The organism is Oerskovia sp. NPDC057915, assembly GCF_042887685.1.
In the GTDB taxonomy this organism is placed as follows: domain Bacteria; phylum Actinomycetota; class Actinomycetes; order Actinomycetales; family Cellulomonadaceae; genus Oerskovia.
Map to the genome: position 1 here is coordinate 31185 of NZ_JBHVOS010000018.1, position 57152 is coordinate 88336.

The 57152-nt window shown below is 73.7% G+C and carries 47 protein-coding genes (1 of these 47 only partly in view); 21 read left to right on the forward strand and 26 right to left on the reverse strand.

What is annotated here, in order from left to right:
* Positions 1-199 precede the first annotated feature (199 nt).
* Positions 200-388, forward strand: coding sequence for a hypothetical protein (locus ACFVQ3_RS13115; protein ID WP_030150276.1), 189 nt, complete (start codon positions 200-202; stop codon positions 386-388).
* 219 nt (positions 389-607) lie between these two features.
* On the opposite strand, the gene ACFVQ3_RS13120 is transcribed toward ACFVQ3_RS13115, so the two are convergent.
* Positions 608-2857 carry a prolyl oligopeptidase family serine peptidase gene (locus ACFVQ3_RS13120; RefSeq protein WP_387639650.1) on the reverse strand — a complete coding sequence of 750 codons (2250 nt, stop codon included), beginning with the start codon at positions 2855-2857 and terminating at the stop codon, positions 608-610.
* A 154-nt stretch (positions 2858-3011) separates the two neighbouring features.
* On the opposite strand from ACFVQ3_RS13120, the gene ACFVQ3_RS13125 reads away from it, so the two are divergent.
* Positions 3012-3470 (forward strand): hypothetical protein, encoded by a 459-nt coding sequence (locus ACFVQ3_RS13125; RefSeq protein WP_387639653.1) that lies wholly within the window; start codon positions 3012-3014, stop codon positions 3468-3470.
* 104 nt (positions 3471-3574) lie between these two features.
* On the opposite strand, the gene ACFVQ3_RS13130 is transcribed toward ACFVQ3_RS13125, so the two are convergent.
* Both ACFVQ3_RS13130 and ACFVQ3_RS13135 read right to left on the reverse strand, forming a co-directional pair.
* Positions 3575-4354, reverse strand: a complete 780-nt coding sequence (locus tag ACFVQ3_RS13130; protein ID WP_387639655.1) for a phosphonatase-like hydrolase — start codon at positions 4352-4354, stop codon at positions 3575-3577.
* Entirely contained in the window at positions 4351-5316 is a 966-nt protein-coding gene (locus tag ACFVQ3_RS13135; RefSeq protein WP_387639658.1) for a GntR family transcriptional regulator, read from the reverse strand. The genes ACFVQ3_RS13130 and ACFVQ3_RS13135 overlap by 4 nt, the downstream gene beginning before the upstream one ends.
* A gap of 165 nt (positions 5317-5481) precedes the next feature.
* On the opposite strand from ACFVQ3_RS13135, the gene ACFVQ3_RS13140 reads away from it, so the two are divergent.
* The 4 genes from ACFVQ3_RS13140 to phnE all read left to right on the forward strand — a co-directional run bounded on the left by ACFVQ3_RS13140 (position 5482) and on the right by phnE (position 9674).
* Complete coding sequence (locus tag ACFVQ3_RS13140) at positions 5482-6717, forward strand: TIGR03364 family FAD-dependent oxidoreductase (protein WP_387639660.1); 1236 nt, start codon at positions 5482-5484, stop codon at positions 6715-6717.
* A gap of 42 nt (positions 6718-6759) precedes the next feature.
* Positions 6760-7695: a phosphate/phosphite/phosphonate ABC transporter substrate-binding protein gene (locus tag ACFVQ3_RS13145; RefSeq protein ID WP_387639663.1), complete on the forward strand. Its 936-nt coding sequence runs from the start codon at positions 6760-6762 to the stop codon at positions 7693-7695.
* Between the two features lie 144 nt (positions 7696-7839).
* A complete protein-coding gene (locus ACFVQ3_RS13150; protein WP_387639667.1) occupies positions 7840-8787 on the forward strand; it encodes a phosphonate ABC transporter ATP-binding protein in 948 nt (315 codons plus the stop codon).
* Positions 8784-9674: a phosphonate ABC transporter, permease protein PhnE gene (phnE, locus tag ACFVQ3_RS13155; protein ID WP_387639669.1), complete on the forward strand. Its 891-nt coding sequence runs from the start codon at positions 8784-8786 to the stop codon at positions 9672-9674. Before ACFVQ3_RS13150 ends, phnE begins: the two co-directional genes overlap by 4 nt.
* Positions 9675-9782: 108 nt before the next feature.
* On the opposite strand, the gene ACFVQ3_RS13160 is transcribed toward phnE, so the two are convergent.
* The gene (locus tag ACFVQ3_RS13160) at positions 9783-10712 is read right to left on the reverse strand and encodes a type IV toxin-antitoxin system AbiEi family antitoxin domain-containing protein (RefSeq protein ID WP_387639672.1); all 930 of its coding nucleotides are present in this window, start codon (positions 10710-10712) and stop codon (positions 9783-9785) included.
* A 216-nt stretch (positions 10713-10928) separates the two neighbouring features.
* Entirely contained in the window at positions 10929-13139 is a 2211-nt protein-coding gene (locus ACFVQ3_RS13165; protein ID WP_387639674.1) for a cytochrome c oxidase assembly protein, read from the reverse strand.
* Between the two features lie 249 nt (positions 13140-13388).
* On the opposite strand from ACFVQ3_RS13165, the gene ACFVQ3_RS13170 reads away from it, so the two are divergent.
* Genes ACFVQ3_RS13170 through ACFVQ3_RS13195 form a run of 6 tightly spaced genes read left to right on the forward strand, consistent with a single transcriptional unit; the run spans position 13389 to position 19040 of the window.
* On the forward strand, positions 13389-14387 hold the full coding sequence (locus tag ACFVQ3_RS13170) for an AAA family ATPase (protein ID WP_387639677.1): 999 nt from the start codon (positions 13389-13391) through the stop codon (positions 14385-14387).
* Between the two features lie 11 nt (positions 14388-14398).
* Positions 14399-15361, forward strand: coding sequence for a DUF58 domain-containing protein (locus ACFVQ3_RS13175; protein ID WP_387639679.1), 963 nt, complete (start codon positions 14399-14401; stop codon positions 15359-15361).
* Positions 15348-15869, forward strand: coding sequence for a hypothetical protein (locus ACFVQ3_RS13180; RefSeq protein WP_387639682.1), 522 nt, complete (start codon positions 15348-15350; stop codon positions 15867-15869). The genes ACFVQ3_RS13175 and ACFVQ3_RS13180 overlap by 14 nt, the downstream gene beginning before the upstream one ends.
* Positions 15863-16936 (forward strand): hypothetical protein, encoded by a 1074-nt coding sequence (locus ACFVQ3_RS13185; RefSeq protein WP_387639684.1) that lies wholly within the window; start codon positions 15863-15865, stop codon positions 16934-16936. Before ACFVQ3_RS13180 ends, ACFVQ3_RS13185 begins: the two co-directional genes overlap by 7 nt.
* A complete protein-coding gene (locus ACFVQ3_RS13190; protein ID WP_387639687.1) occupies positions 16933-17985 on the forward strand; it encodes a VWA domain-containing protein in 1053 nt (350 codons plus the stop codon). The genes ACFVQ3_RS13185 and ACFVQ3_RS13190 overlap by 4 nt, the downstream gene beginning before the upstream one ends.
* Positions 17982-19040, forward strand: a complete 1059-nt coding sequence (locus tag ACFVQ3_RS13195; protein WP_387639689.1) for a hypothetical protein — start codon at positions 17982-17984, stop codon at positions 19038-19040. Before ACFVQ3_RS13190 ends, ACFVQ3_RS13195 begins: the two co-directional genes overlap by 4 nt.
* A gap of 34 nt (positions 19041-19074) precedes the next feature.
* Here the strand turns inward: ACFVQ3_RS13195 and soxR are convergent, their stop codons facing one another.
* Positions 19075-19545, reverse strand: coding sequence for a redox-sensitive transcriptional activator SoxR (gene soxR / locus ACFVQ3_RS13200; RefSeq protein ID WP_387639692.1), 471 nt, complete (start codon positions 19543-19545; stop codon positions 19075-19077).
* Positions 19546-19696: 151 nt separating this feature from the next.
* Here soxR and ACFVQ3_RS13205 point away from each other — a divergent pair, with 151 nt between their 5' ends.
* The gene (locus tag ACFVQ3_RS13205; RefSeq protein WP_387639694.1) at positions 19697-21193 is read left to right on the forward strand and encodes an MFS transporter; all 1497 of its coding nucleotides are present in this window, start codon (positions 19697-19699) and stop codon (positions 21191-21193) included.
* A 9-nt stretch (positions 21194-21202) separates the two neighbouring features.
* On the opposite strand, the gene ACFVQ3_RS13210 is transcribed toward ACFVQ3_RS13205, so the two are convergent.
* From ACFVQ3_RS13210 to ACFVQ3_RS13245, 8 genes are all read right to left on the reverse strand, one after another.
* Positions 21203-22093: a sirohydrochlorin chelatase gene (locus tag ACFVQ3_RS13210; protein WP_387639697.1), complete on the reverse strand. Its 891-nt coding sequence runs from the start codon at positions 22091-22093 to the stop codon at positions 21203-21205.
* A complete protein-coding gene (locus tag ACFVQ3_RS13215) occupies positions 22090-23193 on the reverse strand; it encodes a uroporphyrinogen-III synthase (protein ID WP_387639804.1) in 1104 nt (367 codons plus the stop codon). Before ACFVQ3_RS13215 ends, ACFVQ3_RS13210 begins: the two co-directional genes overlap by 4 nt.
* Positions 23194-23261: 68 nt before the next feature.
* Entirely contained in the window at positions 23262-24074 is an 813-nt protein-coding gene (cobA, locus tag ACFVQ3_RS13220) for a uroporphyrinogen-III C-methyltransferase (RefSeq protein WP_387639699.1), read from the reverse strand.
* Positions 24075-24160: 86 nt separating this feature from the next.
* Positions 24161-24649: a nitrite reductase small subunit NirD gene (nirD, locus tag ACFVQ3_RS13225; protein WP_387639702.1), complete on the reverse strand. Its 489-nt coding sequence runs from the start codon at positions 24647-24649 to the stop codon at positions 24161-24163.
* On the reverse strand, positions 24646-27393 hold the full coding sequence (locus ACFVQ3_RS13230) for an FAD-dependent oxidoreductase (protein WP_387639705.1): 2748 nt from the start codon (positions 27391-27393) through the stop codon (positions 24646-24648). The genes nirD and ACFVQ3_RS13230 overlap by 4 nt, the downstream gene beginning before the upstream one ends.
* Positions 27394-27572: 179 nt before the next feature.
* Positions 27573-29588 (reverse strand): FAD-dependent oxidoreductase, encoded by a 2016-nt coding sequence (locus tag ACFVQ3_RS13235; RefSeq protein WP_387639708.1) that lies wholly within the window; start codon positions 29586-29588, stop codon positions 27573-27575.
* Positions 29585-31939: a molybdopterin oxidoreductase family protein gene (locus ACFVQ3_RS13240; protein WP_387639711.1), complete on the reverse strand. Its 2355-nt coding sequence runs from the start codon at positions 31937-31939 to the stop codon at positions 29585-29587. Before ACFVQ3_RS13240 ends, ACFVQ3_RS13235 begins: the two co-directional genes overlap by 4 nt.
* A 111-nt stretch (positions 31940-32050) precedes the next feature.
* Entirely contained in the window at positions 32051-33514 is a 1464-nt protein-coding gene (locus ACFVQ3_RS13245) for an MFS transporter (protein ID WP_387639713.1), read from the reverse strand.
* 367 nt (positions 33515-33881) lie between these two features.
* Here ACFVQ3_RS13245 and ACFVQ3_RS13250 point away from each other — a divergent pair, with 367 nt between their 5' ends.
* Positions 33882-34250, forward strand: coding sequence for a hypothetical protein (locus ACFVQ3_RS13250; protein ID WP_387639716.1), 369 nt, complete (start codon positions 33882-33884; stop codon positions 34248-34250).
* Positions 34251-34417: 167 nt separating this feature from the next.
* Here ACFVQ3_RS13250 and ACFVQ3_RS13255 read toward each other — a convergent pair whose 3' ends face one another.
* The 8 genes from ACFVQ3_RS13255 to hisC form a co-directional block, all read right to left on the reverse strand.
* Positions 34418-36775: a choice-of-anchor A family protein gene (locus tag ACFVQ3_RS13255; RefSeq protein ID WP_387639718.1), complete on the reverse strand. Its 2358-nt coding sequence runs from the start codon at positions 36773-36775 to the stop codon at positions 34418-34420.
* Positions 36776-36897: 122 nt separating this feature from the next.
* Complete coding sequence (locus ACFVQ3_RS13260) at positions 36898-38148, reverse strand: RNA polymerase sigma factor (RefSeq protein ID WP_387639721.1); 1251 nt, start codon at positions 38146-38148, stop codon at positions 36898-36900.
* On the reverse strand, positions 38145-38582 hold the full coding sequence (locus ACFVQ3_RS13265) for a YciI family protein (protein ID WP_387639724.1): 438 nt from the start codon (positions 38580-38582) through the stop codon (positions 38145-38147). Before ACFVQ3_RS13265 ends, ACFVQ3_RS13260 begins: the two co-directional genes overlap by 4 nt.
* A 198-nt stretch (positions 38583-38780) precedes the next feature.
* Positions 38781-40223 carry a dihydrolipoamide acetyltransferase family protein gene (locus tag ACFVQ3_RS13270; protein WP_387639726.1) on the reverse strand — a complete coding sequence of 481 codons (1443 nt, stop codon included), beginning with the start codon at positions 40221-40223 and terminating at the stop codon, positions 38781-38783.
* A gap of 59 nt (positions 40224-40282) precedes the next feature.
* Positions 40283-41305, reverse strand: coding sequence for an alpha-ketoacid dehydrogenase subunit beta (locus tag ACFVQ3_RS13275; RefSeq protein ID WP_387639729.1), 1023 nt, complete (start codon positions 41303-41305; stop codon positions 40283-40285).
* Positions 41302-42498, reverse strand: coding sequence for a pyruvate dehydrogenase (acetyl-transferring) E1 component subunit alpha (pdhA, locus tag ACFVQ3_RS13280; RefSeq protein ID WP_387639805.1), 1197 nt, complete (start codon positions 42496-42498; stop codon positions 41302-41304). The genes ACFVQ3_RS13275 and pdhA overlap by 4 nt, the downstream gene beginning before the upstream one ends.
* Before the next feature lie 377 nt (positions 42499-42875).
* Positions 42876-43157 carry a hypothetical protein gene (locus ACFVQ3_RS13285; RefSeq protein ID WP_387639731.1) on the reverse strand — a complete coding sequence of 94 codons (282 nt, stop codon included), beginning with the start codon at positions 43155-43157 and terminating at the stop codon, positions 42876-42878.
* An 82-nt stretch (positions 43158-43239) separates the two neighbouring features.
* Positions 43240-44337: a histidinol-phosphate transaminase gene (gene hisC / locus ACFVQ3_RS13290; protein ID WP_387639733.1), complete on the reverse strand. Its 1098-nt coding sequence runs from the start codon at positions 44335-44337 to the stop codon at positions 43240-43242.
* A gap of 173 nt (positions 44338-44510) precedes the next feature.
* Between hisC and ACFVQ3_RS13295 the strand changes: the two genes are divergently transcribed.
* Positions 44511-44900, forward strand: coding sequence for a phage holin family protein (locus ACFVQ3_RS13295; RefSeq protein WP_387639736.1), 390 nt, complete (start codon positions 44511-44513; stop codon positions 44898-44900).
* A 73-nt stretch (positions 44901-44973) separates the two neighbouring features.
* Here the strand turns inward: ACFVQ3_RS13295 and ACFVQ3_RS13300 are convergent, their stop codons facing one another.
* Both ACFVQ3_RS13300 and ACFVQ3_RS13305 read right to left on the reverse strand, forming a co-directional pair.
* The gene (locus tag ACFVQ3_RS13300) at positions 44974-46494 is read right to left on the reverse strand and encodes an alpha/beta fold hydrolase (RefSeq protein WP_387639738.1); all 1521 of its coding nucleotides are present in this window, start codon (positions 46492-46494) and stop codon (positions 44974-44976) included.
* On the reverse strand, positions 46491-46796 hold the full coding sequence (locus ACFVQ3_RS13305; protein ID WP_387639741.1) for a hypothetical protein: 306 nt from the start codon (positions 46794-46796) through the stop codon (positions 46491-46493). The genes ACFVQ3_RS13300 and ACFVQ3_RS13305 overlap by 4 nt, the downstream gene beginning before the upstream one ends.
* A 391-nt stretch (positions 46797-47187) precedes the next feature.
* Here ACFVQ3_RS13305 and purB point away from each other — a divergent pair, with 391 nt between their 5' ends.
* Together purB and ACFVQ3_RS13315 are read left to right on the forward strand one after the other, a co-directional pair.
* The gene (purB, locus tag ACFVQ3_RS13310; RefSeq protein ID WP_387639744.1) at positions 47188-48660 is read left to right on the forward strand and encodes an adenylosuccinate lyase; all 1473 of its coding nucleotides are present in this window, start codon (positions 47188-47190) and stop codon (positions 48658-48660) included.
* A gap of 162 nt (positions 48661-48822) precedes the next feature.
* Positions 48823-50499, forward strand: coding sequence for a glycoside hydrolase family 10 protein (locus ACFVQ3_RS13315; RefSeq protein ID WP_387639747.1), 1677 nt, complete (start codon positions 48823-48825; stop codon positions 50497-50499).
* 128 nt (positions 50500-50627) lie between these two features.
* Here the strand turns inward: ACFVQ3_RS13315 and ACFVQ3_RS13320 are convergent, their stop codons facing one another.
* Complete coding sequence (locus tag ACFVQ3_RS13320) at positions 50628-51995, reverse strand: FAD-binding oxidoreductase (protein ID WP_387639749.1); 1368 nt, start codon at positions 51993-51995, stop codon at positions 50628-50630.
* 237 nt (positions 51996-52232) lie between these two features.
* Here ACFVQ3_RS13320 and ACFVQ3_RS13325 point away from each other — a divergent pair, with 237 nt between their 5' ends.
* Positions 52233-53696: a DUF2252 domain-containing protein gene (locus tag ACFVQ3_RS13325; protein ID WP_387639752.1), complete on the forward strand. Its 1464-nt coding sequence runs from the start codon at positions 52233-52235 to the stop codon at positions 53694-53696.
* Between the two features lie 105 nt (positions 53697-53801).
* Here the strand turns inward: ACFVQ3_RS13325 and ACFVQ3_RS13330 are convergent, their stop codons facing one another.
* Positions 53802-54725 (reverse strand): Ppx/GppA phosphatase family protein, encoded by a 924-nt coding sequence (locus ACFVQ3_RS13330; protein WP_387639754.1) that lies wholly within the window; start codon positions 54723-54725, stop codon positions 53802-53804.
* 136 nt (positions 54726-54861) lie between these two features.
* Between ACFVQ3_RS13330 and ACFVQ3_RS13335 the strand changes: the two genes are divergently transcribed.
* The 3 genes in view from ACFVQ3_RS13335 to ACFVQ3_RS13345 are tightly spaced (at most 26 nt apart) and all read left to right on the forward strand, a layout consistent with a single transcriptional unit that may run on beyond the window.
* Positions 54862-55152 carry a hypothetical protein gene (locus tag ACFVQ3_RS13335; protein WP_387639757.1) on the forward strand — a complete coding sequence of 97 codons (291 nt, stop codon included), beginning with the start codon at positions 54862-54864 and terminating at the stop codon, positions 55150-55152.
* A gap of 1 nt (position 55153) precedes the next feature.
* Positions 55154-56821 carry a hypothetical protein gene (locus ACFVQ3_RS13340; RefSeq protein WP_387639759.1) on the forward strand — a complete coding sequence of 556 codons (1668 nt, stop codon included), beginning with the start codon at positions 55154-55156 and terminating at the stop codon, positions 56819-56821.
* 26 nt (positions 56822-56847) lie between these two features.
* Positions 56848-57152, forward strand: the 5' portion of a protein-coding gene (locus ACFVQ3_RS13345) for a hypothetical protein (RefSeq protein WP_387639761.1). It continues 157 nt past the right edge of the window; the window shows 305 of its 462 coding nt (coding positions 1-305); it begins with the start codon at positions 56848-56850; its stop codon lies off the right edge, out of view.

Consider the following 57152-nt stretch of genomic DNA (forward strand, 5'->3'; position numbering starts at 1 on the left):
TCCCCCCCTACCTCGCCACCCCCCCCCCGCGGCGCCCGTGAGCCTTAGTTGGGGTTGCGTTCTTCTACCCCCACCCCCCCCCCCACGACCCCGTTCTCGTCACCCCAGGTTCTCGGCCAGCGGGTTGCAACCCCCGCGTCCGGGTGCATCCTGGAGGAAGGGGTTCCGCCCCGGAGCTCCCGGTCAGCGAGGAGTCGACATGTCCGGTCTCATGCTCGCCAGCAGCGTCGACGCTGCGGTCTACGTGCCCACGGGGTCGGGACCCGCGAACTGGTTCCTGCTCTTCGGGATCGTGCTCGTCGCGTCGATCATCGTGTTCATGGTCGTCGAGCTGGTCCGCGCCGCGCACGACCGGCGTCTCCCACCGCACCGGCGCATGTCGCACTGAGCGGCCCCCCGGGCACGCGGGGCCCGGGCACGCGGGGCCCGGGCACGCGGGGTCCTCCCCCGCACGCGGGGTCCTCCCCGGCACGCGGGGACCTCCCCAGGCACGCCGACCCCCGGAGGCGCGCTCCGCCGTCGGGCGTTGCTGCTCGCGCTCCCGGACCGGGCGCGCGAGGCGGGGCTCGGCGCACGACGACGCCCCACCCCACCTCGCGCCCGAGCGTCAGCCGAGCGTCGTCGGGAGCTGGGCCGCCCCCTCGCCCGGCGCCACGCCCAGCACACGCTCCGCGAGGAACGCCTGCACGACCTGGTACCAGACGATCGAGTGCTGCGGCTGGAGCACCCAGTGGTTCTCGTCGGGGAAGTACAGGAAGCGGTGGTCGGTGCTGCCGTCGGCCGCGGCCGGCAGGCCCGAGGACGACAGCAGCTCGTACCAGAGACGCAGGCCCTCGCCGATCGGGACGCGGTAGTCCTTGTCGCCGTGGATCACGAGCATGGGCGTGACGATGTCGGCGACGAAGCGGTGCGGGGAGTGCTCGGCCGCCATCTCGGGCGTCATCTCGCGCTGCCAGTAGTAGGACGAGTCGGTCGTCGGGCCGAACTGGTCGAGGGCCCACAGGCTCGCGTGCGTCACGATGGCCCGGAACCGGTCCGTGTGGCCCGCGACCCAGTTCGCCATGTACCCGCCGAACGAGCCGCCCAGCGCGGCGGTGCGGGTCTCGTCGATCTCCGGCAGCGCCTCCGCGGCGTCGGTGATCGCGAGCAGGTCCGTGTACGGGGCCGCACCCCACGAGCCCCACCCGCGCTGCACGAAGTCCTGGCCGTAGCCCGTGGACAGCGCCGGGTCGGGCAGGAGCACCGCGTAGCCCTGGGCCACGAGGATCCACGGGTTCCAGCGCCAGCTCCACGCGTTCCACGAGCCGAGCGGCCCGCCGTGGATCCACAGCAGCAGGGGTGCGGGGTTCTCGGCGCTCGCGCCGTGCGGCAGGGCCAGCCAGCCGCGGACGCGCACGTCGTCCGACGCCGCGGTCTCGATCTCGGTGAGGGTGCCGGGCAGGTCCGGGCTCTCGACGGGGCCGCGCAGCGCGGTCGCCGCGACGGGTGCCCGCTCGCCGGCAGGGGCCGCCAGGAAGTCCGCGAGCTCGATCCGCACGGGGTGCGAGGGCTCGAGGTAGCTCGTGCGCTGGGCGTAGGCGGCCGAGGCGTCGGGCGCGACGCGGACGTCGGTGAACGTCGCGTCGTCCGAGGTCAGACGCGACACGATCCCGTCGGCCCCCGACCCGTCGGGCGTGAACGCGACGTGGAAGACCGGGCCGCGACCGTCGTCGTCGGCCGTGACGAGCAGGCCCGAGCCGTCCGGCAGCCACGCGGCCGACGTGGGCCAGCGGTCCCAGCTCGCGGCGAGCGAGCGCAGACCGTGGTTCGCGGCGTCACCCGGGTCGCCGTCCGAGCCGTCGCCCGCGCGCAGCGGGACGACCGCGAGGCCTTGCTCGGGTGCGGCCTGCGGGGTCGTGATGGTCTCGCGCACGAACACGACCCACGCGCCGTCGGGCGAGATCACGGGCGAGGAGGCCTCGGCGCCGGGCTCGTCGACGAGCGTGCGGCGCTCGCCGGTCGAGGTGTCGATCGCGACGAGGATCGACCGCTCCGAGGCACCCGGCCCCGCGACGGTCCACGTCGTGACGAGCGTCGTCCCGTCCGCGGACAGGTCCGCAGAGTGCTCACGCAGCCCACGCCCGACGGCGGAGGTCACGTCCCGCAGCTCGACGCGCCCCGCGGGGAGGTCGAGGGTCGCGCCCTCCGCGTCGGAGTCCGCTGGCGCCGCCGGGAGCGGACGGGCCGGCTCGTCGGTCAGCTGCGAGAGGTCGGCGACGAAGCGGTGCTGCTCGGACGGGCCCAGGTCGTGGTCCCAGTACCGCACGGGGTAGCCCGTGTGGAGGATCGCGGCGACCTTCTTGTCCTTGCGGGCCGTGCGGAGCTCGGCGTCGTGCGCGAGGTCGCGGGCGCTCGGCAGGACGTCGGCCGCGAGCGACAGGACCGGCGCGCTGCGCGCGACCAGCGGGGCCGAGACCCCGGCGGGGGCCGACGCGACGATGCGCGCCTCCCCACCGGCGGCGGGCAGGAGCCACAGGGCCGAGGTCGGGTCGCCCTCGGCCGACGCCGACGCGTCGCTGTCGGGGCGGGCCGAGGTGAAGAGCAGGTCCCCCTCGGCCGTGAAGGCGGCGCCCGACTCGCCCTTGGTGCTGCGCGTCAGGCGGCGGGCCGGGGCCTCACCGGTGGGGTCGACCTCCCACAACGCCGAGACGTACGCCGTGCGCTTCGCGTCGAGCGTCGCCACGCTCGTCACGAGGCGCCGTCCGTCCGGTGACATCACGAGCCCACCCGTGCGGGGGATCGCGACGTACTGGTCGAGGTCGTGGAAGGGGGTCGGGGCGGGGCCGCTGGCGGCGGGGTCTGCGTTGTCGGTGGTCACTGCACCGTCCTATCACGCCCACCCGCTCCCCTCGCGGTGCCGAGCATGCGGTCGGCGTCGTCCTCGGCCCGATTCCCGACGACAACCGCATGCTCGACCTGCGACAACCGCGTGCTCGGCTCACCGGGCGGGTCGTTCGGCGCATACTGGACCCGTGCGCAAGGCTCCCTTCCTCCCCCTGACCGTGAGCGCCGTCGTCGGGCTGCTCCTGACCGGGTGCGGGTCCGAGCCCGCGCAGGACCTCGACGACACCGTGCTCGCCGGGATCGTCGCCGCCGGCCGCTCGGACGGCGACCTCGACCTCATCTCCACGACCCACTTCGACTGGCAGAAGGCCGTGATCGTGTGCCCCGGCGACGACCCGACCGAGGTCGCAGAGGCCGCCGGGACCGACGGCCCGGTGCAGGGCGAGCTCCCGAGCACGGTCGACGTCGGCACGGGCCACCTCGTGTTCGTCAACGACGACGAGGTCGAGCAGGTCGCCGACCTGCGGCTCGCCCAGGCCGACGTGTGCTCCGAGGGCCTCCCGATCACCAACCGGGTCCTGACCCCGGGCTCGACCCTGACCGTCACGCGCGGCCCGGGCGACGGCTGGGTCGTCACCCGAGGCTGAGCCCCGAGGCAGCGAGGTGCCGAGAACGGGATCAGGGTCGTTCCGGGCCGGATGACGGCCCGAACCTCGTTCTCGACACCCGGCCCGGCAGCCCGGGTCGGGCTTCAGGCGTTGAGGCGGGCCACCAGCCCCGGCAGCTCGGCGACCGAGTCGAGCAGGAAGTCGTGGCGCTCGCGCCCCAGGTCGGCCGCACCGAGCTTGCCCGTGAGCACCCCGACGACCGCCCCGGCCCGCGCGTTGACCCCCGAGCGCAGGTCGAGCACCGTGTCGCCCGCGACGAGGACGCGCGCGACGTCGAGCACCCCCGTGCGCTCCATGTCGCGGTGGACCATGTACGGGGCCGGGCGGCCCAGCGGCACCTCGTCGGCGCACGTCACGGCGTCGAGCGTGACCTCGGGTGAGAGCCACTGCCCAGGTCCCGACGCGACGGTCCAGCCGAGCACGTCGAGGATCCCCTGGGTCACGTCCCGCGTGAAACCCGTGGTCAGCGCGACCTTGACGCCCGCCGCGCGCAGGGCCGCGAAGGCCTCGGGGGCGCCGGGGATCGGGGTCGGCGGGTTCAGCCGGTACGCCTCGTGGAGCAGCACGGTGAAGCGCGAGAACGCGGCGTCGACCGTGGCCTCGTCGGGAGCGTCCCCCGGCGCACCGGAGCCGATCGCGAGCAGCGCGGTGATCGCCGCGCGCTTCTCGGCCCCCATCCAGTGCTGGATGTCCGACGACGTCGCACCGCTCCCGTGCTCGAGGACAGCCGTGTGCAGCGCGTCGTAGACCGCGCCGCCCTCCTCGACGGTCGTGCCCGCGATGTCGAGCGCGACGAGCTCGATCGCGAGCGGCGAGCGCCCGCCGGGCGCGGTGCCGGAGGTGCTGGTGATGCTGCTGGTCATGCGGAGGGCTCCTGCTTCGGGTCGGTGGGGTCGGTGGGGTCGGCGTGCTCGGTGTGCTCGGCCGGGTCCGCGAAGGCGGCTGCGTCCGCCCGGCCGGCGGTCGGCGACACGAGGGACGCCGCGGCGGCCGACGCCGTCGGGAAGCGGACCATCGAGAGCGACGTGTCCTGGGTGTTGTCGATCGTGAAGGCCGCGAGCTCGGGCAGGTAGCGGTCGTCGGCGTACTCGACGGGGACGCCCGCGGCGTTGCGCGTGGTGCGGCGCTCGCGCAGCAGCGGGGCGCCCGCGGGCACCTCGAGCAGGCCGGCGTCGGTCTCGTCGGCCGCGACGGCGTCGATCACGTGGCGGGCCGCGTGCAGGTCCGCGCCACGTGAGATGAGGTGGTCGTAGATCGAGCCGCTGTCGGGGTCGAACTCGAAGATGAGGCGCCCGACGGGTTCGATGAAGGTGTCGCGCTCGACCATCGCCGGGACCCCGTCGAGCAGGCGCAGGCGCAGGACCTCGACCACGGGCGTGCCCTCCTCGAGCCCCAGGGCGTCGGCCGCGACGCCCTGCACGCCGCGGCGCGCGACCTCGACGGTCCGCTGACCGGGCACGCGCCCGACCCCCGCGGCCCACCGGCTGAACGACAGGAACGTCTCGAACGGCTGCGGGACGGCGCGCGAGCGCACGACCGGCGGACGCCCCTGCCCCCCGCCGATGAGGCCCTCGCTGCGCAGCGTCCCGAGCGCCTGGCGGACCGTGCCGCGCGAGATCGAGAACTCGGCGCACAACGTGGCCTCCGAGGGGAGCGAGTCGCCGATCGCGTACGTGCCGGACACGATCCGACGGCGCAGCTCGCCCAGGACGTGCTGGTGCAGCGGGCCGTGCGACGGCTGGGTGGGCTGACCCGGCCGGGCCAGCGGTGCCTGCTGGGCCTGCGGGGGCGGTGCGGTACGTGGGGACGACGAGGACTGGGCCATGACTTGACCATACAGGTCACACCGGCGCTGCGGACGGCGCTCCGATGACGGCCGCATGAACCCCGTACCCGGCGCGCCAACGCCAGGTGAACACTCCGGAAACTTGTCTGGACAAGTCCCGGAATCGCTTGATACCTGCTCGACCCGCACGGCAGTGTCCGTGTCGTGAGCAGCACAGCACCTCGACGCCCGGCCCCGTCCGGCCACACCTCCAGCCTCCCCGCCGGCCGCCCCGGCACGCGCAGCCCGTCCACCGGGAACGACCTCCCCGCCCGTGTCGACCTCGTGGTCGTCGGCGCCGGGATCGTCGGCCTCGCGCACGCCGTCGACGCCGTCGGCCGAGGGCTGTCCGTCCTCGTGGTCGAGCGCGACGACCGCGCCGTCGGCGCCTCGGTCCGCAACTTCGGGCACGGCTGCTTCACCGCGCAGGACGGCACGGCCCTCACCTACGCGTTCGCGGCCCGCGAGCGCTGGATCCAGCTCGCCAAGGAGGCCGACTTCTGGCTGCGCGAGTCCGGGACCGTCGTCGTGGCCCGCGCCGACGACGAGCGGCAGGTCCTCGAGGACTTCGCCCACGGCCGCGACGGGCACGTCCGGCTGCTCGACCGCGACCAGGTCCTCGACCGTGTCCCGGGCGACCCCGACGAGGTCGTCGGCGGCGCGTTCCTGTCCCAGGACGTCCGCGTCGACCCCCGCGAGGCGGTCCCCGCGATCGCCCGCTGGTACGCCGGGCAGCGCGGCGCTCACCTCGCCTGGTCCACGACCGTCCAGGGCTTCGAGGCCGGCAGCGGCGTGACCCTCGTGCGCACCTCCCGGGGCGACGTCGTCGCGACCAAGGTGATCCTCGCCGTCGGGCACGACGTGGACCGGTTCTTCCCCGACACCGCCGCCGCCGCGGGCATCCAGCGGTGCACGCTCCAGATGCTGCGCGTCGACGCCCCCGCGGGCGCGGGCGGCGCCCCCCGGGAGATCGACCCCGCGATCTTCACCGGCACCTCGCTGCTGCGCTACGACGGCTTCCGCCACTCCCCCGCGATCGCCGCGGTCCGCGAGCGCCTCACCGCCCAGCACCCCGCCCTGATCGACGCCGCAGTGAACCTCATGGTCACCCAGCGCCCCGACGGGACGCTCACGCTCGGCGACACGCACGCCTACGCGACGACGCCCGGGCCGTTCCACCCCGAGGCCCTCGACGAGCTCCTCCTCACCGAGGCCGCGCGCCTCTTCGGCACGGGCCCCCTCACGGTCCGCGAGCGCTGGCAGGGCGTCTACGCCTCCGCGCCCGCACCGTTCCTCGACGTCACGCCCATGCCGGGCGTGCGCGCGGTGTCGGTCACGTCCGGCATCGGCATGACCACCGCGCTCGGGCTCGCCCCGCGCGTGCTCGACAGCTTCCTCTGACCAGACCAGCCTCTCTCGCGAACCCCACCCCCAGGAGAAGACATGCACCGCAGCCGCACCGGCCAGGCCACCTCGGTCCTCGCCGCCGCACTGCTCCTCGGCGCGCTCAGCGCCTGCTCGACCGGCACGGCCGACGCGGGGACCAGCGCCGACGGCGCCGGGTCCGCGACGTGCCCGAACGGCGCGATCCGCTTCGGCATCGAGCCCTACGAGGACCCCGCCAAGCTCGAGCCCGCCTACCAGCACCTCGCCGACGCCCTGTCGGAGAAGCTCGACTGCCCCGTCGAGCTGACGATCGTCGAGGACTACTCGGCCGAGGTCCTCGCCATGGAGAACGGCAAGCTCGAGCTCGCGCAGTTCGGCCCCCTCGGGTTCGTGTTCGCGAGCGAGCGCGCCGACGCCGAGCCGCTCGCCTCGTTCGGCCTCGCCGACGGTTCGCTCTCGAGCTACACGGCCGGGATCTGGGTCCCCGTCGACTCCCCGATCCAGAGCATCGAGGACCTGCCGGGCCACTCGCTCGCGCTCGGCTCGACCGGCTCGACGTCGGGCGACGCCCTGCCCCGCTTCGCGATCCTCGACGCGGGTCTCGCCGAGTCCGACGTCGAGATCACCTACGCGGGCGGCCACCCCGAGGCGCTCCTCGCCCTGACCAACGGCCAGGTCGACGCCGCGCAGATCAACTCCCAGACGCTCGCGACCGCCGAGCGCGAGGGCACGTTCGACTCCTCGGCGTTCCGCCAGGTCTGGGAGTCCGACCCCATCCCGAACGACCCCATCACGGTCGCCGGGTCGCAGAGCCAGGAGTTCAAGGACGCCGTGCGCGAGGCCCTCCTCACGCTCGACACCGCCGACGTCGAGGCCATCGGCGCATTCCTCGACGTCGACCCCGCGGGCCCGCTCGTCGAGGTCGACGTCGACACGTACCAGCCGCTGTTCGACCTCGCGAAGACCCTGAAGCTGACCGCCGACGACGTCTGACCCACCTCGAGGTGCGGACGGGTGCCGCCGGGGCGCCGAACGCCCTGGCGGCACCCCACCGCACCCTCGTCCGGTCGGCCGCCCCGGTCGACCGTCCTGTCCCCCCGCGGGCTCGCGTCCCGCTCCAGCAAGGAGTTGTTCCAGATGGCTTCACACCACGGCGCGCTCGCGCCGGGCTCGCCGGGGCTGCCCGACGGGCCGGGCGGACCGGCCGGACCGGGCGCGGCCGAGGGCGTGCTGCACCTGCCCGACGGCGTCCGCTCGCCCGGTCTGCACGTCCGCGACCTGCGGGTCCAGTTCAGCACGCGCTCCGAGGCCGGCGACGCCGTGCTGCGCAGCGCGGTCGACGGCATGGACCTCGACGTCGCCGCGGGCGAGCTCGTCGCGATCCTCGGCGCCAACGGCTGCGGCAAGTCGACCACGCTCAAGTCCGTGATCGGGCTCGCGCCCGTGACGTCGGGCGAGGTGTGGGTCGGCGGCGAGCAGGTCCACCCCCACCACCGGACGTCCGCCGCGGAGCAGCACGAGGCCAGGCGCCGGGTCGCGATGATCTTCCAGCAGGTCAACCTCGTGCGACGACGCACGGTCCTCGACAACGTCTGCGCCGGGGCGCTCGGCCGGCTGCCCCTGCGGCAGTCGCTCGTCGCGTCGCTCTTCCCCCGCGAGCTGCGCGCCGAGGCCATGCTGTGCCTCGAGCGGGTCGGCCTCGCCGACCGCGCGCTCGACCGCGTCGGCCAGCTCTCGGGCGGCCAGCAGCAGCGCGTGGCCGTCGCCCGGGCCCTGTGCCAGCGGGCGAGCGTGCTGCTGGCCGACGAACCCACGTCGGCGCTCGACCCCGCGGCCTCGACCCAGGTCATGGAGCTGCTCGCGACCCTCGCGCACGACGAGGGCCTCGCGGTCGTCGCCGTGCTCCACGACCCCGAGCTCGCGCGCGAGCACGCCGACAGGCTCGTCGGGATGGTCGCGGGCCGCGAGCGCCTCAACGGGGCGCCGGACGCCGTGACGCGCGACGCCGTCGAGCACCTGTACTCGGCCGAGACCGCGACCGTGACCGTCACCCGGACGACCGTCGGAACGAGGATCCCCGCATGACCGCCACCGCCCCCGCCCGCTCGCCCCGCCCCCCGCGCGGCGGCTCGTCCACCCGGACCGAGGGGCCGTCGCCCGAGCGGCTCGCGCACGTCGTCGTGCCTACGGCCCACCGCTCGGGCCGACAGGTCACGACCTGGGTCACCGCCGGAGCCGTGCTGCTCGGGCTGCACGTCCTCGCCTGGCAGGGCACGGGCTTCTCGATCAGCGCGCTCGTGGGCGGCTGGGAGGGCATGGCCCGGTTCGTCGGCGAGGCGTTCCCGCCCGACCTCGACTGGTCGACCGTCGTGGCCCCCGGGCTCCAGGCCACGCTCGTGACGCTGTGGATCGGGCTGCTCGGGACCACGCTGTCCATCCCGCTCTCGCTCCTGCTCGCGGTGCTCGCCGCGCGCGGCAGCACCCCGGGATCGTTCTGGTACCAGGGGTCGCGCGCGATCCTGTCGTTCTTCCGTGCCGTGCCCGACGTCGTGTTCGCCCTGATCTTCGTGACCGCCGTGGGGCTCGGGCCGTTCGCGGGGGTGCTCGCGCTCGTCGTCCACAACACGGGCGTCATGGGCAAGCTGTGGGCCGAGGCCATGGAGGAGATCGACCCCGGGCCCGCCGACGCGCTGCGCACCAACGGCGCGGGCCGGACCCAGGTCGTCACGCACGCGGTGCTGCCCGCGGTCGTGCCGCAGTTCCTGGGGCTGCTGCTCTACCGGTTCGACGTCAACGTGCGGTCCTCGCTCGTGCTCGGGCTCGTGGGCGCGGGCGGGATCGGGTTCCTCATCAACAAGTCGATCAAGCTGTTCCGGTTCGACGAGATGCTGACCTACATCCTCATGGTGCTCGTGCTCGTGTGGGTCGTGGACCGGTTCTCGTCGTGGGCGAGGGCGAGGATCGCGGTCTGAGGTCTCGGGCTGCCGGTGCCGAGCATGCGGTTGGCGTCCGGATCCGGGTGATTCCGGACGCCAACCGCATGCTCGGCCAACGCCAACCGCATGCTCGGCACCGAACGGTCAGCGACCCAGCAGTGCCCGGACCGTTCGCCCCACTCCCGGCAGGTCGCGAGACGTGAACCGTAGGACGTCGACCTGCCCCGTCCCCACGATGAGGTTCTGCCGGCGCCGGTCGGCATACACGGCCCTCGGCTCGGCGTGCAGGTCCTGTCCGTCCATCTCCGCCACGAGCCACCGCCCGTCCTTCCGGCGCCACGCCATGTCCGCCCGGAGAGGCGCCAGACCGTCCGCGTGCTCGATCGGGAGCTGGAGCGTCGTGGGAGGAACCCCCTCGTCGAGGCAGTCGAGCCTGCCGAACGACTCGAGCGGCGACTCGGCCCGCCCGTCCGCCACCGTCCACAGGTCGTGCGTACGGGCGACCCCGCGCCGCCCCCGGGCCATGTCGTGCGCGACCTCGAGCCCCCGAGCGCTGATCGCTCCTCGGTGCAGCGCCGAGTCGAGGACAGCGAGCGCGTTCGCACGCGGAAGCTCGGGGACCGCCTGGGCCAGTGCCCAGTCGATCGTCGCAAGCCGCTGCACCCCGATCCGGGTCGTCGTCATCCCGTCGTCGAACTGGCGCAGCCTGACGCCGTCCCGATCGACCCGGTTCACTCCCCCCGGGAGCGCGGCCTCAGGACGGACGGCGACCGGTAGCCCCTCGATCCCGTGCAGCACCAGGGCGCACGCACCGACGGCCACCGCACCCGGGCCGAACGCGAGCAGCGCTGCCCAGGCCGCGCGCCGCCGTCGGGCACCGAACGGCTGCTCACGGACCGGGACCCCCGACAGGTCGTAGACCCCACGGGCGACCCGCGACCACTCCTCGCGGGCAACGAGCCCTCGGACCTGGCCGTCCGTGAGTCCTGAGGCGCGAGCCTGACGGATGTCGACCAGGCCCGCCTGGTCGGCGGCGTGGACGAGCAGGGCGGGTGGCACGGGTCGACGCGGCATCGGCCCACTCCAGCGGATCCGCGCGACGCGTGCGGGCGGCCGGGCCCCTACCTGTGGAGGAAGGGTTTCGCGAGCACGACTGTGCACGGCCCCGTCGGCCGCCGAACATGCGGTTGGCGTCGGTCGAGCATGCGGTTGGCGTCGAGAATCCGCCGGATCCGGACGACAACCGCATGCTCGGCACCGGGTGCCGACCTCCAGACCAGGGAGGGCCCGTCAGTCCTTGTCCTGCTCCGCCATCCTCGCGAGCATCTGGTTGTACTCGTCCATCTCGACGTCGCCGTCCTTGTCCACGCGGCGGTCACGGCGTCGGGCGTCCTTCTCGTCGGACCTCGCCCACATGACGGCCACCACGATCGCGAGCGACAGCGTCGGCAGCTCCCCGATGCCCCAGGCGACGCCGCCGCCGCGCTGCTGGTCGGCGATCGCGGTGATCCCCCAGTCGTGCCCCATGAGCCCGAACCACTCGGGCACGAGCAGCTGCGTCCCGGTCGTGAGGGACACCCCGAAGAACGCGTGGAACGCCATGGTGACGAGCAGGAGCAGGAGCCGCTGGGGCCAGCCGGGCCGGTGCGGGCCGGGGTCGATCCCGACGAGCGCGTTCGCGAACAGGTACCCGGCGAGCGTGAAGTGCAGGATCATCACGAGGTGACCGACGTACGTCGTCATCGCGAGCTCGAACGCGGGCGTGTAGTAGAAGACGATCATCGACCCGGCGAAGTTGATCGCCGCGACGATCGGGTTCGCGAAGAACTGCCCCCACTTCGAGGTCACGAGCGCGAGCACCCACTCGCGCGGCCCGCGCGAGCCGTCCTTGCGCACGGGCACGGCGCGCAGCAGCAGGGTCACGGGCGCGGCCAGCACGAGGAAGATGGGCACGACCATCGCGAGCACCATGTGCTGCACCATGTGCGCGCTGAACAGCACGTGGCCGTACACCGCGGGCCCGCCGTTCGTCACCCAGAACAGGACGACGATCCCGAGCGTCCACGAGACCGTCCGCCCGACAGGCCACCTGTCGCCACGCTTCGCGAGGCGCCGGACCCAGCGCAGGTAGACGACGAGGGCCGCGACGCACGCGAACGCGGGCAGCAGGTCCCAGCGCCACTCGGTGAACCAGCGCCCGAGGTCCGGCTCGGGGGGCAGGGGGTGCCCGGTCACGAGCTCGGCCGGGGTCGGGAGCGCGATCGGCTCGTCCGGCACGGGCGGCGCCGTCGACCCGAGCGCGACGGCCACCCCGGACACCGCGCCCATGACGAGCAGCTCGACCGCGACGAGCCGCCAGAACAGCCACGTCGCGGCCTTCTCGGCGGCGGCCTGCGGTCCGCCCTTCCCGGCGGCGGCCGGAGCCTTCTTCTGCACGACGGCCTTCTGCCCGACGGCGGAGCCTCCCGCAGTCCTCGGCTCGCCCGCGGCGGTGGCAGTGCCGGACGGGCCACCCGTGCGGGCGGGGCCACCCACGCCCTGGAGCCGGCGCACGACGAGCTCGCGGTGCGCGAACCCGATCGCGCCGAGCACGACGATGAGGCCGATCTTGGTGAGGATGAGCACGCCGTAGTCGGTGCTGAGCCCTGCGACGCCGCCGAGGCGGATCCAGGCGTTGGCGACGCCCGAGACGGCGACCGCGACGAAGGACCAGCCCGCGATCGAGGAGTAGCGCGAGACCGAGGACGCGAAGGCCGTGCGGTCGAGCCCGCCGCGCAGCCGGACGATCGCGAGGACCCCGAGCCCGCCGATCCACAGGGCCGCACCGCCGAGGTGGAGAAACATCGAGGAGATCGCCAGCTCGTGGCTCGCGGCGCCGGCCGTGTGACCGGTGTTGGCCTGGAACGCCAGGGCCGAGAGCGCGAGCAGCGCAGTCCACAGGGCACCGGTCGCGGTGCGGACGGCGAACGCGCACGCCGAGGTCAGCGCCGCGACGACGATGACGCCGAGGAGGCTGCGGCCGAGCGAGATCTGCGTGACGAACGCCGCGAGCTGCTCGCCGAACCCGACGCTCGTGACGGGCATGCTCGACAGGACCGAGTAGCGCAGGATCGTCTGGGCGACGGTGAGCACGGCCCACACCGCCGAGGCGGCGCCGGCGACCCCGAGGGCCTTGCGCAGCGGCGGCCCGGCGGGCAGCACGCAGGCCGCGAGGACGAGGGACCCGATGGTCAGGGCGATCGCGAGCTCGGTCAGCGTGGTCGAGACGGGCAGCCCCCAGCGGGCGACGGCGCCGGGGTCCGCGAACCCTGCGAGGGGCTCGAACGCCCCGGAGAAGGCTCCGGCAGCGACGACCGCCAGGATCGCGACGACCACGGCCGCGGGTCCGGAGAGCACGAGCCACCAGGGGTTTCGGGGTGCGTCGACGACGCCCCGACCGGGGGGCTGCGCGGCCCGGTCGGGCGCGGTTCCTGAGGTGCTGCGAGGGGCGGTGGCGGTCACCCGACCAGGGTAGGCGGCATGCGGGTCATCGCGGTATTCCCCTCGGGTCACGGCCTCCCGTCGCGCGACCGCCAGGGCGGGACCGGGCACCCCGGTGGGGGTCGCTCGCCGTGCCTCCCCTGTGGACGAGGCACCGCGTCGCGAGGCCCCCGCTGGCATACTGGGCCGGGTTCGCACGGCGTCCCCCTCGTGGGCAGGGGCCGTGACCAGATCCCCAGCACGACCCGGGCACACGCGAAGGACCTCACCATGGCCACAGGTCACGGCAGCATCTCCACGACGGACCTGGACCGCGCGGGCCACCTGCTCAAGCGGGTCGAGCAGGTGTTCGACCAGCGCGTCGTCGGGCAGGAGGCCCTGCGCACGGCCCTGGTCAGCTCGCTCCTCGCGGGCGGCCACATCCTGCTGGAGTCCGTCCCGGGCCTCGCCAAGACGACGGCGGCCCAGACGTTGGCCGCGGCGGTCAACGGGTCGTTCCGTCGCATCCAGTGCACGCCGGACCTCATGCCGAACGACATCGTGGGCACCCAGATCTACAACTACGCGACCGGGTCCTTCACGACGCAGCTCGGGCCCGTGCACGCGAACCTCGTCCTGCTCGACGAGATCAACCGGTCGAGCGCCAAGACGCAGTCGGCGATGCTCGAGGCCATGCAGGAGAAGCAGACGTCGATCGGCGGCGCGAACTTCCCGCTGCCCTCGCCGTTCATGGTCCTGGCGACCCAGAACCCCATCGAGGAGGAGGGCACGTACGTGCTGCCCGAGGCCCAGATGGACCGGTTCCTCATGAAGGAGGTGCTGACGTACCCGGCCCCGCAGCAGGAGCTCGAGATCCTGGACCGGATCTCGACGGGCCGCATGTCGGCACCCATCACGGCCGAGCCGATCAGCATCGACGACGTGGTCTTCCTCCAGCGCCTGGTCGACGACGTGTACGTGGACGAGTCGATCAAGCGGTACATCGTCGACCTCATCAACACGACCCGTCTCTCGGGCCCGCGGCCGGTCCCGGGCCTCGACCGGCACGTGCGGGTCGGCGCGAGCCCGCGCGGCGGGATCGCGCTCATGCGGGTGGGCCAGGCCCTCGCGATCCAGGCCGGTCGCGCGTACGTCGTCCCGGACGACATCAAGGCGGTCCGCTACTCGGTCCTGCGCCACCGCCTGGTCCGCACGTTCGACGCGCTCGCGACCGACGTCGCGCCCGAGCAGCTCATCGACGCCGTGTTCGACGCGGTCCCGACCCCGTAGGGCACGGTCCCATGACAGACGTGTCGCGACTGGCCCAGGTGCGGGCCAGGCTCGAGCTCCCGCTGGCCCGGCGGGCCTCGGGGCTGCTCGAGGGGCGGCACCGCTCGGTCCTCAAGGGGCACGGGCAGGACTTCGACGACCTTCACCTGTACGCGCCGGGCGAGGACGTCGGCGACATCGACTGGAAGTCGAGCGCCCGCGCCGGCATCCCCGTGGTGCGCCGGTTCGTGCGCGAGTCCAACGTCAACCTCGTCCTGGTCGTGGACACGGGCCGCAACATGGGGGCGACGGCGGCGAGCGGGGAGCCCAAGGCCGACGTCGTGAGCTTCTGCTGCGCGCTCGTCGCGTACCTCGCGCGCGACCGCGGCGACCGGGTAGCGCTCGTCGCGGCCGACGCGGAGCGCGTGGTCCAGCTCCCGCCGCGGGCCAGCACGCGGGACCTCGAGCTCCTGCTCCGCACGGTCGAGGGACAGCTGGGCGTCGACGCGCCCGCGAGCGACCTGAACCGGGCTCTCGACCGGGCGCTCAACGCCTTCCGGCGCCGCTCGCTCATGGTCGTCGTGACCGACGAGGCCCGTCCGGGGCCTGAGCACGAGCGTCTGCTGCGGCGTCTGCGCGTGCGCCACGAGGTGATGGTCGTCGCGGTCGCGGACCTGTCGCCCGTCGGGGGCGGCGTCGTCCCCGGAGGACCACCGGAGGGTGCGGGGCACGGGACCGTGGCCGCCCCGGCGGGCCGGACCTCCCGGCGGGCGTCGCAGGTCGCGGACGTCGACGGCACGCTCGACCTGCCGCCGTTCCTACGTGGCCGCGTGGACGTCGCCGTGGGTGCGGAGCAGGCCGCGCGCGCACGGCGCGAGTCCGTCGTGGCGCTGCTGCGTTCGCTCGAGACGGAGGCTGTGAGCGTGTCCGGCACGCACGACGTCGTGCCTCGTTTCGTCGAGCTGCTGGGGAGGTCCAGGCGTGCCCGACGATGAGCTCTACGCCCCCGCCCTCTACAGCGGCTGGTGGGCGGCCCTCGGGGTGGTCCTCGTGCTGCTGGCCGTGGGCTGGGTCGTGCTCGCGCTCGTGTCGACGCGCGCGTCGGCACAGGAGAAGGCCTCCCGGTTCTCGCCGCCCGGGGCGGGGTCGGGACCCTTCGACCCGTACGCGGGGCTGCGGGGCGAGTTCGAGTCGCGCCTCGACGCGGTCGAGGCGACCTATCTCGCGGGCGGCCTCGACGAGCGCGGTCTGCACCTGGCGCTGTCCCGGGAGGTCCGCGGGTTCGCGTCGGGGCGCCTGGGCGTGGACGCCTCGGTGCTCACCCTCTCGGAGATCGAGCACATGACGGGCACGCAGCACCTGACCCGGCTCATCGCCCGGTACTACCACCCGTCGTTCGCGGAGGACGTCGTCGGTGCGCCGGCTCGTCCCGGCGCGCAGGACGGCACGCCCTCGGGCAGGGAGTCGATCGACCGCGCCCGCTCGGTGGTGAGGACGTGGTGACGCCGGGGCCGCAGGGCGCCTCGATCCTGTGGCCGTGGCTGCTCGCCGCGGTCGTGGTCCTCGTCCTGGCCGCGGGGGCGACGGCGTGGTGGCTGACGCGCCGGCGTCGGGCGCGGGCGGAGAAGGCGCGGCCCGACGACGTCACGTGGGTCGCGAACTCGTCGTACCTCGCGCAGGTCCCGGCCTTCGCGGCGTGGGTGCGCCGCTACCGGACGCTCCAGGTCGCGGGGCTCGTGGGGCTGCTCGTCGCGCTGGTCGGTGTCGGCGCGGTGGCTGCTCGGCCGGTCGAGACGGACCTCGTCGTGGACCGTCTGGGGACCCGCGACATCGTCCTGTGCCTCGACGTGTCGGGCTCGATGACGGCGTACGACGGCGAGATCCTCAAGGTCTACTCGGAGCTGGTGGACAGCTTCGAGGGCGAGCGCATCGCGCTGTCGATCTTCAACTCGACGTCGCGCACCGTGTTCCCGCTGACGGACGACTACACCCTGGTCCAGGAGGAGCTCGCCGCGGGGGTCGCGGCGTTCGACAAGGACCCCAGCACGCTCGACTTCAGCAGCGAGCGGGACCAGGAGGACGTCCTGGAGTTCCTCACGTACACCGCGGGGACCCTCGCGAACGAGTCCGCGGCGAGCCTCATCGGCGACGGGCTGGCGAACTGCGCGCTGCAGTTCGACGAGGAGGCGACCGACCGGTCGCGCTCGATCATCCTCGCGACCGACAACTACGTCGCGGGCGAGCCCATCTACACCCTCGAGGAGGCCTCGGCGCTCGTCGCGTCGCGCGACATCACGCTGCACGGCATCTACGGCGGCTCCGACCTCTACGCGGGCACCCCCGAGGAGACGCGGTACCGCGAGTTCGTCGAGGCCGGCGGCGGGCTGTACTTCCTCGCGGGCGACCCGCAGGCCGTCGAGGGCATGGTCGAGGACGTGGTCGCGCAGCAGGCCGTCGAGCTCGACGCGAGCCCCGAGGTCGTCGTGACGGACCTGCCCACGGTCTGGTTCCTCGTCGCGACCGCCGGTGCCGCCCTGCTCGTCGTCGTCGGCTGGAGGTTGCGCGAATGACCTTCCAGCCGTTGATCCCCCTGTGGGCGTGGGCCGTCGTGTTCGTCCCGCTGCTCGGGCTCGCAGGGTGGCAGCTCGTCGTCGCGCTCCGTGGTCCGTCGCGAGAGGCGGCCGGCACGCAGAGCGCACCCGTCGGACCGCGCGGCGCGTGGGTGCGGCGCACCGCGCTCGTCGCGGTCCTCGCCGTGATCGGGCTCGGGCCGTCGGTCCCCGTGACGGACCGGGACACGTCGGTCGCGAACGTGGACATGTTCTTCGTGGTCGACCGCACGGGTTCCATGGCGGCCGAGGACTTCGACGGCACGCAGGAGCGCCTCGTGGGCGTGCGGCACGACGTCGCGGGCCTCACGGCCGACGTCCCCGGGGCCCGCTACTCGATCATCTCGTTCGACTCCCAGGCCAGCCGTCAGGTGCCGCTCACGACCGACGCCCGGGCCGTCACGTCCTGGGCCGACACGTTCAGGCGCGAGATCACGCTCTACTCCAAGGGGTCGCTCACCGACCGACCTCTCGACGCGCTCCGCGCCGCGCTCGAGGGGGCCGCGACGGACCGCCCGGCCAACGTCCGCCTGGTGTTCTTCCTGTCCGACGGCGAGCAGACCGCGGACGGAGAGCCCAGGTCGTTCGAGGACCTCGCGCCTTTCGTCGACGGCGGCGCCGTCCTCGGCTACGGCACCCCGGAGGGCGGGCGCATGAAGGAGTACATGCCGGGCGAGGACCCGTCGACGGCCGAGTACCTGCGGGATCCGTCGCGCGCGACCCTCGACGACCCCGACGCGCCCGACGCACTGTCGGTGATCGACGAGGACAACCTGCGGGCGATCGCCACCCAGCTGGGGGTGCCGTACGTGCACCGCGAGACCACCGGCCCGACGGCGGAGCTCGTCGCGGGCGTCGACCCCCAGCAGGTCGCGGCGGACGGCAGGCGCCTCGTCACGGCCTACCGTCCGGTCGTGTGGCCGTTCGCCCTCGTGGGTGCGGTGCTGCTCGGGTTCGAGGCGTGGGCGGCAGGCCGGTCTGCGTCGCGTCGGGTGGGGGTCCGCGCATGAGCGGCGACGGCCGGCCCCCGGAGCCCCCTCAGCCCCCGCCGTCGTGGGGCGGCCCCGGCGTACCCGGCGACCGGCGACCGACGCACGGCGGCTCGCCGTTCCCGGCCCCCCGGCCCGGCTCGCTCTCGCCCCAGGGTGCGGCGCTGCGCAGGAGGCGGCTGCGTCGTCGGGCGCTGCTGCTCCTCCTGCCCCTCCCCCTGCTGGTCGCCGCGCTCGTGCTCGGAGCCAAGCTGGTCTTCCTGGCCGTGGTCGCGTCCTACGCGTCCGGACGCTACGACGCGGGCGACCACACGGATGCCGCCGCGACCTTCGGCCTCCAGAAGACGATGAACCTCGTCGACCCGTGGAAGGCGTGGTTCAACACCGGTACCGCGGCTCACCGCGCCGGAGACGACACGACCGCGATCTCCGACCTGCACCGCGCCTACGACCTCGCCGAGGACGAGGAACCCATGGTCCGCTGCCAGATCCAGGTCAACCTGTCGATCTCCTACGAGACCGCGGGCGACTACGAGACGGCCACGGGCGAGGACCTCCTGTCGCAGAAGGCCGCGCTCGAGCACGCTCTCGCGGCGCGGGACGCGGGCGAGGACTACGACCAGTTCGTCATCGACCCCTTCGGCACGGGCGAGGAGCTCGTCCCCCAGGACCTCCAGGACGAGGCCTCCCAGTGGTTCGCGTTCGCCGAACGCTCCTTCGCGACGGCCGAGCAGGTCCGCGGCTGGCCGGGCTGCGAGGAGCAGGCGCCCGAGGAGAAGGAGCAGAACGAGGCCTCCGTCCAGCGCCTGCAGGACAAGCAGCAGCGGGCGAAGGACGCGCAGCCGCAGCAGCAGCAGGACCCGCAGGATGGTTCTCAGGGCGAGGAGCCGCAGCCCGAGACCGACCAGAGCGAGCAGGAGCGCGCCGAGGCCGAACGGCAGGAGAAGCTCCAGCAGCAGAACTCCGAGGCCCGCGACGACGAGGACCAGAGCCGGCAGGAGTACCAGGAGTACTTCGGCGGGGAGGAACCGGCCGACGGCTCGGGCGACGGCGGCGGGTCCTCGAAGAACTGGTGAGCCCCGCGCCTGGCGCGCAGCACCTGGCGCGACCTCAGTCGTCGAGGCCCTCGACCAGCAGGGTCCTCGGCCCGGGTCCTTCCTCGGCGAGCACGTCTTGCGGGTTGGCCAGGACGCACTTGCGCAGGGAGAGGCACCCGCACCCGATGCAGTCGGTGAGGTGGTCGCGCAGGCGCACGAGCTGCTCGATCCGGGCATCGAGGTCGGCGTGCCACATCCGGGACAGGCGCCGCCAGTCCTTGGCGGTCGGGGGCCGGTCCTGAGGGAGCGTCGCGAGGGCCTCGCGGACCAGCGCGAGCGGGATCCCCACGCGCTGGGAGACACGGATGAACGAGACGCGTCGCAGGGTCTCGCGCGGGAAGCGGCGCTGGTTGCCCGGGGTGCGGCGGGCCGAGAGCAGCCCCTCCCGCTCGTAGAAGTGCAGGGCCGACACCGAGACGCCGCTGCGGCGCGAGAGCTCGCCGACCGTGAGCTCGTCGTCCGGGTGAGGCCCGTCGTCAGGCATGATTGCTCCAGGCATTCGTCGCTCCGTCCACCGTCGAGACGAGTCCGCTTGACCTCGACAATGGTTGAGGTTCGAGACTAGTCGAAGCGCTCGATCGAGCACATACCTTCCGCGCAGCCCCACGGGTCCGCGCCCACCCCTGCGAGGAATCATGGAACCATCACGCCCTGCGGCCCCCGACGCCGCGGTCGCCGCCGCGATCGGCGACGCCCCCGACCCCTCGCCCGCACCGACCGCGGCGGCCACTGCCGTCGAGGCTGTCGAGGCTGTCGAGGCTTCCGGCGCGACGCCCGCGGCCACCGTGGGCGCGGGCCTGTCCCCCGCGACCCAGCGCACCGTCCTCGTCGGCATGGTGGCCCTGGTCCTGCTCGGCGCCTTCGAGGCGCTCGCCGTGGCGACCGCGATGCACACGGTCGCGACGGCGCTCGACGGCATGGCGCTCTACGCCGTCGCGTTCGCGGGCTCGATCGCCGCGAGCGTCGTCGGCATGGTCGCCGCAGGCCGGTGGTGCGACCGCTTCGGACCGGGCCCGTCGCTGTGGGGCGGCGTGGGCATGTTCCTCGCGGGCCTGGTCGTCTCGGGGCTCGCACCGACCATGGAGGTCTTCGTCGCGGGGCGCGTCGTGCAGGGGCTCGGCACCGGGATGTACATCGTGGCCCTGTACGTGCTCGTCGCCCGCGTCTTCCCCGAGGCGCGGCGCCCGGCCGTGTTCGCGGCGTTCGCCGCGGCGTGGGTCGTACCCTCTCTCGTCGGTCCCGTGATCTCTGGGCTCATGGTCCAGCACCTCGGGTGGCGCTGGGTCTTCCTCGCGGTGCCCGTGCTCGCCGTCCCGGCCGTGCTCATGATGCGCCCGGGCCTGCGGGCCGTCGGCGCCGAGCGCCGCGAGGCCGCACCCGACACTGCCGGGAACGCGGCCCTGTGGTGGGCCGTCGCCGCCGCCCTGGGCATCGGGCTGCTGCACTTCGCCGGCCAGCAGGAGGGAGCGCGGCTGTACGTCCCGCTCTTCGTGGCGCTCGCGCTCGTCGTCGTCGCCGTCCCGCGGCTGCTCCCGCGCGGCACCGCCCGCGCCGCCCGGGGCCTCCCGTCGGTCATCGCGATCCGCGGGCTCGTCGCGGCGGCCTTCACCGGTACCGAGGTCCTTCTCCCCCTGCTCCTCCAGTCCGAGCGGGCCATGTCCCCGACCCTGGCAGGCGGCATCCTCACCTTCGGGGCGATCGGCTGGTCGGTCGGAGCATGGCTGCGCGGGAAGGCGCACTGGGGCTGGTCGCACGCACGGTTCGTGCTCGTCGGGTCGCTGCTCGTCGCGGGCGGGATCGCCGGCACGGTGCTGCTCGCCTGGTCCGCGGTGCCGCCGATCGTCGGCATGCTCGCCTGGACGTTCGCCGGCCTGGGCATGGGGCTGGTCCACCCGACGCTCTCGGTGCTCACGCTCGCGCTGTCCCCCGAGGACCAGCAGGGCGCGAACAGCTCGGCGCTCCAGGTGTCCGACGCGCTGTCCGCGGCGATCGCCCTCGCCGTGACGGGCTCGATGCTCGTGGTGCTGCGCGAGCCGCTGGGTCTCCTGGCCTACGTCGTGTGCTTCGGGGTCATGGTCGCGATCGCGCTGCTCGCGGCGTTCGTCTCGCCGCGGACCCGGGTACCTGCGTGAGCCCTCGCGTCAGCTGCCCGCGAGCGCCCTGACGCCCTCGGCGTAGCGGTCGAGCACGATCGCCGTCAGGCGGGCGTCGGGTGCGAGCGGGGCCGTGACGAGGTCGGCGCCGGTCTCGAGCAGCCGGTCGTGGAAGAAACCGGGAGCGAGCAGGTAGGCGGCGACGACCACGCGCGGAGCGGGTGCGTCCGTCCCGCCCGGGGCCGGAGCCGCGGCCACGAGCGCCTCGCGGGCCGCGGCCGGAGCCGCGGCCATGAGCGCCTCGCGGGCCGCCGCGACGGCGTCGCGCACCGAGGGGGTGGCCATAGCGCCGAACCCGACCGTGACGGGGCCGTCGTGGTGCGCACGCAGGAACTCGGCGACGGCCTCCACGTCGCGCGCGGCGCCGGCCTTGCTGGACCCGGCCGCAGCCAGGACCACGGCGTCGTGCGGTCGGACCCCGGCCTCGGCCAGGCGGTCGGCGAGGATCTCGGCGAGCCGCGGGTCGGGGCCGAGCGCGCGGGCAGCGGTCGCGGGTCCGTGCTGGGGGCCGCGGCCCTCGTGCGCGGGCGACACGGCCTCGGTGATGTCGACGTTCACGTGGAAGCCCGTCGACAGCAGCAGCGGCACGACGACGGCCGCCCCACCCTGCCCCTCGCCCGTGGCGGGCGGTGCGACGGCCTGCGTGACGACGTCGGCGACCTCGGGCTGCTGGACGTCGACGAACGCCTCGCGGACGTCGAGGTCGGCGCGGGTCGCGCGGACGTCGTCGAGGATCGCGCGGATCGCGGCCTGGCCGTCCGCGTTGTTCGTCCCGTGCGAGCAGCCGACGAGCACGGGCGAAGCGCCCCCGGCCGGACCGGCGGACGGCGCGCTCTCCTCGCTCGCGTCGGAGGGGAACCCCAGGATCTCCGTGCTCATGCCAGCTCCAGTCGATAGCCACGTTTGACGACGGTCTTGACGAGGGTGCGGTCGCCGACCGCCTCGCGCAACCGAGCGACCGCGACCTCGGCGGCGTGCGGGTCGCGCGAGTCGCCGGGCAGCGCCGCGAGGACCTGGTCCCGTGTCACGACGTCCCCCGCCCGGTCCCCCGCGCGCGCGGCCAGCAGGCGCAGGACCTCCAGGCCCGAGGGCGAGAGCGGCAGGACCCGGCCGTCGAGCACCGCGACGCGCGAGCGGATCTGCAGGTTGCCCGCGACCGTCACGAGAGCGAGCGTCTCGGCGTGCTCGTAGTGCCCGACGAGCGTGCGGACCAGCGCCCCGAGCCGGCCGCGGTCCGGCTGGAGCGTCGGGATGCCGCGGTGCGCGAGGGGGCGGGCCGTGATGGGGCCGACCGCCGCGGCGATCATGGCACCGCTCGCGAAGCGTGCGACGACGGCATCCCCGACGCCCTCGGACTCGGCCGCCGCGAGCCAGGCCTCGGCGCCCGGGGCCGACGTGAAGACGACCGCGTCGATCTCGCCCGCCGCCGCGGCACGGATCGACGCGCGCAGCGCCACCTCGTCGGGCGGCGGCCCCCAGCGGTACACGATGAGGCTCGCGACGTCGGCCCCCGCCTGAGCGAAGACCACGTCGAGGCCGTCCGCCCCCGCACCGTGGTGCTGCACCGCGATCCGCAGCCCGTCGACCCCTTCGCCGAGCAGCACGTCCGCGATCTCGCCCGACGTCTCCGACTCGGCGACCCAGTCGGCCTGGAGCCCCGCTGCCTGGATCGCGCCGCGCGCCTTGGGGCCGCGCGCGACCAGCCGGGCGCGGCTCATGACGTCCAGCAGCTCGTCGGCCAGGCCGTGCGCGTCGGCGGCCTCGATCCAGCCCCGGAACCCGATGCCCGTCGTGACGACCACGACGTCGGGCGGGTCCGCGATCAGGTCCCGCGTCCCCGCGAGCAGCGCCTCGTCGTCCTCGTTGGGCACCATGCTCAGGGCAGGCGCGTGCCGCACCTCGGCACCCCGGCGCGACAGTGCGGCGGCGAGCTCGGCCGAGCGACGGTCGGCCGTGACGAGGACCGTGCAGCCTGCCATGACCTGACCCAGCGCGGGCCGGTGCTCCACGGTGGGCTCGTCCGGCGTGACGTCCGTGACCCGACCCGTCACCGGGCGGGCTCCGGCACCAGGACGGACAGGGCGGGTTCCGGGACCAGGGCGTCCGGGACGAGCAGCCCCTCGGCCGCGACGTCTCCCACGACGACGACCGCGGGCGCACGGACCCCGACCTCGGCCGCGCGGCCGACGAGCGTCCCGAGCGTCGCGTGCGTGACCCGCTGGTGCTGCGTGGAACCGGACTCGATCACGGCGACGGGCGTGGCGGCGTCGGCCCCGGCGGTGACCGCCTGGTCCGTGATCTCGCTCAGCATCGACACTCCCATGAGGATCACCAGGGTAGCCGTGCGGTCGCGCACCGCGGTCAGCGCGACCACGCCCAGGGGCTCGTGACCGTTGACGACCAGGAACGCGCCGACCGTCCCACGGTGCGTGAGCGGGATGCCCGCGAGCGCCGGGACGGACAGGGCGCTGCTCACGCCGGGCACGACCTCGACCGGGACGCCCGCAGCCCGGCACGCGAGGACCTCCTCGCCGCCCCGCCCGTAGACGAACGGGTCGCCGCCCTTGAGGCGTACGACCCGTCGGCCGCGGCGGGCCTGCTCGACGACGATCGCGTTGATCTCGTGCTGCGGGACGGGGTGGTGGCCCGGCGACTTGCCGACGTCGATGATCTCGACCCCCGGTGGCAGGTCAGCGAGGACCTCGACGGGTCCGAGGCGGTCGGTCACGACGACGTCGGCGCTCGCGAGCGCGCGCCAGGCACGCAGCGTGAGAAGGTCCGCCGCGCCGGGCCCGCCGCCGACGAGCACGACCGACCCGCGGGTCCCGCCGGTGATGCCAGGCCCGCCGGTCCCGAGCATGCGGTTGTCGTCGGCCGAGCATGCGGTTGTCGTCCGATCCGGGCCGGATCCCGACGCCAACCGCATGCTCGGCACCGAGGGGGGCGTCACCGGGTCGGGCCGGGCCGCGTCGGGACCGGCGGCGTCGGGACGGGCGGCGTGGCGACGTGCACGACGCCGTCGCGCACCTCGACCGGCCACGTCACCAGGTCCGGGCCCGCCACGAGCACAGGGAGGAACCCGACCGGGTCGAGGCACTCCCCCGTCTCGAGCGCGAAGACCTGCTTGTACATCGGGGACGCGACCGTCGGCACCCCGCGACGGGTCCCGACGATGCCGCGCGACATCACGTTCGCGCCGCTGAACGGATCGAGCTGCTGGACCGCGAGCACGCGGTCGTCGGTCAGGCGGAAGAGCGCGACCTGGTTCCCGCCGACGAGCGCCGCGGCACCACGCTCGACCGCGAGGTCCGCGACCCCGCACACGGGCTGCCACACCGACCCGACCTCCGCGTCCTGCGCTGCGCCACCCGGCACGGCACCGGCCGGCCCCGGCCCGGCCGTCGTGCTCGTCGTTCCCACGGTCTGCGCGCTCATGCCCGTACCTCCAGCGTCGTCCCGGCGATCAGCACCGCTGCGCCCGCTCGCTCCGCGGTCGTCGCCGGACGCGGCTGCCCGCGCTCGGCCACGTACGCGAGGTCCGGGTCGGCCGTCGTGGGCGCGTTGACGAACGACCCGAACCGCCTGAGCTTCTCCGGATCCTCCAGGACCGCGCGCCACTCGTCCTCGTACGCGTCCACGTGGAGTGCCATCGCGGCGTCGAGGTCCGCCGCGATCCCCAACGAGTCGTCGAGGATCACGGCGCGGATCCCGTCCAGGCCGCCCTCGACCTCGTCGACCCACACCGACGTGCGCTGGAGCCGGTCGGCGGTGCGGACGTAGTACAGGAGGAAGCGGTCGATCGTCCGGATCAGTGTCTCGTCGTCGAGGTCCTCGGCGAGGAGCCGCGCGTGCCGGGGCGTGAAGCCGCCGTTGCCGCCCACGTACACGTTCCAGCCCTTGTCGGTCGCGATGACCCCGACGTCCTTGCCCCGCGCCTCGGCGCACTCGCGCGCGCAGCCCGAGACGCCGAGCTTGATCTTGTGCGGCGAGCGCAGGCCGCGGTAGCGCAGCTCGAGGCGCACGGCCATGCCCACCGAGTCCTGCACCCCGAAGCGGCACCACGTCGACCCGACGCACGACTTCACGGTCCGCAGCGACTTCCCGTACGCCTGCCCCGACTCCATGCCCGCGTCGACGAGGCGGCGCCAGATCAGCGGGAGCTGCTCGATCCGCGCCCCGAACATGTCGATCCGCTGGCCGCCCGTGATCTTGGTGTAGAGCCCGAAGTCCTTCGCGACCTGCCCGATCACGAGCAGCCCCTCGGGCGTGATCTCCCCGCCCGGGATGCGGGGGACCACCGAGTACGTGCCGTCCTTCTGCATGTTCGCCATGACGTGGTCGTTGGTGTCCTGGAGCGCGGCCTGCTCGCCCGTCAGGATGTGACCGTTGCCCAGCGAGGCCAGGATCGACGCCACGACCGGCTTGCAGATGTCGCACCCACGACCCGGGCCCGGGTGGGCCGGGTGGCCCGGGTGGCCCGCGTGTCCAGCGCCCGGGAGCCCCGCGCCCGGACGCCCGGCGGGGGCGACGCCGTCGGGCAGGGCGGGCGCGCCGGGCGTCCCGTCGGGGACGACCTCCGGGACGCGTCCGAACCGCGCGATGATCTCGCTGAACGTGTGCAGGTCCGCGACGCGGACCGCGTCGAAGAGCTGCGCGCGTGAGAGCTCGAAGTGCTCGCACAGCGCGTTCGAGACCTCGATGCCGGCCTTCTCGAGCTCGGTCGTCGTGATCTTCTTGACGAGCGGGAGGCACGAGCCACAGCTCGTGCCCGCCCGGGTGCAGGCCTTGACCGCGGCGACGTCGGTGCACGCGTGCTCGGTCACGGCCCCGCGGACCGTGCCTGCGGTGACGTTGTTGCACGAGCAGACCGTGGCGTCGTCGGGCAGCTCGAGCCCCGCCGCGCCGCCGCCCGCCGCGCCCTCGGGCAGGAGGAACGAGCCGGGGTCGCCCGGCAGCTCGCGCCCCAGCATGGGCCGCAGGGACGCGTAGGGCGACGCGTCGCCGACGAACACCCCACCCAGGAGCGTGCGTGCGTCGTCGGACAGGACGAGCTTCTTGTAGACGCCCGCGACCGGGTCCGCCCAGACGAGCTCCATGGCCCCCTCGGTGCGCGCGAACGCGTCGCCGAAGCTCGCGACGTCCACGCCGCGCAGCTTGAGCCTCGTCGCGGTGTCCGCGCCCGGGAACGTCGCCCCGCCACCGAGCAGGCGGTCCACGACGACCTCGGCCATCGCGTATCCCGGGGCCACGAGGCCCAGGCAGCGCCCCTCGATGCACGCGACCTCGCCGACCGCCCACACGTGCGGGTCCGGCGTGCGGCACGACAGGTCGACGACCGCTCCCCCGCGCTCGCCGACCGGCAGACCCGCCGCCCGGGCGAGCTCGTCGCGCGGCCGGACGCCCGTCGCCAGGACGACGACGTCGACGTCGAGCCGTCCGCCGTCGACGAAGTCGAGCCGCCCCACGTGCCCCGTCGCGCGGGCGGGGCGCATCTGCTGGGTCGCGGTGCTCACGCGCACCGCGATGCCCTTGTCGTTGATGAGGCGCCCGAGCGCCTGCCCGCCGCCCAGGTCGACCTGCGCGTCCATGAGGTGCGTGCCGAACTGGATCACGGTCGCCTGCGCACCGAGCGCCGTGAGGGCGCCCGCGGCCTCGAGCCCCAGGAGTCCCCCGCCGATGACCGCGCCGCGCACCGGGCGGTCGTACGACGCCCCCGAACGTTCCTCGCGCTTGGCCTCGACCCACCCGCGCAGCGCGGCGACGTCGTCGATCGTGCGGTACACGAACACGCCCGGGAGGTCGTTGCCCGGGATCGGGGGCCGTGCGGCGTCCGATCCCGTCGCGAGGACGAGCTCGTCGTACTCGTGGACCCGTCCCAGGCGGTCGGTGACCTGGCGGGCCTCACGGTCGATCGAGTCGACGCGGCAGTCGCGCACCAGGCGGACGAGCGGGTCGTTCCACAGCGCGGGGTCGCCGAGGTTCAGCTCCTCGGGGTCGCGCGCCGAGAAGTACGAGGTCAGCGCCACGCGGTCGTACGGGTAGCGGGGCTCCTCGGCGAAGACGGTGACCCGCCACTCGCCGGCGGTGTCACGGGCGCGCAACGCCTCGACGAGACGCTGGGCGACCATGCCGCCGCCGACGACCACGAGGTGACGGGGTGAGCTCGATGTTGCGGTCACGGGGGCTCCTGGGGGGTGCGGTCCGGGTGTCCGGGAAGCAGCTGCTGCCCCGACACTAGGGACGCGCCGTTTCGGCTCCGCTCCCGCCCCTTTGCCCCTCCGTAACGTTCTTCTCACGCGCGCCGGGGCCGGCACGTGAGAACGAGCCGCGCGGCCCGCGAGCGCCGCCCCAGGACCGGTCAGCGGGGAGCGCCGGCCGGTTCGGGGGCTGCGGGGCGCGCGGGCGTCGGCTCCTCCTGCTCCGGGTCGGACCTGCGGAGCCAGTCCGCGAGCCCGCACACGACGTCCTTGCACCCACCGCACCCGGTCGTCGCGCGGGTCGCGCGAGCGATGTCCGCGGTGCTGCGCGCACCCTCGCGCCAGCTCACGACGACGTCGCCCTTGGTCACGCCGTTGCAGCTGCACACCGTGGTCCGGTCGGGCATGCGCGTGGGGTCCGACGCCGGAGCCGCCGCCTGCGCGACCGGTCGCAGCAGGAGGTGGGCCGGGTCGGCTGGCACGGGGACCCGTCGCGTGTAGGTCGCGGCGAGGTCGGCGCCGACCTGCGCGGCACCGACGACGGTCGCCCCGACGAGGAACCCGCCCGCGACCACGATCTCGACGTGCCGCCCCGCGTCGGGATCGGTCAGGCGGAGCGTGCGGTGGGTGGGGTCGTGGGGACGTCGTGACCCGCAGACGCCCATCGCGACGACGTCGAGACCCGCGGCCTTGAGGCGCACGACGTCGGTGGGTGCGGGGGTCGGCACAGGTGGGGCGGGCGGCACGGGCGGCACGGATGGCGCGGGTGGCGCCCCTCCGACCGGCTCCTCGACCGTCCCGACCGCCGACGGCCTCGTCCCACGGTCGCGAGAGTCTTCCCGAGATGCGGCCAGCTGGGGTTCCTGGGCGGCGTCGACCCCAGTTGGCCGCATCTCGTGAGGGCGCTCGACGTCGAACGGACCCCACGCGCTCCGCTCGACGTCGAGCGCGATCCGCAGCGCCATGCTGGGCCGGTCCTCGTCGACGAACCGGACGCGGTGGTGCCCCCTCGGGGCGTCGGTCGCGGATCGCCCCCGGGCGGTCGCCGGTCCGGGTGCGTCGGACACCCGCAGCGCGAGCCGGGCCGCGAGCCGCCGCGACTGCTCCCACCCTTGCGCGATCAGCCCCGTCCCACCCTCGGGCGGCTGCGCGCAGTCGCCGATCGCGTGCACGTCCGGGTCGTCGGGGCTCGCCAGCCCCTGCCCGACGACGACGCCCCGGTCCACCGTCAGGCCGGCGGTCCGGGCGAGGGTCGCCTCGGGCACCGTCCCGCACGCGAGCACGAGCAGGTCGGCCGGGATCTCGTCGGCCGGGCCGGCCGCGTCCGCGGCAGCGTGCACCCCGGCGCTCCCCGCCCCGGGTGCGCCGGTCGCACGGGGTGAGCGTCCGCCGTCGGGCACGAGGACGAGTCCCGAGACCACCGCACCCCCCTCGCCGGCACGGCGCACCACGACCTCGCGCGTGCGCGTCCCGGTCCGCACCGTGATCCCGAGGTCCGTGAGCGTGCGCAGCGCGGCGAGGCCCGCGTCCGGGCCGAGCTGACGGTCCATGGGGCTCGCGCCGCCGTGCACCACGGTCACCGCGAGCCCGCGCCGGGCCAGGCCGCACGCGACCTCGAGCCCCAGGACCCCCGCCCCGATCACGACGGCGCGTCGCGCGTCGACGGTCGCGGCGACGATCTCGCGAGCGTCGTCGAGCGTGCGCAGGGCGTGCACCCCGGCGGGCAGCGAACCGCCCGGCCCCGCGCGCAGGCCCGGGACGTCCGGGACGCGCGCGGCCGAGCCCGTCGCGAGGACCACGGTGTCGTACGGGAACGCCCCGTCGCTCGTGAGGACGGTGCGTGAGGCGCGGTCGATCGCGATGGCGGGCGCACCGCGGTGGACGTCGACGCGCCCGTCGACCGCCGAGGGCAGGGTCAGCGCACCGATGTCGGCCCGGCCCGCGACGACCTCGCTCAGCAGGACCCGGTTGTACGGCTCGTACCCCTCGTCGCCGAGCACGGTGACGCGCAGTGGCCGGGCGCGGCGCTCGTGCTCCGGGCCGGCGGCGGCCAGGAGGTCGGCCACGAACCGCGACCCGACCATCCCGTCGCCCACGACGACGACCCGGAACGGGGTGTCAGGACCCGCGTGGCCAACGGCCCCCGCCGGTTCCGTCAGCCCGGCGACGTGGGTCATGCGACCACCTCCTCGGAGCGCTCACGGACCCGGTCGACGTCCGCTCCCGCGTCCGGCTCCGCACCCGGGTCCAGCTCCGCACCCGCGTCCAGCCCCGCAGCCGGGCCCGGCCCCGCTCCCGGGTCCGGTGCGACCGCGACCGCGCAGACCTTGAACTCGGGCATCCCGGAGACCGGGTCGGTCGCGTCGGTCGTGATGCGGTTGACGCTCCCGGCCCCGCTCCAGTGGAAGGGCATGAACACCGTGTCGGTCCGGATGCCGTCGCTCCACCGCGCGGGTGCCCGGACGTCGCCCCGGGCCGACGTGAGCCGTACGGGGTCGCCGTCGCGGATGCCCAGACGAAACCCGAGGATCGGGTGCATCTCGACGAACGGCCCGGGCACGATCCGGTCGAGGTCGGCGACGCGGCGCGTCTGCGCCCCCGACTGGTAGTGCTGCAGGACGCGACCGGTCACGAGGTAGACCGGGGCGTCGGGTCGCAGGTCGTCGCTGGGGCCGACGTGGTCGACCGCGACCATGCGTGCGCGCCCGTCGGGGGTGTGGAAGCGGTCGAGGAACAGTCGCGGGGTGCCGGGGTGCGCCCCTCCCCACCGGGGTTCCTCAGGACCCGTGTGCACCTGAGCCCTCGCTGGTTCCGACGGCTCGGTGGGCGGCGCGGGTTCTGCCCGCTCGGCGGGCGGCACCGCCGGCGCCGCAGGCACCGGCCAGAACAGCCCCGGCCCGCCCGCTGCCTCGTCGGCGTCGAGCCGCGCGTGGCTGAGGCCCGAGTAGTCCGCGACGCCGCCCGCCGAGGCCCGAGCCAGCTCGTCGAAGACCGCGGCAGGTTCGAGCGGGAACGACACGGTCGAGCCCAGGCGGCGCGCGAGCTCGGCGAAGACCCACAGCTCGGACCGCACACCCTCGGGTGGCGTCACGGCCTGCCGGCGGCGGATCACGCGTCCCTCGAGCGACGTCATGGTCCCCTCCTCCTCGGCCCACTGCGTCACGGGCAGCACCACATCGGCGCGCAGCGCGGTCTCGGACGGCACCAGGTCGCACACCACGAGGAGGTCCAGGGCGTCGAGGCGCTCCGCGACGCGCGTCGCGTCCGGGGCGCTGACGAGCACGTTCGACCCGTGCACGAGCAGCGCTCGCGGCCCGCCCGGCATCCCGAGCGAGCGCAGCAGCTCGACCGCGGGCCTGCCCGGCCCGGGCAGCGAGTCCGGGTCCACGCCCCACACCGCGGCGACGTGGGCGCGCGCGGCCGGGTCGCCGATCGCACGGTAGCCCGGGAGCTGGTCGGCCTTCTGCCCGTGCTCACGCCCGCCCTGCCCGTTGCCCTGCCCGGTGATCGCGCCGTACCCGGACCCGGCCCGGCCGGGCAGACCGAGGGCGAGCGCGAGGTTGATCGCCGCGGTGACGGTCGCGGTCCCCTGGGTCGACTGCTCGACGCCCCGGCCCGTGAGGACGTACGCCCCGCGCCCGCCGTGCGAGGGCGAGGCTGCCGCGAGCAGGCGCGCGACGCGGCGCAGGTCGTCGGCCCCGATCCCGCACACGGTCTCGGCACGCTCGGGCCACCAGGCCGCGACCGCGCGCCGCACGTCCTCGACCCCGGACACGCGCTCGGCGAGGTGGTCGTCGTCCGCGAGGCCCTCGGACCACACGACGTGCAGGAGCGCGAGCAGCACCACGAGGTCGGTGCCTGGCACGGGCTGCAGGTGGACGCCCTGAGAAGGGCCCTCGGGCGGGCCGGTGAGCGCGGCCGTCGCGGTGCGCCGCGGGTCGACGACGACGAGCCCGCCGCGCGAGCGCACGCCCGCGAGGTGCTGCACCGAGGGCGGCATGGTCTCGGCCAGGTTGGAGCCGAGCAGGAGCACCGCGTCGGCGCCCGCGAGGTCGGCGAGCGGGAACGGCAGGCCGCGGTCGGCACCGAACGCCCGGTTCGCCCCGGCGGCTGCGCTCGCCATGCAGAAGCGCCCGTTGTAGTCGATGTTCGCCGTGCGCAGCACCGTCCGGGCGAGCTTGCCCAGCGCGTACGCCTTCTCGTTGGTGAGTCCCCCGCCGCCGAAGACCGCGACCGCGTCGCGACCGGACTCCGCCTGGATCGTCGTGATCCCGTCGACGACCCGGTCGAGCGCCTCGTCCCACGTCACGGGCCGCAGCCCACCGCGCGTCACGACGCCCTGCGCGTCGACCGTGCGGTCGCGCACGAGCGGGACCGTGAGCCGGTCGCTCGCCGTGAGCAGGCTCGCGCTGGTCCAGCCCTTCTGGCACAGCCCGCCCTTGTTGGTGGGGAACTCGCGCGGTGCGACGACCACGGGGGGTGAGGCTCCGCCGTCGGGCATGCGGGCCTGCGCGGGCGTGAGCGTCATGCCGCACTGGAGCGCGCAGTAGGGGCAATGGGTGTCGCTGCCCGACGGCGCCGCTCGCCCGGGGAGGGCGGCGCCGGCCGGGTCGTGGGCAGGCAGGGCCGCGCGCGCCACTCAGACCCCTGCCGCGGCCAGCGACGCACCCCGGCGCTGGTAGACGGCCCAGGTCACGACGGCCATGACGGCGTACACGCCGATGAAGATCCACAGCGCCGGGACGAGCGACCCGGCGAGGTCGTTCGAGACCGCGAACCCGCGCGGGATGAGGAAACCGCCGAACGCCCCGACGGCCCCCGCGATACCGATGCAGCCCGCAGCCGCCTTGCGGACCCGGAGGCGGTGGGCGGCGCGCTCGTCGTCGGGCAGGCCCTGCGCGGTGGCCTCCCCCGACGCCGCGAAGACCGCGGGGATCATGCGGTAGGTCGCGCCGTTGCCGATGCCCGTCGCGACGAACAGCAGCAGGAACGAGCCGAAGAACGGTCCGAACGAGTGCGACTCGAGCGCCTGGATCGCACCGAACGCGCCGCCTGCCATGACGGCGAACGCCGCGATCGTCACGCGGGCTCCGCCGACCCTGTCGGCGACGATCCCGCCGAGAGGTCGGGACACCGAGCCCACGAGCGCACCGAGGAACGCGATCGAGAGCGTGACCTCGGGGAACTGGTTCTTGAGCAGCGTCGGGAACGCGCCCGAGTAGCCGATGAACGACCCGAACGTCCCGATGTAGAGGAACGAGATGATCCACGTGTGCCGGTTGCGGGTCGCCGCGGCGAACGAGCGCACGTCGGCCCTGGCGTGCGACAGGTTGTCCATGAAGCGCCACGCGAGGAACGCCGCGAGCAGGACGAACGGGATCATCATGAGCCCCGCACGCTCCAGGGCGATCCCCGCCCCCGTCACGATCACGAGCGGCACCGCGAGCTGGACCGCGGCGGTCCCGAGGTTGCCGCCCGCGGCGTTGAGCCCGAGCGCCTTGCCCTTCTCCTTCTCGGGGTAGAAGAACGAGATGTTGGCCATGGAGGACGCGAAGTTGCCGCCGCCGACGCCCGCGAGGGCCGCGACGAGCAGCATCACGCCGAACGGCGTCCCCGGGTCCTGCACGACGACCGCGAGCGAGACCGTGGGCACCAGGAGCAGGAGCGCGGACACGATCGTCCAGTTGCGTCCCCCGAACATCGGCACCGCGAACGTGTACGGGATGCGCAGGGTCGCGCCCACGAGGCTCGGGACGGCGATGAGCCAGAACTGCTGGTCCACGGTGAAGGCGAAGCCGGCCGCGCCGAGCTGCGGGACCACGATCGACCACAGGGCCCAGACCGCGAACCCGAGGAACTCGGCGAAGACCGAGATCCACAGGTTGCGGGTGGCGACCGTGCGCCCGCCGTCACGCCAGAAGGTCGGGTCCTCGGGGTCCCAGTGCTCGATCCAGCGCCCGCGACGGCGGGAGGGAGCCGCTGCGGTTGCCGGGGCCGCTGCCGGAGCCGGGGCCGCTGCGGAGGCCTGGGCCGGCGAAGGCGACGACGGCGGCGCGAGCGTGGTGGTCGTGACCTGCGGGGTGGGGCCTGCGGGGACGGACATGGCGCCTCCTGGTGGGACCGGGGTGGACGTCCCGTCGAGCGACGCCCGACCGGTACCGACGACCGTAGGAAGCGCGTGTTTCTGCCGGGCGCGGCGCCCGTTTCCCGTCCGTAAGGGTTTGCGCACACAGCGGCCGGCCTGGCTGTGAGAGCCGACCCCGCACCTGGCTCAGGAAGCACAGTGACCAAACCGTCAGGTGAGATCTGGGCGGTCCGGCGTTTCATCCTGCCCGAGCCCGACCACGCCGGACTAGACTCGCGCCAGCCCCTTCAACAGTGGTCGGACCGGGCGCGCCCCGGCCGCTGCACGAAGAGGCGCACCGCCGGGCCTACGTCCAGAGGTTGAGATTCGAGAAAAGGATCCACGCATGCCGCGACAGAGCACCGCTGCATCCGGAGCGGTCAACCCGCTGCGCGCGCTCGCCGCGCTCGTCCGACTGTCGAGCGCATCCGCACCGAAGGACGTCGACCACAGCGCGGCCCTGTGCCGGGTGTGCGCCTGGTACCTCGACGAGGCCGGCTGGACGCTCGACGGGCCGACGCACACGATCTGCGACTGCTGCGGGTCCGAGAGCGGGATCGACGACACGACCCCCGAGCGCATCATCGCCTACCGCCGCCGCTGGACCCGCGGCGGCCACGTCTGGTTCGACCCGACGCGCAGGCCCGCGGGCTGGTCCTACGACGACGGCCTGCCGTCGGACACGCAGGACCGCAGCAGCGCTGCACGTCACTGACCGACACGGACGGGCCGGGCGGGACCCGGTCCGTCGACACCGGCGGGCCGGGCAGGACCTGGTCGGCCGACGCGAGCACGGGGTGGTGAGCCGGTCCGGCTCACCACCCCGTGCTCGTCCGGTCCGGGACCGCACCCGCCCCCTCGGGCCGGTGCGGTCCGCCCCGGCTAGCTCGTGCTCGACTCCCGGCGCCGGCGGGCCACGACGGCCGTGAGGCCGACCGCGACGAACAGCACCGACAGCCCGGCGATCATCGCGATGTCGGCCCCCGTCGCCGGCAGGTCCGCGCCCGGGGTCGCCGGGACGGACGGGGTGGGCGTCGGGGTGGGGGTCGGCGTGACGTCGGCCGCGTTCGTCACGACGACCTCGGCCGAGGACCCGCCCGTGACGACGAGCCGGTTCGTCCCCTGCCCGTCGACCGTGATGGTCGGCGTGCCCCAGGTGATCCCCGGGACTCCCGGCAGGGCGATCTCCTCGAACGTGACGACCGTGCCCTCGGGCAGGTCCTGCGGGCCGTCGACCGGGGTCCCGTCCGCAGGGACCTGGACGTCCTGGCTGACCGTCGTCCCGTTGAGCGTGTAGGAGTAGCGCACGGTGAAGACCGTGCCTGCCGGGACCTGGCTGCTGCCCTCCCCGTCGAGCGCCTTGGCGATCGCGAACCCGCCGACCGTGCTGCGGTAGGTGTTGGTCACGGTGACGGCGACGGTCCCCGACTCACCGGTGCCGACCACGACCTCAGACGGGTCGACGCTCGACCCGTCCCACTCGTAGGTGCCGTCGGTGAAGTCCCCGGGCTCGGTCGTGAGCGGCCCCTCGGTGAAGGTGCACCTGGTCCCCACCGGGAAGCTCGCCTCGCTGCCGTTCACCTCCGGACGGGCCGTCACCCCCGCGGCGACGCTCACGGTCCCGGACGTCACCGCCGGGGCGACGGCGACCCCGTCCACCCAGGCCCCGGCGGAGCACTGCCAGGCGACGTCGAACTCGCGCGTCCCGACGTACCCGCCCTCCGGACCGGACACGACCTTGGTCACGTCGACCGTGCCGAGCAGGGCGTTGGCCAGGCCGATCGTGATGTTCTGGCCCGTGTCCGTGATCGTGAAGCTGTTCGTCGTCTGCCCGTCGATCGTGAACACGGGCTGAGCCCACTGCCGGTCCCCCACGTCCACGGGGACGAGGACCCCGTTCACGTCCTCGTACACACCGCTGAGGTCCTCGAAGATCTGGCAGGTCTCGCCGACGGGGATGTTGCCGAACACTGTCACCTCGTCGGCCTTGACGGCCCATCGCGTCACGAAGATCGCACCCCCGGGCAGGGTGCAGCGCGCAGAGCCCGTGAAGACGAGGTTCGTGAGTCCCGACCCGGGGGCCACGGTCTTGGTCACGGTCACCTGGCCGACCTCGGTCGGGATCGGCGGGACGTCGTCGTCGCACGGGAACGCGTAGTTCCAGGGGTAGTTGTGGTGCTCGGTCCCCGCACCGCCCATGACGTAGTCGCCACCGACGAGGATGCGGCCGTTGGTGCTCGTGGTCACGGTGAGGTCGATGTCGGGCCCCAGGATCGAACCCATGAACTGGCCGTTCTGGCCGATCGACACCTGGTCGGACCCCGTGAAGTTCCACATCAGGCTCGTCGCGAAGTCGGCGAACCCGGGGAAGCCGAACGCGTCGACCCGGACACCGTCCGCGGTGAAGTCCTGGGGCGAGAAGGCGAGGGGTCCCCCTGTCACGTTGACCACGATCGAGTCACCGTCGGGGACGCCGTTGAACTGGACGGCGTTCGAGCCGTCGAGCGTCGCGGCGTCGACCTCGAAGACCTGGAGACCGGGGTGGGCCGGGTCGTCGGGCCCGGCGGTGAAGACGACCGTGGCGCCCGTCCGGGTGGCCGTTCCGTTCGGGGCGAACCCGGCGAGCTCGGCCGAGACGTCGATCATCTCCTGCGGGAAGACCGTGGGGTCGTAGGGCAGCAGCGCGCTCGGCCCCATGTTCTCGACGGCCCCCGCTCCGTTCGTCAGGAGCCGCGAGTCGTCGTCGATGACCCCGCCGACGTGCACCGCCCCTCCGCCGGTGGTCCCGGCGCCGACGTCGACGGCCGAGCTCTGTCCGATGGTCAGGTTCCCGCCCACGGCCAGCATGGTCGACCCAGGCGTCGGTGCTGCTCCCGAGCCCGCCCCCACGACCCCGACGTTGAAGATCCCGTTCCGCTCGAAGCTCGCGTCCCCGTGGACGACGAGCAGCCCCTCGCTCTCGGCCGCGTTCTCGTTCGCCGTGAAGTCTCCACCGACGTACACCGCGACGGCGTTGTCGGTGAACAGGGGTGGTCCGACGGTCCCGTCGTTGTCCCCGGCGGGGCACGTCGGGAGCTGTTCGGCAGCGGCCGGCGCGACGAACGGACCGACCGCCGCGGCCCCGAGGGTCAGCGCGGCGGTGAGGCCGAGGACCGACGTCGAGGCGACCAGTCGTCGACGCGAGGTCCGTCCTCCGGGGGACCGGCCGGAGCGGGTGCGGCTGGAGCGGGTGGTCGTCATGGGCAGGCCCTTTCTCGTCGGTCCTGACAGTCTCTGGTGAGGAACCTGGGTGGGCAACCGGTAGGGATTCGCCCCGGTCGACCGCGGAGGAACCGGTCAGGACGGGACGTCAGGACTGGACGTCAGGACCGTGCGAGGCGCGCCACCTGGGCGGAGAGGTGGCGCTGCTCCGGGGTGCTCGTGGCGCGCGCGGCTGCCCGGCGGTAGTGCTCGAGCGCGGCCGTCCGGTGCCCTGCCGTCTCCAGGAGGTGGGCACGCACGACGTCGACGCGGTGCGGGTCCCCCGGGACCGGGCCGATCCCGTCGAGCACGGCGAGCCCCGGGACCGGGCCGATCCCGTCGAGCACGGCGAGCCCCGCGACCGGGCCGTCCACCATGGCCACCGCGACCGCGCGGTTGAGCGTCACGACCGGGCTGCCCGTCATGCGTTCGAGGAGCGCGTAGAGGCCGACGACCTGCGGCCAGTCGGTGTCCTGCGCGGTGGCGGCAGCGTCGTGCACGGCGGCGATCGCGGCCTGGAGCTGGTACTCGCCGACGTCGCCGCGGGCGAGCACCCGGTCGAGCAGCGCGGTCCCCTCGGCCACCCGTGCCGCGTCCCAGCGGGTCCGGTCCTGCTGGGCCAGGGGGACGACGTCGCCCGCGGCGTCGAGGCGGGCCGGGCGCCGGGCGTCCGTGAGGAGCATGAGGGCCAGCAGACCGCCCACCTCGGGGTCGTCGGGCAGCAGTGCGTGCAGCCAGCGGGCCAGGCGGATCGCCTCGTCGGTGAGGTCGACGCGTTGGAGCACCGGTCCGGTCGAGGCCGTGTGCCCCTCGGTGAACACGACGTACAGGACGTGCAGGACCGACCGTAGACGGGCCGGCCGCTCGGCCGGCCCGGGGACGGACAGCGGCTCGCCCGACGACGCGACCTTCTGCTTGGCGCGGCTGATGCGCTGCGCCATCGTCGCCTCGGGGACCCCGAACGCACGTGCCACCTCGGCGGTCGTCAGCCCGCCGACCGCACGCAGCGTCAGCGCGACCGCCGAGGGCGGGGTGAGGGCGGGATGGCAGCAGCCGAAGAGCAGGGCGAGCGAGTCGTCCTGCGCCGAGGGTTCGGCTCCCGGCACCTCGCTCGCCGCGAGCGCCAGCTCGCGACGACGCCTCGCGATCTCGCTGCGCTGGGCGTCGACCAGCCGCCGCGAGGCGACCTGCAGCAACCAGGCCCGGGGATGGTCGGGGAGACCGTCGGCGGGCCACGACCGCACGGCCGCGACGAGCGCCTCCTGGACGGCGTCCTCAGCACCGACGAAGTCGCCCGAGCGGCGTGCGAGCGTGCCGAGGACCTGCGGCGCGACCGTGCGCAGCAGGTCCTCGACGGCCGGCGCCTGGGTCAACGGGTCCCCTGGGCAGTGTCGAGGAAGGCGGCCATCTCGGTGGCGTCGGAAGGACCGTCGTCCATGAGCCGCCGGACCTGGATCGGCTGCTGCGTGGGCACCCCTCCCCGGCCCGGCACGGCCGAGACGAGCCCGGCGATCTCGAGCGCACGCTCCTCGGACCCGACGTCGACGATCTGGTAGCCCGCGAGCCACTCCTTGAACTCGGCGAAGGGTCCGTCCGTGACGACGGGCGCGGTGCCGTCGGACCGCACGACCTTGGCAAGGTCCGGTCCCGTGAGGATCACGGTCTGCACGAGCTCGCCGCTCGCCTCGAGCTCGGCGTTGAGCGCCCCGTAGTAGCCGAGGTGGGCGTTCACCTCCTCGGGCGTCCACTCCTCCATGGGCGACTCGTCGACCCCGGCCCGGAAGTCCACTCCCAGCAGATACCTCATCGTCCCGCTCCTCTCGTCCGTCGTGCCCAGCGTGGCACGCTCACCCCATGGTCGGAACGGTGGGCGGGTTCTCGACATGCGGCCGAGTCCCGCGGGGACGTGCGCCCGGACGGACAGCTCAGCAGGAGGAGGAGGACGACGACGAGAGGGAGCGCACGGGTCGTCCCGCACGCTCCCTCCCGGTGGTCTGTGGAGCCGTCAGCCCCAGACGAGCGCCTGGGCCGGGTCCTCGAGGATCTTCGCGACGTCGGCGAGGACGTACGCGCCGAGCGCCCCGTCGACGAGGCGGTGGTCGAAGCTCAGCGCGAGCTGCGTGACCCAGCGCTTCTTGATCTTGCCCTTGTGGACCCAGGGCTGCTCGCGGATCGCGCCGAACGCGAGGATCGCGGCCTCGCCGGGGTTGAGGATCGGGGTGCCGGTGTCGATCCCGAACACGCCCACGTTGGTGATCGTGATGGTCCCGTCGGACATGTCGGCGGGCGACGTGCGGCCGGCGCGCGCCGTGGCCGTGAGGTCGGCGAGACCTTGCGCGAGGCCCTTGAGGTCGAGGCGGTGCGCGTCCTTGATGTTGGGCACGACGAGCCCGCGGGGCGTCGCAGCCGCGATCCCCAGGTTCACGTAGTGCTTGTAGACGATCTCCTGCGCGGCCTCGTCCCAGCTCGCGTTGATGTCGGGGTGGCGGCGCACGGCGAGCAGCAGCGCGCGGGCCGTGATGAGCAGGGGCGTGACGCGCACGTCCTTGAACTCGCGGTCCTCGCGGAGCTTCGCGACGAGCTTCATGGTCTTGGTGACGTCGACCGTGTGGAACTCGGTCACGTGCGGGGCCGTGAACGCGCTCTGCACCATGGCCTCGGCCGTGCGCTTGCGCACGGACTTCACGGGCACGCGCGTCTGGCGGCCGTCGGGGGTCACGGTCGAGCCCGTGCCGGCGTCGTTGAGCCAGGGCGAGTCGTCGCCCGCGTAGGTCGCGAGGGTGCGCGGCTCGGAGCGCGCGTTGTAGGCGAGCACGTCCTCGCGCGTGATGATCCCGCCGGGGCCGGTCGCGGGCACGGACGCGAGCTCGACGCCGAGGTCGCGCGCGAGCTTGCGCACGGGGGGCTTGGCGAGGACGGTCCGCCCGGCGGTCGCGGCGGAGACCAGGGCGCGGATAGGGCCCGACGGCGCCGGTCGCGCCGGCTGCACGCGTGCGGCGGGGACCAGGGTCACCGGGGCGGCAGGTGCGGCGACGGGAGCGGGGAGCTGCGCCGTCGGGCCTGCAGGGGCGGCCGCAGCGGCACGGCGCGGGCGGCGCGCGCTCGCCTGCTCGGCGACGCCGTAGCCGACCAGGACGGCGCCGCCGCCCTCCCCTGCAGGAGCCTCCGCCGCGGGGGCGGCTGGGGCCGACTGCTCACCCGTCGGGTCGGTGTCGACCACGATGATCGGCACGCCGACCTCGACCGTGTCGCCCTCGGCGACGAGCAGCTCGGTGACGACGCCCGTGTAGGGGGACGGGAGCTCGACGAGCGACTTGGCCGTCTCGATCTCCACGATCGTCTGGTTGACCGTGACCTCGTCACCGACGGCGACGTGCCACTGCACGATCTCCGCCTCGGTGAGTCCTTCGCCGGCGTCAGGGAGCTTGAACTGCTCGAAGGTGGGCACTGCCTGCTCCTCGTGTGAACTGGTCTGCGGGTCGGAAGATCGGGTGCGGCGCGGGGCCGTCAGAACGCCATGGCGCGGTCGACCGCGTCGAGGACCCGGTCGAGGCTCGGCAGGTACTCGTGCTCGAGCTTCGCGACGGGGTACGGCGTGTGGAAGCCTCCCACGCGCAGCACGGGCGACTCGAGCTCGTAGAAGCACTCCTCGGTCACGCGCGCGGCGATCTCCGCGCCCGAGCCGAGGAACGTCGCGGCCTCGTGCACCACGACGCAGCGCCCGGTCCTGCGGACCGACGCGACGACCGTCGCGGTGTCGAGCGGCGAGATGTTGCGCAGGTCGACGACCTCGATGCTCGTGCCCTCGGCGGCGGCCGCGGCCGCGGCCTTGAGCGCGGTCGGGACGGTCGGGCCGTACGCGACGAGCGTCAGGTCCGTGCCCTCGCGCACCACGACCGCGGAGTTGAGCGTCGAGTCGCCCACGGGCCCGTCGAGGACGACGTCACCCTTGTCCCAGTAGCGCCCCTTGGGCTCGAAGAACAGCACGGGGTCCGGGGACGCGATGGCCTCGCGGATCATCGTGTACGCGTCCTGCGGCGTCGACGGCGAGACGACGCGCAGCCCCGGCGTGTGCGCGAACAGGGCCTCGGGGCTCTCGCTGTGGTGCTCGACCGCGCCGATCCCCCCACCGAACGGCACGCGGATGACCACGGGCAGGTTCAGGCGACCGCGCGAGCGGTAGTGCATCTTGGCGAGCTGCGTCGTGATCTGGTCGTAGGCCGGGAAGATGAAGCCGTCGAACTGGATCTCGCACACGGGCCGGTAGCCGCGCAGCGCGAGACCGATCGCGGTCCCGACGATGCCGGACTCGGCGAGCGGCGTGTCGACCACGCGGTCCTCGCCGAAGGTCGCCTGGAGCCCGTCGGTCACGCGGAAGACGCCGCCGAGCTTGCCGATGTCCTCCCCCATGAGCAGGACCTTGGGGTCGCTCGCGAGCGAGGCGCGCATGCCCTCGTTGATGGCCTTGCCCAGCGTGAGGCGGGACGTTCCGGTCGCCGTGGCCGGTGCGGTGGTGGTCGGCGCGCTCATCGTGCTCCTCCGTGCTGGTCGTGCGTCCGCGAGGCTCCCTCGTCCGTGAAGGACGCCTCGTACTCCTCGAACCACCGGCGCTCGGCCGTGACGACGGCGTGCTCGGTCGCGTAGACGTGCTCGAACATCGACTCGGTCGACGGGCGGCCCAGACCACGGACGAACGTCCGCAGGCGCTCGCCGAGCGCGTCGCCCTCGGCCTCGAGGTCCGCCGCCCACTGCTCGTCCCACGCGCCCTCGGCCTCCAGGAGGAGGCGCAGGCGGTCGATCGGGTCCCGACGGCGCCACAGCTCCTCCTGCTCGGAGGTGCGGTACCGCGTGGGGTCGTCCGAGGTCGTGTGGGCGCCCATGCGGTACGTGTACGCCTCGATGAACGTGGGGCCGCCGCCCGAGTGCGCGCGCTCGAGCGCCTCGGCCGTCGCGGCGTAGCAGGCGAGGACGTCGTTGCCGTCGACCCGCAGGCTCGGGATGCCGAAGCCGTGCGCGCGCTGGTGGATCGGCACGCGCGACTGCTTGGTCGTGGGTTCGGAGATGGCCCACTGGTTGTTCTGGCAGAAGAACACGACCGGGGACTCGTTGACCGCGGCGAAGACGAGGGCCTCGCTCACGTCGCCCTGGGACGTGGCGCCGTCACCGAAGTAGGTCACGACCGCGGTGTCCTTGGTCGCGTCACCCGTGCCCACGAGGCCGTCGCGCTGGACACCCATCGCGTAGCCCGTCGCGTGCAGCGTGTGCGACCCGATCACGAGCGTGTAGAGGTGGAAGTTGTGCTCGTCCGGGTCCCAGCCACCGTGGTCGATGCCGCGGAACTGGCGCAGGATGTCGGCGACGTCGACGCCGCGCGTGTACGCCACGCCGTGCTCGCGGTAGGACGGGAAGACGTAGTCCTGCGGGGCGAGCGCCCGGCCCGAGCCGATCTGCGCGGCCTCCTGCCCGAGCGCCTGGGGGAAGAGCCCGAGCTCGCCCTGACGCTGGAGCGACGTCGACTCGTCGTCGAAGCGGCGGGTCAGGACCATGTCGCGGTACAGGCCGCGCAGGGCGTCGGCGTCGAGGTGGGCCACGCGCTCGCGGTAGGTCGCGTTCTCCGGGGTCTCGACCCGCACCCCGGTCGGGGTGAGGAGCTGGAGGAGGTCGGCGTCGACGGGGAGGGTCGCCCCGGTGTCCGTCGCGCCGGACTCCGTCGTCGCCGTCAGGGGACCGCCGGCGGGCTCGGCTGCGAGGTCGGCCGCGGGGGCCGTGTGCTGCTGGTTCACGCGTTCTCCTTCGGTGCGGCCCGAGGCGTGAGCCCGGGTCGCTCGGGGGCGGTCCTCGGCCGTTCCCGACCGAACCTACGACACCGTAGCTTACGCAAGCGTAGGCTACGAGCCCGTAGCCTCCTCCGCCATTGGAGGACAAACCTTCCCCGCCCGTCTTTGGAGGTTCCCTCCAACTCGGCGTCCGCGTGTCGCCGCGAACCAGGGCGTCACGGGCAGAACGGTTGGCGCAACCCCTCAGAACCGGCGAGCCCTCGCAGCACCGGTCACGCCGTCACCCCGCGCTCACCGCGCGTCCGCCCGACGAGACCCGGGGGTCAGCCCTGCGGATACTGGCCGGTGTACCCCGCCCGCGCACGCAGGGCGTCCCGCTCCCGGACGACCGGCCACGTCGAGAACGCGAACACCAGGAACATCACGACGTTGAGGAGCGGCACGATCCCCACGAGGACCCACCACCCCGAGTAGCCGGCCTTGCGGATGATCTGGATGTAGGCGATCAGGAAGATGATCGCGACGGCCGCCCAGACGATCAGCGCGGCCGTGCCGAAGAGCCAGCCGTAGTCTTCCTGGAGCTGGTCATACGAGGGAGTGTCCATACCGGGAGTCTTCTCCGGGTCGCCACCTCCGGCAACAGGTACCGGCCACCGCCCGCAAGGCTGCGCGGGACGGCCGAGACCTCTACCGCCAGCCCGCCGCGACCTTCAGGAACGCCTCGGTCGCCTCCTCCTCGCCCACGCTCACCCGGATGCCCTCGCCCGCGAACGGGCGCACCAGGAGACCCGCGGCCGACGCGCCCGCGGCGAGCTCCGCCGTCGGGCCGCCGAGCGGGAACCACACGAAGTTCGCCTGCGTCTCCGGCAGCTCCCAGCCCTGGTCGCGCAGCCCCTCGACGAGCCGCTCGCGCCGCGAGACCAGGTGCTCGACGCGCTCGAGCAGCTCGTCCTTGACCGACAGGGCCGCGAGCGCCGCACGCTGGGCCACGTGCGAGACGCCGAACGGCGTCGAGACCGCGCGGATGCCCGCCGCGAGCGCGGGCTCGGCGACCGCGTAGCCGACCCGCAGCCCGGCCAGGCCGTACGCCTTGGACAGCGTGCGCAGCAGCACCACGTTGGGGTGGGCCGCGAGGACCGCGAGGCCGTCGGGCGCCTGGGGGTCGCGCACGAACTCGAGGTAGGCCTCGTCGAGGACCACCAGGACGTCACGCGGGACCGCCGCGAGGAACGCGTCGAGCTCGCCCGCGTGCACCACGGGACCCGTCGGGTTGTTGGGCGTGCAGACCAGGACCACACGGGTGCGGTCGCTGATCGCCGCGGCCATCGCGGGCAGGTCGAGACGGCCCGCCTGCGTCACGGGCACGCGCACCGAGGTGCCGCCCGCGACCGCGACCGCGATCGGGTACGCCTCGAACGAGCGCCACGGGTAGACGACCTCGTCGCCCGCGTCCACGACGGCCGACAGGACGTGCGCGAGCACGGCCACCGAACCGTTGCCCACGACGACCTGCGCCGCGTCCACGCCCAGGTCGGTCGCGAGCGCCTCGGTCAGGTCCGTCGCGTACATGTCCGGGTAGCGGTTGGTGTCCGCGGCGGCGTCGACGATCGCCGCGACGACCGCGGCGAGCGGCGGGTACGGGTTCTCGTTGGACGACAGCTTGAACGCGCTCGACCCGGGTGCGAGGCGCGCGCCCGGCACGTAGGCAGGCAGGGCCGCGACGGCGGCACGGAGGGGGACGCCTGCGGCGGCGGGCGAGGGCACGGAGGGCGCGGGGCTGGTCACGCCCTCCAGGATGCCACCGTCCCCCGCTGCCCGACGGCGTCGCCCACGTCCCGGGCACGTCCCACCCCTCGGGGACCGGAGGTGGGCGCACCCCGCGGGGGTCCCCGGGAACCGCCCACCCCTGCACGGCGTGGCCCGGCGGGGCGATGGACAGGGATGGCAGGATGGCACGCATGAGCTTCGTCATCCGCGTCCTCGTCACCGGCCTCGCGATCTGGCTCACGAGCCTGTTCATCGACGAGCACTTCTCGATCGTCGGCTCCGACACCGTCGGCGGCCAGATCGTGATCGTCCTCGCCGTGGCCCTCATCTACTCGCTGGTCAACGCGATCATCAAGCCGATCGTGCAGATCATCTCGATCCCTCTCTACATCCTCACGCTGGGTCTGTTCACGCTCGTCGTGAACGCCCTGATGCTGATGCTCACGGCGTGGATCACCGAGCAGACCGACTGGGGCATCCGGATCGAGGGCGGGTTCTGGTGGGCGCTGCTCGCCGCGCTCATCATCGGCGTCCTGAACTTCCTCATCTCCGCGGTGGTCGCACCCAAGTCACGGGCCTGACCTGCCGCTCTGGCCGTGTCGTCGGCACGGTGCGAAGTCACCCCGACCACGGACGACCAGGACCCTCCCAGGGTCATGGCGGCGCGACCGGGAGCGGGTCGAGGGCTCCGCGGAAGTAGCGCCCCTCGACGCGCTCGCCCGAGACGGCCTTCTCGAGCGCGTCGAGGTTGTCCACCAGCCCCGGCTGGCCGACCTCTCGGGCGCGTCCGAGGACCTCGACGTGGAAGGGCACCCCGTGCGGGACGGCTCCGTCCGCCCCCGGCACACCCCGCGCACCCAGGTCCGCGCGAACCGTGACCCGGTCCGGACCGACCGGGTTGTCGGTGCCGTCGAGCTGGGAGACGCCCTCCTGCTCGATCTCGACGTGCGTCCCGCGGACACCTGCCGGCAGCCGCGCCAGCCCGACCGGCGCGCCAGCCGTCAGGACCTGCCGGACGTCGTAGCGGAGCGCGGTTCCTGACGCCCCCGCGACGCCCCCCGCACCGGTCACGGCCGTCGCGACGGCCATCGCGACCATGCCGCCCTGCGAGTGGCCGACGAGCACGACCTCCTCGCCCTCCGGGATCCCGGCCTGACGCATGGCTTCGAGCACGTGCGCGGTGCTGTCGGCGTGCTCGCCCTGCACCAGGTCGAAGTTCGACGTCATGCTGAACGGCGTCGTCAGGCTGCCGAGCTGCGTCCCGGGCACCGTCACGACCCACGTCGCCCGTCGGTCCTGGTCCAGGTACTTCTCGACCGACACGACCGAGTCCGGGAGGTCGTCACCCGTGCCGTAGACCACGTCGATCCCGGACAGGAGGTCCTCGGCACTGCGCGCCACGGGCTTGTCGAACCCGTCGGGCAGGTCGGTACCCGTGAGCTCGGTCGTCACGACCCCCGGCGCGAACAACCGTCGGTACGACCGGGACGCGTCGCCCAGCACGCCGGCCGCGTCCTCGACCGTCGCCTCACGGAACCAGCCGCCGGGGCCGCCAAGCCCTCGGACGTTCGCCCCCAGCCCGACGATCCTGCTCGTTCCCCGCACGACCTCGTCGTGGAACTCCGACGAGCCCGTGACGAGGCGCCACGGCTGGACCCCTCGCCCCGCCCCGATCCCCTTCCCGACGTCGTAGAGCCCTGCGGCCAGCGCCACCCCGATCCCGATTCCGGGCACCCCCGCAAGCCAGGAGAGAGATCCCTCGGCCCGGGACTCGCCCTCCTCGTAGATCCCGGCGGCCTTCCGGAGCCGGTCGAACAGTCCCACGAGCGCCTCCTGGGCCCGGAGCAGCGCGTCGGTGCAGGCCACGGTCTCGTCGAGCAGCGCGGAGCGGGCAGCGACGACCTCGGTCGGGACGGGCGCCCATCCCGACGAGCCCGCAGCGCCAAGGGCGCTGTAGCACGCGGCCGTCCCGCCACCCCAGCGCACCGACGACGGCAGCGCCTCCACGAGGCCGCTGACGAGCCCGTACGCACGGCGACTCTGGTCGAGCGACGCCTCGACGTGCAACGCCGCCTCGAGGACGGTCGCGGCGGCCGCGACCAGGGCCTCGACCTCGACCCGGGTCACTCCCCCGGAGACGACGATCCCCGCGGTCGGGTCCGGTGAACGGCTCATCGCAGGCTCGCCTCGACGTTCGCGGCCTCGACGGTCCGGACGTAGCGGGCCGCAGCCCCCAGCGCCTGATCGACGGCGCGATCTGCCCGGTACAGCTCGCCGACCGCCGCGACGACGAGGTCGCGGTACCCGTCCGACGCCTGTCCCTCCCAGGCGACGTCGGTGGTCCGCCGGACGATCGCGACGGCCTCGGCCACGAGGTCGCCCGCACGCCGCAGCTCGGGTCCCGGGTCGACCACGTCGATCGCAGGTGACCAGCCGGACGTGGCGCCGGTGAGGGAGAGGGAGAGGGAGGTCGACATGCGCCTGACCGTAGAGACCTGTCCGGAGGCTCTGCTGGGCCCGCGCTCGCGTCTGTGGGCAGGACCTCCCGTGCCCGACCTGTGCACGGCCACGCCTCGCGTGCCGCAGCCGCGCACGGGAGTCGGCATCCACCGCGAGCACTCAGGGTCGTCCTGGACCCGCCCTCCGGATCCGCGCGGCACGCTCTCGCCGCAGCACGTGCGCCGTCCGCCGAGCACGCGTCCGCCGAGCATGCGGTCGGCGTCGGTCGAGCATGCGGTCGGCGTCGAGAACCGGCCGATTCACGACGACGACCGCATGCTCGGCACCGAGGGCGGCGAGCGCGAGACCAACCGGGGACGACCGCGAGACGGCCGCTCCGCCGTCGGGCACGCGTGGGAGAATGGCGCCATGCCTACGGACTCCGCCGACTCCGCCGCGCCTGTGACCACCACCCAGCGCGCCACGCTCGCCGACATCACCCCGCCCATCGCCCTGGGCCCGCTCGACGGGCGCTACCGCGGCGCCGTCGCGCCCCTGGTCGACCACCTGAGCGAGGCCGCGCTGAACCGCGAGCGCCTCCACGTCGAGGTCGAGTGGCTCATCGCCCTCACCGAGGGCCCCGTGGTCCCGGGCGCACCCACGCTGAGCGACGCCGAGAAGGCGTACCTGCGCGCGATCGTCACGGACTTCGACGCCGCGGGCATCGCCGAGCTGGGCGAGATCGAGCGCGTCACGGTCCACGACGTCAAGGCGATCGAGTACTACATCAAGCGTCGCCTCGAAGCCGCGCCGGGCGTCCTGGGCGAGGGCACGGTCCTGCCGTCGGCGGGCGAGCTGGTGCACTTCGCGTGCACGAGCGAGGACATCAACAACCTGTCGTACGCGCTCATGGTGCAGGGCGCGGTGCGCGACGTGTGGCTGCCCGCCGCGACGGCCCTCACCGACCAGCTCGCGGACATGGCGCGCGAGCACGCGGCCGTCCCGCTGCTGAGCCGCACGCACGGCCAGCCCGCGACGCCGTCCACCCTGGGCAAGGAGCTCGCGGTGCTCGCGCACCGCCTGCGCCGCCAGCTGCGCCGCATCGAGGGCGCCGAGTACCTCGGCAAGCTCAACGGCGCGACGGGCACCTACGGTGCGCACACGGTCGCCGTCCCGGGCGTCGACTGGCCGGCCGTCTCGAAGTCCTTCGTCGAGAGCCTCGGCCTCACGTGGAACCCTCTGACGACGCAGATCGAGTCGCACGACTGGCAGGCCGAGCTCTACAGCGACCTGGCCCGCTTCAACCGCGTCCTGCACAACCTCAGCACCGACGTGTGGACGTACATCTCGCTCGGCTTCTTCAAGCAGATCCCGGTGCCGGGCGCGACGGGGTCCTCGACCATGCCGCACAAGGTCAACCCGATCCGCTTCGAGAACGCCGAGGCGAACCTCGAGATCTCCTGCGCGCTGCTCGACACGCTCGCCTCGACGCTCGTGACCTCACGCCTGCAGCGCGACCTCACGGACTCGACGACCCAGCGCAACATCGGCCCGGCGTTCGGCCACTCGCTGCTCGCGGTGGACAACGTCTCGCGCGGGCTGCGCGCCCTCGCGGTCAACGCGGACCTGCTCGCCGCGGACCTCGACGCCAACTGGGAGGTGCTCGGCGAGCCCATCCAGTCGGCCATGCGCGCGGCCTCGGTCGCGGGCGTCCCCGGCATGGAGAACCCGTACGAGCGCCTCAAGGACCTCACGCGAGGGCACCGGCTGACGGGCGAGGAGATGCGGGAGTTCGTCCAGGGCCTCGGCCTGCCCGACGACGTCACGCGCCGCCTCACGGACCTCACCCCGGGCACGTACACGGGTATCGCGGAGCGCCTGGTGGCCGACTACCTGGACTGACCGGGGGCTCACTCGGGCTGCCGAGAACGGGGTTGCGGTCGTTATCCATCGGATAGCGGCCGCAACCCCGTTCTCGTCCGCAGACCTCGTCGGCAGATTCCTTCACAAATGATGGGAACTGTGAAATTCTCTTCCATGCATCTGACCCGTACCAACGGAGGCATGGACATGACGCACCACCCGAGCGACCCCACCGCGGTAGCCGCCGCTCCCACCACCCCCTCGCCCGAGACCTCGGGCCTCGGCCGTCGCGGATTCCTCACGCTCGCGACCGCGGGCATCGCGGCCAGCACGCTGAGCGTGACGATCGGCTCCCTCTCCCCCGCCGCGGCCACGACCGCACCCGTCCCGGCGACGGAATCGGCGCCGTCGGGCCCTGTGCCGCGCAAGCGCGAGCTGCGCGCGATGTGGATCTCGAGCGTCGTCAACATCGACTGGCCCTCGGCTGCCGGGCTGACCGCCGAGCAGCAGAAGGCCGAGTACCTGCACTGGCTCGACGTCGCCGAGCAGTACCGGCTCAACGCCGTGTTCGTGCAGGTCAGGCCCACGGCCGACGCGTTCTGGCCCAGCCCCTACGAGCCGTGGTCGCAGTACCTGACGGGCACCCAGGGCAAGGACCCCGGATACGACCCGCTCGCGTTCGTCGTCGAGGAGTCGCACCGGCGCAACATCGAGATCCACGCCTGGTACAACCCGTACCGGGTCTCGATGCAGGCCGACCCCGCCCAGCTCGTCCCCGAGCACCCGGCCCGCCAGCACCCCGACTGGGTGTGGGCCTACGGCGGCAAGCTCTACTTCGACCCCGGCCTGCCCGAGGCGCAGGAGCACATCCAGCGCGCGATCCTGCACTCGGTCGAGAACTACGACCTCGACGGCGTGCACTTCGACGACTACTTCTACCCCTACGCGGTCGCAGGCCAGACCATCCCCGACGCGCACACCTACGCGACCCACGGCGCAGGCTTCGCGACGGTCGAGGAGTGGCGCCGCCACAACGTCGACACGTTCGTGCAGTCCATCTCGCAGCGCATCAAGCAGGTCAAGCCGTGGGTCAAGTTCGGGATCAGCCCGTTCGGGATCTGGCGCAACGCCTCGACCGACCCGCGCGGCTCGGCGACCAACGGCTCGCAGTCGTACGACATGCAGTTCGCCGACACGCGCAAGTGGGTCACCGAGGGGTGGCTCGACTACATCAACCCGCAGATCTACTGGCAGATCGGGCTCGCCGTCGCGGACTACGCGAAGCTCGTGCCGTGGTGGGCCGAGGTCGCGGCCCAGTCCGGCACGCAGCTCTTCATCGGCGAGGCGCTCTACAAGGTCACGTCGGGCGTCTTCACCGACCCCGCCGAGATGTCGAACCACCTGACCTTCAGCCAGCAGGTCGACGCCGAGGTCGGGCCCGTGCTCGGCAACGTCTACTTCTCGGCCAAGCACGTCCCGGCCGACCCGCAGGGCTCCATGAGCCGCGTGCTCGCCGACCACTACCGCCACCCTGCGCTCGTGCCCGCCTCCCCGAAGCTCCCCGCGCAGCCGCTGCGCACCCCGGTCCTCGCGTGGGCCGGGTGGCGCGACGACGGCGTCCGCGTCCACTGGACCGACGCCGGCGGACGCCGCTTCCCCGCGACGTCGTTCGCGATCTACCGGGTCGACGGGTGGGTCACGAAGGTCGACGTCGAGAACCCCGCGCACCTCGTCGCGACGCAGCGTGCCGAGGCGCGGGTCCTGCAGGACTACCTCGACGAGACCGCGCTGCGCGGCAAGAAGTACACCTACGTCGTGACCGCGCTCGACCGGCTGTGGAACGAGTCGCGGCCCAGCGAGGTCCGCTGGTCGGTCTGACACGCCTCCTGCCGAGGTAGCCGCGTCGAGATGACGATGCCGAGGTAGACCCGTGTGCGCGAGGTAGACCTCCCGGAGGTCTACCTCGCGCACACGGGTCTACCTCGGTGGCAGCGGCCCGCACCGGCTCACACCGGCAGCGCGAACCTCCCGTCGGGGTCGATCTCACGACGCACGGTCGCGAGGTGCGCCTGGTCGGCCGGTGACCACAGGTCGATCGGCGCCGCCTGGCTGATCGAGCCGGCGAAGTTGGCCTGGGTGCGACCGAGCGACCACGGCTGCGTCGCCTCGAGCAGGCCGTTGATCGCCGCGGGCACGGCCGTCTCGAACAGCTCGGGGACGGGCAGACCGATCGTGAAGAGCGCGAACGCGGCGTCGCGTCCCGTCACGGAGTCGGGACCGTGCGTGCCGTCGGCGAGCGCCCCGCCGAGGTGACGGATCTCGGTCATCATGAGAGGGGCCTGCGACTGCGGTCCTGCGACCGCGAGCACGGCCTCGGCGGTCTGCGGCTCGAACGTGTGGAGCAGGGTCGACCCGTCGATGAACGGCATGGGGTCGGTCGGGTCGGCGTGCACTCCCCCGATCGCCGCGTAGGGGATCTCGGCGATCGAGTCCATCAGGATCGGGACGGTGGTCCGCAGGGGGGCGATGGCGCTCTCGACCTCGGCCAGCGGCCGGGTCGAGGCCACGCGCACGTTCGCGACGTACTGGCCGCGCAGCGGCTCGGGCAGGAACTCGAGCGGCGGCAGGCGCAGCAGCGCGATCGAGGTCGTGATGTCCGACGGCGCGCTCGGGACCCAGTCCGCGTACGCCCGGAAGAGCGTCGCGGCGTCGTCCCCGAGGGCGAAGAAGTTCCCTCCCGTCACCTTCTCGAGGTTCAGCAGCCGGACGGTCACCGAGGTGACGATGCCGAGCCCCCACTTTCCGCCGCGCAGCGCGCGCAGGATCTCCGGGTGGTGCTCGTCGTCGACGTGGAGCAGGGTGCCGTCGCCCGTGACGACGTCGGCGGCGACGAGGTAGCTCGACCCGAACCCGACCTCGCGCGCGAGGGGGCCGATCCCGCCGCCGAGGAGGAAGCCGACGGCTCCCACGTCGGGCGAGGACCCGGTGACGGCCGCGAGCCCGAGGGGCGTGACGACGTCGAGCACGTCCCTCCACCGGGAGCCGGCCGCGATGCTGGCCGTGCGTGCGGGCTGGTCGACCTCGACGCCGGTCAGACCGGCCGTGCTCAGGGCGATGCCTCCGTCGATCCCGCGCGCGAACCCGTGGCCCGTGCTGAACGCGGTGACGGGCAGCCCGAAGCGTCGGGCGGTGCGGACGGTCGCCTGGACGTCGGCGGCGGACGTGGCGAGGACGACGTAGTCGGGATGGTGCTCGACCGCGACGTTCATGCCCGAGAGCCGGGCGTCGGGGTCGGTCCCTGCGAGGACACGACCCGCCACGCCCTGTGCGAGCGCGGCGAGCACGACGTCCTGCGTGGTGTCGTGGGCAGTCATGGGAAGTCCCTCTCGGACGGTGGGGAGCGCGGAGCAGCGCTACCCCAGAGAGAGGGTTGGGAGCGCTCCCGGTGACATGTCCACCGAGGGTGACGGAAATGTCCGCCGACGGTGACGCCCCACCGCGCCCGCGGTCACGCTCCGCCGCGCCCGCGGTGACGTTCCGCCGTGCCCGCGGTGTCCGCGCGCGCCATGATGAGCGAGGGCGCACGCACGCCCCGGACCCGAGGAGCGACGATGCCCCACCACGCGACGGACCAGTCCCCGGACCAGCCCCCCACCCGGCCCGACGGCCGCCCGCCCCTGCACGGCACCCCACCGCCGGAGTACCGCAAGGAGCAGGGGCGCGCCGCCCGCACGCTCCTCCACCGTCGCTCGACCGCCTCCTGGGAGCCGGCCGCCGACCGCCGCGACCCCGTCGCGATCCTCCAGGCCCAGAACGCGAGCCGCGTCCCCGAGCTCGTCCCGCTCCGCATGGGGCGCATGGCCGCGACACCGTTCTCGTTCTACCGGGGGGCGGCGGCGGTCATGGCGGCCGACCTCGGCGCGGGGCCCAGGACGGGACTCACCGTCCAGCTCTGCGGCGACGCGCACCTCGCGAACTTCGGCGGCTTCGCGTCGCCCGAACGATCGCTCGTGTTCGACATCAACGACTTCGACGAGACGCACCGCGGCCCCTTCGAGTGGGACGTGCAACGGCTCGTCGCGAGCCTCGAGATCGCGGGCCGTCACCGTGGCATGTCGCGCCACGAGCGCGAGCGGATCGTGCTGGGTGCGGGGCGCGCCTACCGCGAGACCCTGCGGTCGTTCGCGGACCTGGGCCACCTCGACCTGTGGCACGTGCAGCTCCGCGGCGACGAGATCGTCGACAGGTGGCGCGGCTCGGTCACACCGGCCGTCATGGACAACCTCCACAAGGCCCTGCGAAAGGCGCGCACCAAGGACCGGCAGAAGGCCCGCCGCCGGCTCACGGTCCTCCGGGACGACGGCGAGCTGCGCTTCCAGAGCAACCCGCCCCTGCTCGTCCCGGTCCGTGACCTCTACGACGCCGACGAGCAGGCCCGGTACCTCGGCGTCGTGACCATGGCGCTCGCGGCGTACGGCGAGTCGCTCACGGGAGCCCGGCGCATCCTGCTCGACCGCTACCGCCTCGTCGACCTGGCGCGGCGCGTGGTCGGCGTGGGGAGCGTCGGGACACGCTGCTGGGTCGCGCTCCTCGTGGGCCGCGACAACGACGACCCGCTGTTCCTGCAGGTCAAGGAGGCCGAGCCCTCCGTGCTCGAGCCGTACACCTCGGCGAGCCCCTACCCCGAGAACGGGCGGCGCGTGGTCGAGGGGCAGCGGCTCCTGCAGGCGACGAGCGACGCCCTGCTCGGCTGGAACACCGTGCACGGCGCCGACGACCGCCGGCACGACTACTACTTCCGCCAGCTCTGGGACTGGAAGGTCTCGGCCGACCTCGAGACCATGCTCCCGGTCGCCATGGCCGCGTACGCGCAGATGTGCGCGTGGGTCCTCGCGCGCGGCCACGCCCGCTCGGGCGACGCGCTCGCCATCAGCGCGTACCTCGGCAAGGGCGACGTCGCGGACCGCTCGTTCGCCGAGTTCGCGACGCGCTACGCGGACCAGAACGCCCTGGACCACCGGGCCCTCGTGGACGCGATCGCGGCAGGGGACGTGGAGGCGGTCGAGGGCGTCTGACGCCCGCCCGCCCCTCCCTGCCCGACGGCGCCGCTCACCTCGCGCGCACGCGTCCCGTCCCGACGTGGCCGGACGCGACCCGCGCGACGTCCTCCCGGGGCAGGGTCAGATCTGGTCCAGGCGCCGCAGGATCGCACCCTCGCGCAGGGCCCACGGGCAGATCTCGACCTCGGCGACCTTGAGCGCCTTCATGGTCTCCTCCGCGACGACGCCCCCGGCCACGATCTGGTACGTCCGCTCGGCCGTGATGCCGGGCAGCTCGGTGCGACCCGTCGCCGGGATGCGCGCGAGGCGCGGCACCCAGTCGGAGAGCTGCGACCGCTCCATGCGCCACCGCTCCTCGGGCCCGACGACCGCGACCTTCATGCCCGCGAGCCGCGCGAGCGACCGGAACGTCTTGGACGTCGCGACCACGTGGTCCGGCCTGGGCAGCCGCTTGATCTCGCCGAGCGCCCCGGCCAGCACCTCCCGGACATGGGCCCAGAGCGCCGCGACCTGCTTGGCCGACGGCGGGTCGTCCGGCAGGAACTCGATCGTCATGCGGCCCGCGCCGAGCGGCACCGAGACCGCGACGTCGGGCTCCTCGTCGAGACCCGACGCGATCTCGAGCGACCCACCTCCGATGTCGAGCACCATGAGCCGACCCGACGCCCAGCCGTGCCAGCGCCGCGCAGCGAGGAACGTCAGGCGCGCCTCCTCGGGCCCCGAGAGCACCTCGATCGGGACGCCCACGCGCTCCTCGATCGCGGCCAGCACCTCGGCGCCGTTGCTCGCCTCGCGCAGCGCCGACGTCGCGAGCGCCAACGACTCCTCGACCTCGTACTCGCGGGCCAGGGCTGCGGCCTTGTCCGCAGCCACCAGGAGGGCGTCGACGCCCTCGGCCGAGATCGAGCCGTCGGGCTGCAGGTACCGCATGAGGCGGACGACGGACCTGCCCGACGCCGCCGGGTCGGGGCGCGCGCCCCGCACCGCGTCCACGACGAGCATGTGGACCGTGTTGGAACCGATGTCGAGCACTCCCAGTCTCATCGGCCCACGGTAGCGGGCTCAGGCGGGACGGGCCCGGTGCCGCGCCTCGACCGTCGCCCATGGGGAGCGCTCCCCATCCTCGGCGCGCGACTTCTCGGATATCGTCCACCTGGCACCCCGCCAGGAAGAGGAGCACATGCCCGACCTCAAGCTCGACCTCGACGCGATGGCCGAGGCCGCGACCGGACTCCGGGCCCTGCGCACCGAGTTCCTCGCCGCCGAGGAGTTCAACCGCGGGCTCGCCGACGCCGCCGGACACCGACGCCTCGGCAGCGCGATCGACGACTTCGCGAGCGCGTGGAACCTGCGGCGCGAGAGGCTCAGCGAGGAGATCCAAGCCGTCGCGGACGCGACGCAAGCCGTCTGCGACACGTTCCGCGAGCTCGACGAGGCCACGGCCGCGCAGCTCCGGACCGTGGAGTTCTGACATGGTCCACGCCTCCGCGGTCCCCTACCTCGAGCCCCTCAGCGGGGATCCCGACCAGCTCGAGCAGGCCGGCACCCACTACCTCTCCGTCGCGGACCAGATCAGGGAGGTGGGCCGCGGGCTCGCGGACCTCACGAACCGCACCGAGTCCTTCGGCCGGGCGGCCGACGCCCTGCACGAGCGGACCCTGGACGTGTCGGGCGCCGTCGAGAACGTGATCCCCCGCTACGAGACCACGGCCAACGCCATCAAGGTGTACGCCGTCGCGCTGGCCGACGCGCAGGCCGAGGCGCAGGCCGCGCTCACCGTGGTCGACGACGAGCGCAACCAGCTCTGGTCCCTGTACACCCGGCAGGACCAGGCCGAGCAGGACGTCTACCTGGCCGCCGCGTCGGGGGCGTCGGACACCTCCATGGACGACGCGCACCACGAGCTGCGGCGGGCCGGCGCGCTCGTCCGTGACCGCGAGGAGGCGCTCGACGTCGCGCTGCGCCGGTTCCGGGACGCCGAGGACGCGAAGGACGAGGCAGCCCGCCGCGCGGCCGACGCGATCCGGCCGGTGCTGGACCAGCTCGACGACAGCTTCGGCGACAAGGTCGGAGCGTTCTTCGCCCCCGTCGGGGACTTCCTCGCGATGGTCGACCAGTGGCTCGCGGACGTCCTGGAGCAGGTGCTCCAGTGGCTCTCCGACGTCGTGGTCGTCGTCCTCGCACTCGCACTCGTCGTCTGTGCGTTCGTGGTGTACTCGATCCCCGCGCTCCTGGGATGGGTCACCTGGGACCAGGTCCTCGACGCCGGGATCGGCGCCACGATGATCCTGCTCAAGGGGCTGGCGCCGATCCTCGTGCCTGCACTGTGGGCCGAGGTCACGAGCGAGACCCCGGAGATGCGGTTCACGCAGGTCGAGGTCCGGACGCCCACGATCGACCCCTACACGGAGGCCTTCACGGACGCGCACAAGGTGGACGAGCTGGGCGACGTCGACAAGACCGTCGTCCAGATCATCCGGGTCGGGACCGGGCCCGACGGGCTGCCGATCTGGCGAGTGATCCCGCCCAGCACCCAGGACTGGGAGCTGGGCAGCGACACCGGCGCCGCCAACGACCTGGGTTCCAACCTGACCCTCATGCTCACCCCTGGGGAGAAGGCGGCCTACGAGCGGATGGTGCTGCAGGCCATGGAGAAGGCCGGCATCGGACCTGAGGACCACGTCATGATGGTCGGCTTCAGTCAGGGCGGGATCCTTGCAGGCAAGTTCGCCGCCGATCCGGACCTCCCGTACAACATCGAGGCGATCGTCGTGGCCGGCGCGCCGATCGACGCGATGGACATCCCGTCAGACGTCTCGGTCGTCTCGTACCAGCACAGGGGCGACCCTGTGCATCGACTGGACGGGGAAGCGCCGAAGCCGCCGCACGACCGGTGGGCCACGATCGACACGGACCCCTGGGACGGACCCACCGCACCGTCGTCCAGCCCGTTCATCGACGCAGGTCGCCACGACGCCGAGAAGTACGCCTCGACCGCCAACCACCTCTCCGACGGTTCGCTCCGCGACGGAGGATACGTCTCGAGCACGACGCAGGACACCTTCGAGACGATCCGCGCGGACCAGTCGATGTTCTTCGGGGACAAAGAGATCTACTACACCTACGAAGGAAGCGAATAGTGCGCCCCCACCCTCGACGTCACGCCATGATCGGCACCGTCGCCCTGGCCCCGCTCATGCTCCTGACCGCGTGCTCGGGCTCGACCGAGAACGACGCCCAGGACGTCCGCGACGCCATCCTCGCCGAGGCACCAGGCGTCGAGGACGCCGTGGTGCGCTACCGCACCGACATCTTCACCAACAAGCTCAGCATCCGGCTCTCCATGCCGACGGTGAGCGAAGGGGACGACGCGGCGCTCCTTGCAGCGATCGACGCCGCCCTCGACCAAGCCTGGAACGCCTCCCCCTCGGAACCGTCGAACATCAGCATCGAGATCGCCCCGGCCCCGTT

Coding starts and splice junctions, on each gene's coding strand:
- soxR (WP_387639692.1), bottom strand. CDS start 19,545: ATGCCTGACGACGGGCCTCACCCGGACGACGAGCTCACGGTCGGCGAG.
- ACFVQ3_RS13175 (WP_387639679.1), top strand. CDS start 14,399: ATGACAGACGTGTCGCGACTGGCCCAGGTGCGGGCCAGGCTCGAGCTC.
- ACFVQ3_RS13145 (WP_387639663.1), top strand. CDS start 6,760: ATGCACCGCAGCCGCACCGGCCAGGCCACCTCGGTCCTCGCCGCCGCA.
- ACFVQ3_RS13210 (WP_387639697.1), bottom strand. CDS start 22,093: ATGAGCACGGAGATCCTGGGGTTCCCCTCCGACGCGAGCGAGGAGAGC.
- ACFVQ3_RS13240 (WP_387639711.1), bottom strand. CDS start 31,939: ATGACGCTCACGCCCGCGCAGGCCCGCATGCCCGACGGCGGAGCCTCA.
- ACFVQ3_RS13335 (WP_387639757.1), top strand. CDS start 54,862: ATGCCCGACCTCAAGCTCGACCTCGACGCGATGGCCGAGGCCGCGACC.
- cobA (WP_387639699.1), bottom strand. CDS start 24,074: ATGCTCGGGACCGGCGGGCCTGGCATCACCGGCGGGACCCGCGGGTCG.
- ACFVQ3_RS13190 (WP_387639687.1), top strand. CDS start 16,933: ATGACCTTCCAGCCGTTGATCCCCCTGTGGGCGTGGGCCGTCGTGTTC.
- ACFVQ3_RS13255 (WP_387639718.1), bottom strand. CDS start 36,775: ATGACGACCACCCGCTCCAGCCGCACCCGCTCCGGCCGGTCCCCCGGA.
- ACFVQ3_RS13170 (WP_387639677.1), top strand. CDS start 13,389: ATGGCCACAGGTCACGGCAGCATCTCCACGACGGACCTGGACCGCGCG.
- ACFVQ3_RS13300 (WP_387639738.1), bottom strand. CDS start 46,494: ATGAGCCGTTCACCGGACCCGACCGCGGGGATCGTCGTCTCCGGGGGA.
- ACFVQ3_RS13235 (WP_387639708.1), bottom strand. CDS start 29,588: ATGACCCACGTCGCCGGGCTGACGGAACCGGCGGGGGCCGTTGGCCAC.
- ACFVQ3_RS13275 (WP_387639729.1), bottom strand. CDS start 41,305: ATGAGCGCGCCGACCACCACCGCACCGGCCACGGCGACCGGAACGTCC.
- nirD (WP_387639702.1), bottom strand. CDS start 24,649: ATGAGCGCGCAGACCGTGGGAACGACGAGCACGACGGCCGGGCCGGGG.
- ACFVQ3_RS13305 (WP_387639741.1), bottom strand. CDS start 46,796: ATGTCGACCTCCCTCTCCCTCTCCCTCACCGGCGCCACGTCCGGCTGG.
- ACFVQ3_RS13215 (WP_387639804.1), bottom strand. CDS start 23,193: ATGGCAGGCTGCACGGTCCTCGTCACGGCCGACCGTCGCTCGGCCGAG.
- ACFVQ3_RS13160 (WP_387639672.1), bottom strand. CDS start 10,712: ATGCCGCGTCGACCCGTGCCACCCGCCCTGCTCGTCCACGCCGCCGAC.
- ACFVQ3_RS13265 (WP_387639724.1), bottom strand. CDS start 38,582: ATGAGGTATCTGCTGGGAGTGGACTTCCGGGCCGGGGTCGACGAGTCG.
- ACFVQ3_RS13205 (WP_387639694.1), top strand. CDS start 19,697: ATGGAACCATCACGCCCTGCGGCCCCCGACGCCGCGGTCGCCGCCGCG.
- ACFVQ3_RS13340 (WP_387639759.1), top strand. CDS start 55,154: ATGGTCCACGCCTCCGCGGTCCCCTACCTCGAGCCCCTCAGCGGGGAT.
- ACFVQ3_RS13150 (WP_387639667.1), top strand. CDS start 7,840: ATGGCTTCACACCACGGCGCGCTCGCGCCGGGCTCGCCGGGGCTGCCC.
- ACFVQ3_RS13130 (WP_387639655.1), bottom strand. CDS start 4,354: ATGACCAGCAGCATCACCAGCACCTCCGGCACCGCGCCCGGCGGGCGC.
- ACFVQ3_RS13250 (WP_387639716.1), top strand. CDS start 33,882: ATGCCGCGACAGAGCACCGCTGCATCCGGAGCGGTCAACCCGCTGCGC.
- ACFVQ3_RS13320 (WP_387639749.1), bottom strand. CDS start 51,995: ATGACTGCCCACGACACCACGCAGGACGTCGTGCTCGCCGCGCTCGCA.
- phnE (WP_387639669.1), top strand. CDS start 8,784: ATGACCGCCACCGCCCCCGCCCGCTCGCCCCGCCCCCCGCGCGGCGGC.
- ACFVQ3_RS13135 (WP_387639658.1), bottom strand. CDS start 5,316: ATGGCCCAGTCCTCGTCGTCCCCACGTACCGCACCGCCCCCGCAGGCC.
- ACFVQ3_RS13315 (WP_387639747.1), top strand. CDS start 48,823: ATGGACATGACGCACCACCCGAGCGACCCCACCGCGGTAGCCGCCGCT.
- purB (WP_387639744.1), top strand. CDS start 47,188: ATGCCTACGGACTCCGCCGACTCCGCCGCGCCTGTGACCACCACCCAG.
- ACFVQ3_RS13295 (WP_387639736.1), top strand. CDS start 44,511: ATGAGCTTCGTCATCCGCGTCCTCGTCACCGGCCTCGCGATCTGGCTC.
- ACFVQ3_RS13285 (WP_387639731.1), bottom strand. CDS start 43,157: ATGGACACTCCCTCGTATGACCAGCTCCAGGAAGACTACGGCTGGCTC.
- ACFVQ3_RS13325 (WP_387639752.1), top strand. CDS start 52,233: ATGCCCCACCACGCGACGGACCAGTCCCCGGACCAGCCCCCCACCCGG.
- ACFVQ3_RS13115 (WP_030150276.1), top strand. CDS start 200: ATGTCCGGTCTCATGCTCGCCAGCAGCGTCGACGCTGCGGTCTACGTG.
- ACFVQ3_RS13245 (WP_387639713.1), bottom strand. CDS start 33,514: ATGTCCGTCCCCGCAGGCCCCACCCCGCAGGTCACGACCACCACGCTC.
- ACFVQ3_RS13195 (WP_387639689.1), top strand. CDS start 17,982: ATGAGCGGCGACGGCCGGCCCCCGGAGCCCCCTCAGCCCCCGCCGTCG.
- ACFVQ3_RS13330 (WP_387639754.1), bottom strand. CDS start 54,725: ATGAGACTGGGAGTGCTCGACATCGGTTCCAACACGGTCCACATGCTC.